This is a genomic window from Chromobacterium haemolyticum (assembly GCF_002081825.1).
GTDB classification, from domain to species: Bacteria; Pseudomonadota; Gammaproteobacteria; order Burkholderiales; family Chromobacteriaceae; genus Chromobacterium; species Chromobacterium fluminis.
Genome location: NZ_MUKU01000028.1, coordinates 1 through 55,775 on the forward strand (window position 1 = coordinate 1; position 55,775 = coordinate 55,775).

53 protein-coding genes and 1 pseudogene (1 of these 54 running past the window's edge) are annotated in these 55,775 nt (G+C 61.7%); 25 read left to right on the forward strand and 29 right to left on the reverse strand.

All coding sequences use genetic code 11. The annotated features are described in order from the left end of the window. Positions 1–232 (forward strand): annotated as a pseudogene (locus tag B0T39_RS25910) (IS4 family transposase); the annotation flags it as partial. Between the two features lie 36 nt (positions 233–268). Here B0T39_RS25910 and B0T39_RS17795 read toward each other — a convergent pair. The 7 genes from B0T39_RS17795 to B0T39_RS17825 all read right to left on the reverse strand — a co-directional run bounded on the left by B0T39_RS17795 (position 269) and on the right by B0T39_RS17825 (position 8,914). Continuing rightward, positions 269–1,450 carry a GumC family protein gene (locus B0T39_RS17795; protein ID WP_081549042.1) on the reverse strand — a complete coding sequence of 394 codons (1,182 nt, stop codon included), beginning with the start codon at positions 1,448–1,450 and terminating at the stop codon, positions 269–271. A gap of 38 nt (positions 1,451–1,488) precedes the next feature. Continuing rightward, positions 1,489–3,408: an SLBB domain-containing protein gene (locus tag B0T39_RS17800; protein WP_254894588.1), complete on the reverse strand. Its 1,920-nt coding sequence runs from the start codon at positions 3,406–3,408 to the stop codon at positions 1,489–1,491. A 28-nt stretch (positions 3,409–3,436) separates the two neighbouring features. Beyond that, on the reverse strand, positions 3,437–6,289 hold the full coding sequence (locus B0T39_RS17805) for a YjbH domain-containing protein (RefSeq protein ID WP_254894589.1): 2,853 nt from the start codon (positions 6,287–6,289) through the stop codon (positions 3,437–3,439). Between the two features lie 187 nt (positions 6,290–6,476). After that, the gene (locus B0T39_RS17810; protein ID WP_081548949.1) at positions 6,477–6,746 is read right to left on the reverse strand and encodes a hypothetical protein; all 270 of its coding nucleotides are present in this window, start codon (positions 6,744–6,746) and stop codon (positions 6,477–6,479) included. A gap of 143 nt (positions 6,747–6,889) precedes the next feature. Further along, positions 6,890–7,822 carry a homoserine kinase gene (gene thrB, locus B0T39_RS17815; protein ID WP_081548951.1) on the reverse strand — a complete coding sequence of 311 codons (933 nt, stop codon included), beginning with the start codon at positions 7,820–7,822 and terminating at the stop codon, positions 6,890–6,892. 10 nt (positions 7,823–7,832) lie between these two features. Next, the gene (locus tag B0T39_RS17820; protein ID WP_081549046.1) at positions 7,833–8,159 is read right to left on the reverse strand and encodes a DUF2782 domain-containing protein; all 327 of its coding nucleotides are present in this window, start codon (positions 8,157–8,159) and stop codon (positions 7,833–7,835) included. Between the two features lie 26 nt (positions 8,160–8,185). Continuing rightward, on the reverse strand, positions 8,186–8,914 hold the full coding sequence (locus tag B0T39_RS17825) for a TIGR00730 family Rossman fold protein (protein WP_019101898.1): 729 nt from the start codon (positions 8,912–8,914) through the stop codon (positions 8,186–8,188). Positions 8,915–8,929: 15 nt separating this feature from the next. On the opposite strand from B0T39_RS17825, the gene polA reads away from it, so the two are divergent. From polA to B0T39_RS25920, 6 genes are all read left to right on the forward strand, one after another. Then, a complete protein-coding gene (polA, locus tag B0T39_RS17830; protein ID WP_081548953.1) occupies positions 8,930–11,698 on the forward strand; it encodes a DNA polymerase I in 2,769 nt (922 codons plus the stop codon). A 181-nt stretch (positions 11,699–11,879) separates the two neighbouring features. After that, positions 11,880–12,416, forward strand: a complete 537-nt coding sequence (locus B0T39_RS17835; RefSeq protein ID WP_081548955.1) for a GspH/FimT family pseudopilin — start codon at positions 11,880–11,882, stop codon at positions 12,414–12,416. Further along, a complete protein-coding gene (locus tag B0T39_RS25700) occupies positions 12,400–12,846 on the forward strand; it encodes a hypothetical protein (protein ID WP_081548957.1) in 447 nt (148 codons plus the stop codon). The genes B0T39_RS17835 and B0T39_RS25700 overlap by 17 nt, the downstream gene beginning before the upstream one ends. A gap of 2 nt (positions 12,847–12,848) precedes the next feature. Next, positions 12,849–13,700: a PilW family protein gene (locus tag B0T39_RS17845; RefSeq protein WP_081548959.1), complete on the forward strand. Its 852-nt coding sequence runs from the start codon at positions 12,849–12,851 to the stop codon at positions 13,698–13,700. Next, positions 13,697–14,380: a hypothetical protein gene (locus B0T39_RS25915; RefSeq protein WP_217806274.1), complete on the forward strand. Its 684-nt coding sequence runs from the start codon at positions 13,697–13,699 to the stop codon at positions 14,378–14,380. The genes B0T39_RS17845 and B0T39_RS25915 overlap by 4 nt, the downstream gene beginning before the upstream one ends. Next, positions 14,377–14,802 carry a type IV pilin protein gene (locus tag B0T39_RS25920; protein WP_217806275.1) on the forward strand — a complete coding sequence of 142 codons (426 nt, stop codon included), beginning with the start codon at positions 14,377–14,379 and terminating at the stop codon, positions 14,800–14,802. The genes B0T39_RS25915 and B0T39_RS25920 overlap by 4 nt, the downstream gene beginning before the upstream one ends. Here B0T39_RS25920 and B0T39_RS17855 read toward each other — a convergent pair. Genes B0T39_RS17855 through metX form a run of 4 tightly spaced genes read right to left on the reverse strand, consistent with a single transcriptional unit; the run spans position 14,799 to position 18,214 of the window. Continuing rightward, positions 14,799–15,152 (reverse strand): MliC family protein, encoded by a 354-nt coding sequence (locus B0T39_RS17855; RefSeq protein WP_166452219.1) that lies wholly within the window; start codon positions 15,150–15,152, stop codon positions 14,799–14,801. The two genes, B0T39_RS25920 and B0T39_RS17855, sit on opposite strands and share 4 nt — an antisense overlap. Next, the gene (locus tag B0T39_RS17860) at positions 15,149–16,417 is read right to left on the reverse strand and encodes an AmpG family muropeptide MFS transporter (protein ID WP_081548965.1); all 1,269 of its coding nucleotides are present in this window, start codon (positions 16,415–16,417) and stop codon (positions 15,149–15,151) included. Before B0T39_RS17860 ends, B0T39_RS17855 begins: the two co-directional genes overlap by 4 nt. A gap of 52 nt (positions 16,418–16,469) precedes the next feature. Next, a complete protein-coding gene (gene metW, locus B0T39_RS17865) occupies positions 16,470–17,075 on the reverse strand; it encodes a methionine biosynthesis protein MetW (protein WP_081548967.1) in 606 nt (201 codons plus the stop codon). Next, complete coding sequence (metX, locus tag B0T39_RS17870; RefSeq protein ID WP_081549048.1) at positions 17,072–18,214, reverse strand: homoserine O-succinyltransferase MetX; 1,143 nt, start codon at positions 18,212–18,214, stop codon at positions 17,072–17,074. Before metX ends, metW begins: the two co-directional genes overlap by 4 nt. A 220-nt stretch (positions 18,215–18,434) precedes the next feature. Here metX and B0T39_RS17875 point away from each other — a divergent pair, with 220 nt between their 5' ends. The 5 genes from B0T39_RS17875 (at position 18,435) to ybaK (ending at position 21,863) form a co-directional block, all read left to right on the forward strand. Continuing rightward, positions 18,435–18,617, forward strand: coding sequence for a protein MIGRI (locus tag B0T39_RS17875; protein ID WP_043635174.1), 183 nt, complete (start codon positions 18,435–18,437; stop codon positions 18,615–18,617). A gap of 88 nt (positions 18,618–18,705) precedes the next feature. Beyond that, positions 18,706–19,641: a TIGR01212 family radical SAM protein gene (locus B0T39_RS17880; RefSeq protein ID WP_081548969.1), complete on the forward strand. Its 936-nt coding sequence runs from the start codon at positions 18,706–18,708 to the stop codon at positions 19,639–19,641. Between the two features lie 46 nt (positions 19,642–19,687). Next, positions 19,688–20,632 carry a protein-methionine-sulfoxide reductase catalytic subunit MsrP gene (msrP, locus tag B0T39_RS17885; RefSeq protein ID WP_254894590.1) on the forward strand — a complete coding sequence of 315 codons (945 nt, stop codon included), beginning with the start codon at positions 19,688–19,690 and terminating at the stop codon, positions 20,630–20,632. Positions 20,633–20,642: 10 nt separating this feature from the next. Continuing rightward, positions 20,643–21,272, forward strand: coding sequence for a sulfite oxidase heme-binding subunit YedZ (locus B0T39_RS17890; RefSeq protein WP_081548973.1), 630 nt, complete (start codon positions 20,643–20,645; stop codon positions 21,270–21,272). A gap of 108 nt (positions 21,273–21,380) precedes the next feature. Beyond that, positions 21,381–21,863 carry a Cys-tRNA(Pro) deacylase gene (gene ybaK, locus B0T39_RS17895; protein ID WP_081549050.1) on the forward strand — a complete coding sequence of 161 codons (483 nt, stop codon included), beginning with the start codon at positions 21,381–21,383 and terminating at the stop codon, positions 21,861–21,863. Here the strand turns inward: ybaK and B0T39_RS17900 are convergent. The 7 genes from B0T39_RS17900 to B0T39_RS17930 form a co-directional block, all read right to left on the reverse strand. Continuing rightward, positions 21,847–22,608 (reverse strand): substrate-binding periplasmic protein, encoded by a 762-nt coding sequence (locus B0T39_RS17900; RefSeq protein WP_081548975.1) that lies wholly within the window; start codon positions 22,606–22,608, stop codon positions 21,847–21,849. The two genes, ybaK and B0T39_RS17900, sit on opposite strands and share 17 nt — an antisense overlap. Positions 22,609–22,681: 73 nt before the next feature. Further along, complete coding sequence (locus tag B0T39_RS17905; RefSeq protein WP_081548977.1) at positions 22,682–24,130, reverse strand: 4Fe-4S binding protein; 1,449 nt, start codon at positions 24,128–24,130, stop codon at positions 22,682–22,684. Then, positions 24,127–24,951 carry an FTR1 family iron permease gene (locus B0T39_RS17910; RefSeq protein ID WP_081548979.1) on the reverse strand — a complete coding sequence of 275 codons (825 nt, stop codon included), beginning with the start codon at positions 24,949–24,951 and terminating at the stop codon, positions 24,127–24,129. Before B0T39_RS17910 ends, B0T39_RS17905 begins: the two co-directional genes overlap by 4 nt. A 68-nt stretch (positions 24,952–25,019) precedes the next feature. Beyond that, complete coding sequence (locus B0T39_RS17915; protein ID WP_081548981.1) at positions 25,020–25,355, reverse strand: cupredoxin domain-containing protein; 336 nt, start codon at positions 25,353–25,355, stop codon at positions 25,020–25,022. 125 nt (positions 25,356–25,480) lie between these two features. Next, entirely contained in the window at positions 25,481–26,023 is a 543-nt protein-coding gene (locus B0T39_RS17920) for an iron transporter (protein ID WP_081548983.1), read from the reverse strand. Positions 26,024–26,350: 327 nt separating this feature from the next. Next, a complete protein-coding gene (gene asnB, locus B0T39_RS17925; RefSeq protein ID WP_081548985.1) occupies positions 26,351–28,210 on the reverse strand; it encodes an asparagine synthase (glutamine-hydrolyzing) in 1,860 nt (619 codons plus the stop codon). Positions 28,211–28,324: 114 nt separating this feature from the next. Next, positions 28,325–29,518 (reverse strand): MFS transporter, encoded by a 1,194-nt coding sequence (locus B0T39_RS17930; RefSeq protein ID WP_081549052.1) that lies wholly within the window; start codon positions 29,516–29,518, stop codon positions 28,325–28,327. Positions 29,519–29,619: 101 nt separating this feature from the next. On the opposite strand from B0T39_RS17930, the gene B0T39_RS17935 reads away from it, so the two are divergent. Continuing rightward, complete coding sequence (locus B0T39_RS17935) at positions 29,620–30,399, forward strand: AraC family transcriptional regulator (RefSeq protein ID WP_081548987.1); 780 nt, start codon at positions 29,620–29,622, stop codon at positions 30,397–30,399. Here the strand turns inward: B0T39_RS17935 and wrbA are convergent. Further along, positions 30,396–30,995 carry an NAD(P)H:quinone oxidoreductase gene (wrbA, locus tag B0T39_RS17940; protein WP_081548989.1) on the reverse strand — a complete coding sequence of 200 codons (600 nt, stop codon included), beginning with the start codon at positions 30,993–30,995 and terminating at the stop codon, positions 30,396–30,398. The genes B0T39_RS17935 and wrbA overlap by 4 nt on opposite strands. A gap of 130 nt (positions 30,996–31,125) precedes the next feature. Between wrbA and B0T39_RS17945 the strand changes: the two genes are divergently transcribed. Next, entirely contained in the window at positions 31,126–32,328 is a 1,203-nt protein-coding gene (locus B0T39_RS17945) for a YihY family inner membrane protein (RefSeq protein ID WP_081548991.1), read from the forward strand. On the opposite strand, the gene B0T39_RS17950 is transcribed toward B0T39_RS17945, so the two are convergent. After that, the gene (locus B0T39_RS17950; RefSeq protein ID WP_439896896.1) at positions 32,280–33,101 is read right to left on the reverse strand and encodes a DUF3025 domain-containing protein; all 822 of its coding nucleotides are present in this window, start codon (positions 33,099–33,101) and stop codon (positions 32,280–32,282) included. The genes B0T39_RS17945 and B0T39_RS17950 overlap by 49 nt on opposite strands. 26 nt (positions 33,102–33,127) lie before the next feature. Next, entirely contained in the window at positions 33,128–35,392 is a 2,265-nt protein-coding gene (locus tag B0T39_RS17955) for a sensor domain-containing diguanylate cyclase (protein WP_141111293.1), read from the reverse strand. Between the two features lie 151 nt (positions 35,393–35,543). Between B0T39_RS17955 and cysG the strand changes: the two genes are divergently transcribed. The 10 genes from cysG (at position 35,544) to msbA (ending at position 47,145) form a co-directional block, all read left to right on the forward strand. After that, entirely contained in the window at positions 35,544–36,935 is a 1,392-nt protein-coding gene (gene cysG / locus B0T39_RS17960; protein WP_081548995.1) for a siroheme synthase CysG, read from the forward strand. Positions 36,936–37,136: 201 nt separating this feature from the next. Next, the gene (locus B0T39_RS17965) at positions 37,137–37,532 is read left to right on the forward strand and encodes a PTS sugar transporter subunit IIA (RefSeq protein WP_240315001.1); all 396 of its coding nucleotides are present in this window, start codon (positions 37,137–37,139) and stop codon (positions 37,530–37,532) included. Continuing rightward, the gene (locus B0T39_RS17970) at positions 37,519–37,788 is read left to right on the forward strand and encodes an HPr family phosphocarrier protein (protein WP_019100446.1); all 270 of its coding nucleotides are present in this window, start codon (positions 37,519–37,521) and stop codon (positions 37,786–37,788) included. The genes B0T39_RS17965 and B0T39_RS17970 overlap by 14 nt, the downstream gene beginning before the upstream one ends. Before the next feature lie 22 nt (positions 37,789–37,810). Then, positions 37,811–39,550 (forward strand): phosphoenolpyruvate--protein phosphotransferase, encoded by a 1,740-nt coding sequence (gene ptsP, locus B0T39_RS17975; protein ID WP_081548997.1) that lies wholly within the window; start codon positions 37,811–37,813, stop codon positions 39,548–39,550. A 19-nt stretch (positions 39,551–39,569) separates the two neighbouring features. Then, positions 39,570–40,652 (forward strand): putative lipopolysaccharide heptosyltransferase III, encoded by a 1,083-nt coding sequence (rfaQ, locus tag B0T39_RS17980; RefSeq protein ID WP_081549056.1) that lies wholly within the window; start codon positions 39,570–39,572, stop codon positions 40,650–40,652. Further along, a complete protein-coding gene (locus tag B0T39_RS17985; RefSeq protein WP_081548999.1) occupies positions 40,649–41,803 on the forward strand; it encodes a glycosyltransferase family 4 protein in 1,155 nt (384 codons plus the stop codon). Before rfaQ ends, B0T39_RS17985 begins: the two co-directional genes overlap by 4 nt. Further along, complete coding sequence (locus B0T39_RS17990; RefSeq protein ID WP_081549001.1) at positions 41,800–42,921, forward strand: glycosyltransferase family 9 protein; 1,122 nt, start codon at positions 41,800–41,802, stop codon at positions 42,919–42,921. Before B0T39_RS17985 ends, B0T39_RS17990 begins: the two co-directional genes overlap by 4 nt. Then, positions 42,914–44,236: an O-antigen ligase family protein gene (locus tag B0T39_RS17995; protein ID WP_176219598.1), complete on the forward strand. Its 1,323-nt coding sequence runs from the start codon at positions 42,914–42,916 to the stop codon at positions 44,234–44,236. The genes B0T39_RS17990 and B0T39_RS17995 overlap by 8 nt, the downstream gene beginning before the upstream one ends. Beyond that, on the forward strand, positions 44,229–45,332 hold the full coding sequence (locus tag B0T39_RS18000) for a glycosyltransferase family 4 protein (protein ID WP_081549005.1): 1,104 nt from the start codon (positions 44,229–44,231) through the stop codon (positions 45,330–45,332). Before B0T39_RS17995 ends, B0T39_RS18000 begins: the two co-directional genes overlap by 8 nt. Positions 45,333–45,384: 52 nt before the next feature. Next, positions 45,385–47,145: a lipid A export permease/ATP-binding protein MsbA gene (msbA, locus tag B0T39_RS18005; protein WP_081549007.1), complete on the forward strand. Its 1,761-nt coding sequence runs from the start codon at positions 45,385–45,387 to the stop codon at positions 47,143–47,145. Positions 47,146–47,346: 201 nt separating this feature from the next. Here the strand turns inward: msbA and B0T39_RS18010 are convergent, their stop codons facing one another. The 8 genes from B0T39_RS18010 to B0T39_RS18045 all read right to left on the reverse strand — a co-directional run bounded on the left by B0T39_RS18010 (position 47,347) and on the right by B0T39_RS18045 (position 54,527). Beyond that, a complete protein-coding gene (locus tag B0T39_RS18010; RefSeq protein ID WP_254894591.1) occupies positions 47,347–47,730 on the reverse strand; it encodes a type IV pilus assembly protein FimV in 384 nt (127 codons plus the stop codon). A gap of 197 nt (positions 47,731–47,927) precedes the next feature. After that, on the reverse strand, positions 47,928–49,007 hold the full coding sequence (aroB, locus tag B0T39_RS18015; protein ID WP_081549009.1) for a 3-dehydroquinate synthase: 1,080 nt from the start codon (positions 49,005–49,007) through the stop codon (positions 47,928–47,930). 2 nt (positions 49,008–49,009) lie between these two features. Beyond that, positions 49,010–49,570, reverse strand: coding sequence for a shikimate kinase AroK (aroK, locus tag B0T39_RS18020; RefSeq protein WP_081549011.1), 561 nt, complete (start codon positions 49,568–49,570; stop codon positions 49,010–49,012). Positions 49,571–49,640: 70 nt separating this feature from the next. Further along, the gene (pilQ, locus tag B0T39_RS18025) at positions 49,641–51,764 is read right to left on the reverse strand and encodes a type IV pilus secretin PilQ (protein WP_081549013.1); all 2,124 of its coding nucleotides are present in this window, start codon (positions 51,762–51,764) and stop codon (positions 49,641–49,643) included. Then, a complete protein-coding gene (locus B0T39_RS18030; RefSeq protein ID WP_081549015.1) occupies positions 51,761–52,279 on the reverse strand; it encodes a pilus assembly protein PilP in 519 nt (172 codons plus the stop codon). Before B0T39_RS18030 ends, pilQ begins: the two co-directional genes overlap by 4 nt. 12 nt (positions 52,280–52,291) lie before the next feature. Beyond that, a complete protein-coding gene (locus B0T39_RS18035) occupies positions 52,292–52,906 on the reverse strand; it encodes a type 4a pilus biogenesis protein PilO (RefSeq protein ID WP_081549017.1) in 615 nt (204 codons plus the stop codon). Continuing rightward, positions 52,903–53,490 (reverse strand): PilN domain-containing protein, encoded by a 588-nt coding sequence (locus B0T39_RS18040; protein ID WP_081549019.1) that lies wholly within the window; start codon positions 53,488–53,490, stop codon positions 52,903–52,905. Before B0T39_RS18040 ends, B0T39_RS18035 begins: the two co-directional genes overlap by 4 nt. Beyond that, entirely contained in the window at positions 53,490–54,527 is a 1,038-nt protein-coding gene (locus tag B0T39_RS18045) for a pilus assembly protein PilM (RefSeq protein WP_240937353.1), read from the reverse strand. Before B0T39_RS18045 ends, B0T39_RS18040 begins: the two co-directional genes overlap by 1 nt. Positions 54,528–54,717: 190 nt before the next feature. Between B0T39_RS18045 and B0T39_RS18050 the strand changes: the two genes are divergently transcribed. After that, positions 54,718–55,775, forward strand: partial view of a penicillin-binding protein 1A gene (locus tag B0T39_RS18050; protein ID WP_081549023.1) — the 5' portion only. 1,306 nt of this gene lie beyond the right edge of the window; only the first 1,058 of its 2,364 coding nucleotides appear in the window; it begins with the start codon at positions 54,718–54,720; its stop codon lies beyond the right edge, outside the window.

Below are 55,775 nucleotides of genomic sequence, written 5' to 3' on the forward strand. Positions count from 1 at the left end.
CAGCGTCAGACCGACGGATCTGAGCTTTACGACGGCGCTGCATTATTTGCGCTACGAGTGGAGCTGGCTAGCAATCAGCAGCCCCGGCACCTTGCCGGCGCGGCTGCTTCGCCTGCGCGAGCGCTTGGGTGAATTGCTACTTTCGAAACAACGGCGAGGGCGTGAATGCCCTCGCGTTGTGAAAAAGCAGCCGTCCCGTTACCCGATCAAACAAGTTCGATCCGCTAAGTGAACGGCATTACCGCCTTGGCGGTGCTTTTTTGAGTACTCAGCTTTCTTTGAAGGCTAAGGCAAACTCGCGTAAACGCCCAGACTGTTTAGCGGCGATCATGCGGTCACGCAGGAAGGCCAGCAGAATGCCTATCGCCAGACCGCCAAAGATACCCAGCAAGGTGATCTGCGCACGCTTGGGCTTGCTCCTCAGCTCAGGAATGTCCGCCTTATCTAGTACCTGAATTTGAGAAGAGTCCTTGGCCTCCTCGATACGAGCCAACTCGTATTGTTTGGAGAGCAGTTCAAAGATGGTTTCCTGATATTTGACATCCCGTAACCGGCGCAGATACTCAAGCCCAGACTGAGGCATTTTGCCAGTTGGCACCATCACGTCACCAGCGGTCTCTTTGCCGGTTTCCAGCTTGGCTAGTTGGGTTTTTAAGCCGGCAAGTTCTTGGCTTGTACGCTGGTACAACGGATTCTGCTCAGTTGCATAACTACGCATGGCTTCCAGCTGCACCTCTTTAGCCGCGATGGTGGCTTTAAGCTGAGTGACTGTACCCATGATTGCCGATACCTGCCCTTCCGGTTGTATCATGCCGGTGCGCTCCTGGGTTTGGCGCAGCGCTGTTTCAGCTTCTGCAAGTTGTGCTTTGGTTTGCTTGAGCTGGTTTTCAAAGAACAGGCGCCGCTTGGCTGCGTCGGTCACAGCTAGGTTTTGATTCAGTTTGATAAGTTGCTCGATATAGGCATTAGCCAGCTTGGCAGCAAACTGAGGCTCTGGATCATCCACGCTGATGGTGATTATGCCGTCTTTACCACTACTAATTGCGCTGGCATTTTTCAACTCTTTGCGGGTGGCATCCAGAGAGTCCGTTTGATAGCGCTGCTTTAGCTTGAATTGCTGAATCAAATTGTCGGCAATGGTTCTGCTTTGCAGCATGCCAATATAAAGATCGTTTGGATTCTTCAGACCGGAGACGTTGCCAGCAACACCGGCTAAGCCACCTAGCTGTCCCAGCAGGGCGCTCATGCCGGCGCTCTGCTGCTGTGGGGGCAAGATTTTTGCGGTCGAGGTAAACGTGGGCGGCAGCAATAGGCTTAATAGTAGTGCAGCCCCCCCTAGGCTGATGGCGCTGCCTATAATCCAGTATTTTTGTTGCGCCAATACCCGAATGATTTCCAGAAGGCTGATCTCTTCGGAGTCGTCGTGTGATCGTGTGGTGTTCTCATTCATGGACATAATCAATTCCAGATGTTAAGGCGGCGAATCGCTTATTTCAGGACTTTAAGGCCGGCAGCACCCAAGCCGAACTGATAAAGAATCGAGGTCCATTCTTTCAAAGACTGGGTCCAGCTACTGCTGACGACCTCGTCAGGAACGACAATGGTATCGCCTGGATTGATGCGCTTGCCGCCCAGGCTGGAGAACCAGCCGGCGTTATTGTTGCTGGCTACAGTGCCGTCCGCCCGTAGCACATAGGTGGCGGATTTATCGCCGGTCTGGGTGATGCCACCTGCGAGATCAAGGTAGTCTTTGACCGCGCGTTGCGGGCGATAGATGAAGGCATTGCTTTGATAGACTGCACCTAAAACATTGACGGTGCCTGGCCGACGCGGAATGGTGATGGTATCGCCATTTTGCAATGGCAGGTCTGGCAGGTCTTTGACCTGGGCATCAGCTCCGTTGAGTTCCAGTACGACTCTACCTTCGGCTTTAACCGTGCGCATTTTCTCGGCTAGCTTGCGTTGACGCTCCACTTCCGCAGTGATGGCGGTGACATTGTCTTTGTCGGTTTGTTTGGAGAGCCTGGCTGCAGCGGTCTGCTCCAGTTCTTTCTCAAAGCGGGAGGCCACCTCATCCAGTTTGAGTTGCTGCTCTTTACGTATGCTTTCACGCTGCAAGGCAGTAGCAAAGATATAGCCATATTCGGTTGCCCCACCCAAACGCATGACTAGCTCGCGCAGTGTTTCTCCCTTTTGCAGTTGAAAAGTGCCGGTCTGTTTGACTTCACCGCTGATCCGGACAAACTCGGTTTCTTGGCGGACGTCTACCGGCAAAGCGCCAGGAGCGAACACTCGGAAAATATCACCTGCGACCAGCTTGAGTTGTTTCAAAGATGGCGCATTGATGTTGCTGGTATCGGGGCTCGCCTGCCATTGCAAGGCGAATTGATTGTCCGTGTTTTTCTCCAGCCGCCATGCCTTGTTTTCCGCTGCGGACTCCAGGCCGCCAGCCCAACGCAACAAGTCCGCGGCGCTTTCTCCTTCGGAGAACTCATAAATCGCGGGGTGTTTGACGTCGCCTAGCAGAGCTGCTCTTTTACCAGCAGGGGAGATACGAACGACGTCTCCATCACGTAGGGTCAGATCGGTTGATTTGTCGCCATCAACCAGAATCTTGTATAAGTCGAGAGTGCCGACTGGTTTGCCATCGCGCATCAGTTGGATGTTACGCATCGAGCCATTGTCATTGGGGCCGCCGGAGGCGAACAGCGCATTCAATAATGTGCTCATTCCGCTCAGGGTATAACTTCCTGGGGCTTGGGCATTACCGACCACATAGACTTGCACTGCTCGCGCTTGCAGTAGGCTGGCGCTGAGCTCGAAGTTGTTGAAAACGCGAGAAACGCTTTTTTTGAGGGTGTCTTGCAAGTCCTTGAACTTGATGCCGGCAACAGCTACTGAGCCGACACGGGGCAGGTAGACTGTGCCGTTGCGTTCGACGGTCAGGGTCAGGTCAATGTCGACCATTCCCCAGCCTTTGACCTGAATTTGATCTCCCACCCCGATGATGTAATCAGGGTTGACCTGCGCCGCATCGGTTGGCGCAAAAGTCGATGGCGGGCTGTTGAACAGATCGCTGCCAAAAATTGGCAAGGTTTTACTTGTTGCTACCCGTACAAACTCAACAAATGGGCTAAGTTGCTGCTCATCTTGTTTGCGTGCCTGAATAGGCCGCATTGGGTTTGCTTGCCCAAAACGCGTCGCTTGATAGGGGAGGGGTTGCTGGTTGGCAATATTGGGCATGCCGAATGAGGGGTCATTGTCATAGCCCTGCATCATCGTTTCCGAAAAGGCACTGGCAGCAGGCCTGCCATTTGGGGCGGAATGGGCAGATGCTGCGCTGAGGGCGAATATGCCCGCGATAAGGCTGATGGAGGCGCCGCTTGAAATGTTTTTGAAGTTTTCCATTGCTTATAAGGCCATATTCAATAGTTATTCAGTTTAATGATTTCGAAATTTGGATACCGGCTTGATTGGGCCCAATCATCATCGTGGTACGGTATCGGGACTCATCCCGTTGAGCCTGCCACAGCCAGGCGCCGGAAGCGTAGCCAAGCAGGCTGCCCGCAGCGACATCCGATAGCCAATGTTCTTTGCCGGCAACCCTGCCCAGCGCGCCGATTGCGGCCAAACCGTAGAGCCAAGGTTGGTCATATTCTTTGGCGAAGGGAGTGACGGCTCCAAATAGCGCCGCCGCATGGTTGGAGGTGAAGCTGCTTTGGAAGCGGGCGGCATCGGCACCTTGCTTTCGCCATGGACTATCACTGCTGTCGGGGCGGGCTCTATTGACCAAGCCTTTGAATGCAATGCTGCCGGCACTTGCCAGCGCCGCGGACTCAAGGGAAATCAGGCCGGTATTACTCAAACGCTCATCGCCGAAGGCGAAAGCGCTGCCAGCCAGGCCGATTGCCATGAGAGGCGCGGCATCACCGATATGTTTCCAGCCGCGCAGCAGGCGATGATCTTGTCGTTTGCTAATTGCCTTATTAATGGGCTTGTCCAGCACCATGGCCGCCAGGGTTAGCCCAGCTGCGGTTGTCAGTGCGCTAGTCTTGTCGTCTAGGCGGGAAAATTGCTGGCCGCTATCCTCGAGACGCAGGCGTATCGCAGGCCAAGGCTGGAAGGTCGGCAATGGCGGGTTGACTACCGGAAGGTTTTTCTCATCGGCGCGCTCCGCAAAATTGCCAAGGCCGTCATACATTTCCATATCACGACGAGGATCGCTGAGAATGTCGTATAGGTCGCCTGGCGACATGACCATTTGGCCAACGTCCCGAGTCCATGGTGACAGGGAAAAATTACCAACAGCTTGAGTGTCCAAGGTCAGCATGCTGTTCAGCGGGATGGATATGAACAGACCCTTATCTTTATAAGGTGAGCTCGACGTGCCGGGGGAGGTGATGTCGTTGCCATTGGTGCTGGTATACCAAGCGCCAATCTCTATGCCTGAGTGGAAGCGGCGCTTTACTTCGAGACGTGCTCCCATGTCTTTGGCCAGAAAACGGCCGGCGCGGACTGTTGCGGTCACATTCATTGGCAACCGGTAGTGCAGGGCGGCGAGAGCGGTTACGGTTTGATAATCGCGCTTGCCGAACCAGCCCTTGACGTCGCGCTGTTGCAGCGCATCGACAGTGAGGTCTACCGCCCAGTGCCGGGTCTCCGGGAAATACAAGACTTGGCCGCCTGCGCCACGGAACATCTCCTCATAAATACCGGCGGAGGCGCGAGCATAGGTATTGGCTCCAAAAGTCAGATATTGATTGAGCAGCAGGCGATCGAGTTTGGGGGTATTGGTTTTTTTATAATCGGCTACATCGGAGCGGACATGAGGCAGTAGACTATTCGATGGTTGTTTGACGCCAGAAACCGTATTGTACAAATTGGTACTCAAGGCGCTATTCAGGTATAGACCGCTACCCAGTCTTTTGGTGTAGGTTGCCGCTGCGGCGATCTCGTAACGGAAGGCTCCGCTGGGGTCGTTAAAATAGACGCCTGTTTTTGGCACAAGGCGGAAGCGGTTGGCTTCATTGTCTTCTGCATTGATCTGGACAATGTCGCCATCTTTACCTGCCATGACCTCCAAGCTAACGCCGTCCCGAATGGTAGAGGCCAATTGCTCGGCCGAGCGCTCCGCCAGTTCCGCATCTCTGCCTGGCTTGACCGAGACGCTTTCCAGAAAAGTTTGCCGATCGACTTTGCCCAGCAAGTAGTTGTTCAGTACCGTCAAATTAAAGAAACTATAGGTGACGATAGGCTGTTCCAGCTTGGTGTATACGACGCGGATATTGCGTGTTTCTATCGGAGCAAAATAAAGGGCGGTACGCACTGCGCGGCCAACGGCGCGCCCTACATTGGAAATACGACTATTGGAGAGCTCCAGGAGCAGCTCATCGCCCTGAGCGCTGAGACGGATATTCTTGAAGTCTTGTCGGCTGAGTGCAGATACCAAGTGGTGGCCATAACTGGTATCGTTTTGCCACAGGCTAAGCGTTGGGCGGATCGGAACCTCCGGGCTGCCGGAGAAATACGCGGGTTCAGAGATTTTGGGAACAAACTCACGTTCATTGAGGGGGATTTCAATGGATGCGTTCAGGCTGGTGTGGGTGTTTTGTTTGGCAAGCTGTAGTCCTAACCAACCCCAACGGTATTCTATGCCAGCCGCTGGGCCTTTTTTTCTTTGATTGGCAAAGGTATCTACAGCACGAAAATCTTTTGGGTAATTGTTGGCGTCGTATTCGGCTACCAACGACCAGTTCGGATAATTTCTAGGGGTCCAGCGGACCCCGCCAAAAGGACCTTCTATACGTCCCGAGGCGAAGCCAATTGATGCCTCTAGATTAGGTTGTAAATGTTTGCTGGCAACAATATAATTGCCGCGCCATAAGGCTGTGCCGAATATGTCTGTGCGTCCATAGGATAGGGCTGGCCACGTCGAAGTTTCAGAGAATATCTGCCACTTGGTGTCAATGGCCTTGTCTTTAAAACTGCCATAGCCACCACCATATTGTTGATCATTAAAACCAGCAATGCCGGATATTGAGGTGTAGCGTCCTGAGATTTCTAAAAATGGCAGGATGGTTGCCGAGGTCAAGAGGGTATCATAAGGCTTGTCTGTGCTGAAACCAAAGCTCAGAGAACCATCGCGGCCAACATCAGCGGATGGCATATTGATATAGCCAAGCTGACCATTTAGGCTTGGTTGAGCTAAAGTGTATGGCGCGTAATAATATGCCCCACTAATTAAAACCCCTTTGATTATCCCGCTGCGCAAAGAAAGTGTAAGTGACACAATATTTTGAATTATTTAAATTTTCTATGATGCTATGGGGGAATGTTTTTTCGGATCGCCGCATAGCCCAAAATTTTAAGAGCATAAAACATCAGGCAGCTATCTCTGCTTGTCGAAGATAAACTGCCTGATTAATACAGCTAAGTCCATATGACCTAAGCGATAATCAGGTCAAATGGGTAGTCTGTTAGTGATGAGTGGTCGCGGAGTGGCTGGTGGAGGAGTCGCTGTTACTCGAGACCGCTACGGCAGCCGCTACAGCTGCGCCGATAGCAGCAATAGTGCCAACGCTCAAGCCAGCAATGCCTGCAGTGGTGCCGGCGGCGCCTGCGGCAGCTGCAGAGGTAGTGCCAGCAGCGCTAGAGCCAGCGGCGGAGGTGGCGGCAGCTTCTTCTGCGGCGAATGCCGGGGCAGAAAGCACGCCAGCCAGAGCGATCAGCATGATTTTCTTCAACATGACAAAGTCCTTATATATTCGAAAAGATGGGCACAAGAATATTTGCGAGATACTACAAGCTGCATCATAAGACAGCGCATTGGCTTTAGCAAAGTGAATGCTGTATGACGTGCGCTATTTCACGGCTTAACTAGGGCTTATACTCAAAAGTGCAGGCGAGTTCTATGGGAGCTGAGAACGGCTAGAAAAACACTAGGATCCTTAGTGTAGGTCATCTCGCCCGCCGTCGGGAAATGCAGATCCTGCAGCCGCGAAACCCAGAAGCGCAGCGCGGCAGCACGCAGCATCAGCGGCCAGGCCTTTTTCTCTTCCGAGGTGAGCCTGCGTTCCGACTGGTAGCCGGAGAGCAGAGCGGCGGCGCGTTCGTCGTCTATGCCGTGGTCCGCGTTGCGGGCCCAGTCGTTGACCGCGATGGCCAGGTCGTAGAGCAGCACGTCGTTGCAGGCATAGTAGAAGTCGATGAAGCCGGCTATGCGGTCGCCGTCCAGCAGTACATTGTCGCGGAACAAGTCGGCGTGGATCACGCCCGAGGGCAGGTGATCGAAGCGGTGGCTGTCCTGAAACTGCACCTCCTCGCGCAGCAAGGCGGCGGAGTCTTCGTCCATGTGAGAGTAGACCTGGCGCGCGGTTTCGCTCCACCAACGCGGGCCGCGGGGATTTGCCATCTTGCCGGGGAAGGTGGCGCCGGCGATATGCATTTGCGCCAGCATCTCGCCGACGGCGCGACATTGCGCCGGGGTCGGCTCCGCGATGTCGGCGCCGTCCAGGCAGCTGACCAGGCAAGCCGGCTTGCCGGCCAGCATCGAGGCGAACTGGTCGGTGTTGTCGGCTACCGGCGCCGGGCAGGCTACGCCGTGGCGCGCCAAGTGGCTCATCAGCGTCAGGTAATAGGGCAGTTCCTGCAGCTTCAGCGCTTCAAACAGCGTCAGCACGTAGCGACCGTGCGTGGTGGTGACGAAGTAATTGGTATTGGTGATGCCGGAGGCGATGCCCTGCAAGTCCAGCAACTGGCCCAAGGTGTAGCGCTTGAGCCATTCCTGCATCTGGTCATGGCTGACCGTGGTGTAAACAGACATAGTTGCCCTCTCAGAACCGGATCAGCACCCAGCGCGGGATGATGATGCGGTTGGCGGGGTCGATCTGTTTCATGGAGCCGGAGCCGTTGTCGTCCATCAGGTAATAGGGCACGCCGTGCGACGGTGTCACCTTGACCATGTACAAATGGCCGTTGAGCCGGTATTCCTCGATCTTGTCTTCGCCCTTCTGGATGATGCGCACCTCCGGTTCCGCGGTAGCGGCGTTTTGTTCGCTGATCGTCGGCGGCGGCGGCACCGGGGTCTTGGCGGGAGGGGGCGTATCGGCCCAGGCGGCTGTCAATGGCAGCAGGGCGAGGGCGGCGAGCAGGCGGCGCATGGCGTGGTCCTTGATTGTCATCAGTTTTAAAGGTGCAGCAGTTGTTCGCGCTCTTCGGGCAGCGCTTCAAAACCGCGGGTTTCGTAATGTTTGAAGATAGTTTCGACGATTTGCCGCGGATCGTCGATCAGTTGGATCAGATTCATGTCGTCGGGGTTGATCATGCCTTCGCTGATCAAGCGGTCCTTGACCCAGTCCAGCAGGCCTTCCCAGAACTCCCGGCAGCACAGAATGATGGGGATCTTGCGGCTCTTGCCGGTCTGGATCAGCGTCAGCGCCTCGAACATTTCGTCCAGCGTGCCGAAGCCGCCCGGCATCACCACGTAGGCGATAGCGTGTTTGACGAACATGACCTTGCGGCTGAAGAAGTGGTTGAACTTGATGCTCAGGTCTTGGTATTCATTGGGTTTCTGTTCATGCGGCAGCACGATATTCAGCGCCACCGACGGGCTTCTGCCGTAGAATGCCCCCTTATTGGCGGCTTCCATGATGCCGGGGCCGCCCCCGGAAACGACGGAGAAGCCGGAGTCCGACAGCAGGCGCGCGACTTCTTCGGTCAATTTGTAATATTTGTGGTCGCGCGGCGTGCGCGCGCTGCCAAAAATGCTCACCGCCGGCATGATGCCTTGCAAGGCTTCCGCCGAATCGACAAACTCCGACATGATCTTCATCACATGCCAGGCTTCGCGGGAACGGAAACGCTGCATCATCGCGTGACGATCGCTGGTTTGCGGTAATTTATCGGACAAGCTCATATTCTGCCTCTTTTTATGAAAACACTGTTATTGATCGACGGCTCTTCTTATTTGTACCGCGCCTTTCACGCGATGCCCGATTTGCGCTCTCCGGATGGCCGCCCGGTGGGGGCTGTCTACGGCATGGTGAACATGCTCAGGCGGCTGGAGAAGGAAGTGCAGTTCGATTATAGCGCCTGCGTTTTCGACGCCAAAGGCAAGACATTTCGCGACGACCTTTACCCCGAATACAAGGCCAATCGCCCGTCGATGCCGGAGGAACTGGCCTCTCAGATTACGGCGGTCCATGAGGTGGTGCAAGCCTCGGGCTGGCCGATGCTGGTGGTGCCGGGGGTGGAGGCCGACGACGTGATCGGCACGCTGGCGCGAGCCGGCGCGGCCGCCGGCATGAAGGTGATCATCTCCACCGGCGACAAGGACATGGCGCAATTGGTGGACGGCCTGGTGTCCATCGTCAATACCATGACCAATGAAACCTTCGACCGCGATGGGGTCAAGGACAAGTTCGGCGTGCCGCCGGAATTGATCGTCGACTACCTGACCCTGATCGGCGACAAGGTGGACAACGTGCCGGGCGTCGACAAGTGCGGTCCCAAGACCGCGGTCAAGTGGCTGGAGCAGTACGGCAATCTGGACGCCGTCATCGCCCAGGCGGCGGAGGTAGGCGGCAAGGTGGGCGAGAACCTGCGCGCGGCCTTGGACTGGCTGCCCAAGGGCCGCGAGCTGATCACCATCAAGTGCGACGTCGATCTGAACGCGGACATGCCCTACGGCCTGGACAGCTTGCAGCATGGGATCAAGGACAAGCCGCGGCTGGCCGAGCTATATCAGGGGCTGGGCTTCCGTACATTCTACCGCGAGGTGACCGAGGGCGAAGACATGCCCGCGGTGGCGCAAACCACGGCCGGGGCCCAGGGGGACGATCTGTTCGCCATCGAAGCCGCGCAAGACAGCCCGGCTCTGCCGGAGGCGGTGGCGGAGCGACGTTATGAAACCATTCTGCTCGCTGAGCAACTGGACGCCTGGCTGACCAAGTTGGCGACAGCGGATGTTGTGTCGCTGGACACCGAGACCACGAGTCTGGACCAGATGCAGGCGCGCATCATCGGCATCAGTTTCTCGGTGCGTTCCGGCGAAGCCGCTTATCTACCGCTGGACCATCACTATGCCGGGGCGCCCGAGCAATTGGATCTGGAGCAAAGTCTGGCCAAGCTGAAACCTTGGCTGGAAGACGCCGACAGCAAAAAGTGCGGGCAGAACCTGAAGTACGATCGCCATGTGTTCGCCAATCACGGCATCCGCTTGGCTGGCGTGATCGACGATTCCCTGCTGGCTTCCTATGTGGTGGAGAGCCATGAGCGCCACAATATGGACGATCTGGCGCGCCGTCATCTGGGCGAATCCACGGTCAGTTACGAGGAGATTTGCGGCAAAGGCGCCAAGCAGATCGGCTTTGGCGAGGTGGACGTGGACACCGCGTCCAACTATGCGGCCGAGGACGCCGATATCACGCTGCGCTTGAATCAATACTTTTCCGGCCTGTTGACCGGGCGCTTGCGCGAAGTCTACCGCCACATCGAGCTGCCGGTGGCCGAGGTATTGTTTGCGATGGAACGCCATGGAGTGTTGATAGACCGCGACCGGCTGGCGGCGCAAAGCCATCAATTGGGCACGGAAATGCTGCGGCTGGAGAGCCAGGCTTATGAATTGGCCGGCCAGCCGTTTAATCTGAACTCGCCCAAGCAGTTGCAGGAAATCTTGTTCGGCAAGCTGGCCATTCCCACCAAGGGAGTGAAGAAGACTCCGTCCGGCGGTTATTCCACCGATGAGTCGGTGTTGGAGGCCTTGGCGCTGGATCATCCGCTGCCCAAGTGCATCCTGGAATACCGCGGCCTGGCCAAGCTCAAGTCCACTTATACCGACAAATTGCCGCTGCTGATCAATGCCGCCACCGGCCGAGTGCATACCAATTACGCGCAAGCGGTGGCGATCACCGGGCGCTTGGCCAGCTCGGACCCGAACCTGCAGAACATTCCAGTGCGCACACCGGAAGGGCGTCGCGTGCGCGAGGCCTTCATCGCGCCGCCGGGGCACATGATCGTCAGCGCCGACTATTCGCAGATTGAGCTGCGCATCATGGCGCATTTGTCCGACGACGCCGGCATGCTGCAGGCCTTCGCCAGCGGCGAGGATATCCACCGCGCCACCGCCGCCGAGGTGTTCGGCGTGGAACTATCCCAAGTCAGCCCCGATCAGCGGCGCGCCGCCAAAGCGATCAACTTCGGCCTGATCTACGGCATGAGCGCCTTCGGCCTGGCCGCGCAGCTGGACATAGAGCGCAGCGCCGCCCAGCAATACATCGACCGTTATTTCATGCGCTATCCGGGCGTGGCGGAGTATATGCAGACCACGCGCGAAACCGCGCGCGAGCAAGGTTATGTTGAAACCGTATTCGGCCGTCGCCTGTATCTGCCGGAAATCAAACTGTCGAATCAGGCGCGCCGCGCCGGCGCTGAGCGCGCGGCGATCAACGCGCCGATGCAGGGTACGGCGGCGGATCTGATCAAACTGGCGATGATAGCGGTGCAGAACTGGCTGCAGGACGACGCCATGGGCAGCAAACTGATCATGCAGGTACATGACGAACTGGTGCTGGAAGTGCCGGAAGCCGAGTTGGAGCTGGTTAAGCGGCGTTTGCCCGAGATCATGGCCGGCGTGGCCAAGCTCAAGGTGCCGCTGTTGGCGGAGGTGGGCGCAGGGGAAAGCTGGGAAAGCGCGCACTGAGCGGGATTTGCGCCGTAATTAAAAAGCCAGCCGGGCAGGCTGGCTTTTTTCATGCCCATGTCGTTTTGTTGGTCCTGGCCTAAATACCTGGCTGGTCGGGCGTTTTCGGGAACAAGATCGGTTTCGTTAGCCTCGCTTTGCTCAATATATTGTCCAGACTCCCAATGAGACGGAGTCTGACATGCGGACTCAGATCGGTTTCACCCTGATTGAGGCCATGACGGTTCTGGCGATCATATTGTTGTGCCTGGCGATCGCCGCACCGGGATTGAGCCGTTTGTTATTGACGCAGCAATTGCGCAGCCACGCCCAAGCTATGGCCAATCTCTTGCACTTTGCCCGCAGCGAGGCGCTGCGTAGCAACCGACCGGTATACGTGTGCGCGGCCAATCTGAAGCGGAATCTGCAATTGCAAGGCTGCGCCAAGCAGCGGCAGGTGTGGGACCGAGGCGCTCTGGTCTACGCGGACAAGGATGGCGGCGTTCAAGCCGGTTACGACAGTCAGGAGCGCTTGCACCTGCTGGTGTTCGCCGTGGGCAAGGTGCGAATGCGCGCGGAACGGGATCAGTTGCAATTCATGCCGGACGGGCGGCTGGCGCGTGGGCAAGGCGCTCGCCTGGTGCTGGAAAGCCCGCGCGCGGGTCTGTGTTTGATTCTGACGGTCAGCGGCTACGGTCGTGCGGAAATCGGCAAGGCGGATCATGGCTGTCCGGCCTGAGTCCGTCTTGCGCGGCGGCGCTTTGCTGGAAACCATGCTGGCCTTGTTCGTCGTCATGGTTTCAATGTTGGCGCTGTCCTCGGTGCAGCTACGTGCTCTGCTGCATGGCCGCGACGCTTTGTTGCGGGCGGAGGCGGTCGCGGCCGCGCTGGAGCTGGGGGAGGCGGCGCTGTTGTGGCCGGAGACGGAAGAGGAGCAGGCCGCTGCGCAACGGCAGGCGGATTGGTCCCGTTTGCGGCAGCGGCTGCAAGGCTTGGGGGGAAACGCCATTGAGGCGTGGCAGTGCCGCGGCGCGTTGAACGCGATGACGGAGCTTTGCGAGCAGCAGGGCGATGTTGTCTATGTGCGGCTGACTTGGAACGACAGGGCGGGCGGAGATGGCGCCGGTCGTTTTGCCCGTCGTTACGCGCTGGCATTGGAAGCGCCTTAGCCGTGGCGGCCGGTGCGCGTGGTCAGGGTTTTTCCCTGGTGGAGATGATGGTGGCGATGAGCTTGGGCCTGCTGGTGTTGGCGCTGGCCTTGCAAGGCGCGTTGACGATGCAGGGCAGTCTGCGAGCGATTGAGAGCGGCTTGCGGCGGCACCAGGATGGGCAGTTTGCGCTGACGCAACTGGCGGAGAGCTGGCGCAGGCATGGACGTTTTGCGTGCGCGCAGGCTGCGGAATCGCCGGGGCGCGGGTTTGAGGCGCCGGAAGGCATGCGTTTTCGCTACGGTGTCGGCGCTGCTGTGGTGTCGGTGAAGGAGGACGCGGCGCAGACCATGCTGCGTTGGCAAAGCGAGGAGGATTGGGAGGAGGCGGCGTTGGCCAGTTGCTCCAGCCTGAGACTATTGACGCAGGGAGAGCCCGGTTTGCAATGGCGGCGGGAGTCCGGCACGCATGTTCTGGCCTGGCAGGGCGGCGCTGCGGCGGGGCCGTTGCGCGGAGCGGATAGCGCCTCCTTGGAGGTATTGGCCATCGCCTCGCAGCGTTACGTCCTGCGTAGGGAGGGCGACGGCGATGCCCTATGGCTGGAGGAAAGCCGGCCCGGCCGGGTGGCGGAGCCGCCGCAATTACTGGCAACGGGCGTGGCGGCGCTGCGGCAGCGCTTTGGCGTTCGCCGTGCTTGCCGTCCGCTGGAGCTGACCTGGCGGGAACGACCGGATCAGCTGAGCGTTGAGGATTGGATGCGTCTGTCGCGGGTGGAGCTGTCGCTTGAGATTCAGTCGGATGGCCGCCGGCAGGGATGGACCACGGTGGTGGCGCTGACGCCGGCCCTGCCGTGCGCACTGGAGCCGAGCGGATGAGGGGCCTTCGGCCGCGCGGCGCCGTGTTGTGGCTGATCCTGCCGCTGCTCAGCCTGTTGACGGTGCTGGCCATGGGAACCGCCCGTTCGGTAGCGGTGGAACAGCGCGCCACTCGCAATCTGGCGGAACAGCGGGAGTTGCGGCTGGCGGCGCTGCAGGCCTTGCGGGCGGCGGAGCGGCGGGTCTTGGACTTGAATCTCCGCTTCGAGGACGGCCTTGCGGGCGAAAGCGGCGTTCCCTGGCAGGGCGACGACCGCGGTTTGGGCTGGTTCATGCCGGACTGTCTGTCCACCATTGCCGGCGTCGGTTATGGTTTGTGCGCGACCGAGCCTGATTTGTGGCGGCGCAGCGTGCAGATCAACGGCGCGCGGTGGCCGCTATTGCATCCTTGCGGACCCAGTCGTCCGCTTGAGCCGACGCCGGACCGTCCGCCGACATCATGCTTGCCGGCGCGGATACGAGCTGGGCAGCGTTGGAGCCCGCCGCGCTATGTGCTGGAGTTGCTCAATCCGGCGTTTCGGTTCGTCGGCGTCGACGGTCGTTTGTTCCGGATCAGCGTGCGGGTCTGGGGGGAAAGCGAACGCAGCGCGCTGACGGTGCAAAGTTGGTTCTGGGCCGGTGCGGGCGCGCAGGCCGGCCGCGGCGGGCGCTTGAACTGGCGGCAATTGGAGGAAGAATGAGGGCGCAAGCTGGGATGACCTTGCTGGAGTTGCTGGCGGCGATGGCGGTGACGGCCATCCTGGCCGCGATGGCCTGGCCGGCCTATCAGCAGCAGATATTGCGTGGACAGTTGGCGGAGGCGCGCGCGGCGCTGTTGGAGAATCTTCATTATATCCAGCGCTGGCATTTGGAAAACCGTTCACAGTCGGCGTCGTGGCCATCCTTGCCGCGACCGGGCACGCGCGAGTTCGAAATCAGGCTCGGCAGCGTCAGTCAGGGGGCGGACAGTGCAGGACAAGCCAGTTTTCGCTTGTTGGCCAAGCCCAGAGCGGGACACCGTTTGGCCGGCCGTTTGCTGTTGAGTCTGGATCAGGACGGCAATCTATTGCAGTGCGGGCCGGATGAGTCTGGCCCGCAGTTATGCGGGGCCTGGGGAGATTAGGCGTTGTCGGCCGTCGCGTGAAGCTGGATCTTGCGGCAACCCTGCGCCAGTACGCGGCCGCCGCGGGTGGTCAGGCGCGCCTGTTCGTCCAGCAGCGACCAGATCAGTTGCTGGCTGACGTAACGCTCGCCCTGGGCGACCTTGGCCGGCGTCAGCCGGTAGCGGTGACTGTTCCAGTTCAGCTGGATGGCGGCGCCGCTTTGCGGCGACGGATACTCTACCACTACCATTTTGCTGCCGTTGCAGCGGTATTTGACGGTTTGCATGGCCGTGTCGGCCGAGGCCGACGCGGCGGCGCAGAATGCGCTCAGCAGCGTTGCGCCGAGCAACGCTGGTTTCCATGCCTTCATGCTCCCTCCTTTTCCCTCCATGGGGCGACTTTCAGCAACAACACCATGCCGGGCAGCGCCAGCGCGGTGCACAACAGGAAAAAACTGGTCCAGCCTATGGCGTCGATGATGTAGCCGGTGGAGGCGTTGGCCAGAGTGCGCGGCACTGCGGCCAGGCTGGTGAACAAAGCGAACTGGGTGGCGGTGTAGGCCGGGTGGGTGCTCTTGGCGATGAAGGCGACGAAGGCCGCGGTGCCAAGACCCACGCCCAGCGCCTCGAAGCCGATGACCACGGCCAGCATGCTCAGTTCATGCGCGCCGATGGAGGCGAAACGGCCATAGCTGGCCAGCCAGGCGAAACCGAGGATGGACAGCACCTGCACCACGCCGAAGGCCCACAGCGCCCGGTTGATGCCCAGCTTGATCATCCACAGGCCGCCGAGCAGGCCGCCTATCACCGCCGGCCACAGCGCGGCGTGCTTGGCCACCAGGCCGATCTGGGACTTGGCGTAACCCATGTCCAAGTAGAACGGCGTGGCCAGCGAGGTGGCCATGCTGTCGCCTAGCTTGTACAGGAAGATAAAGCCCAGAATCCAGGCGGCGCCTTGCCAGCCCTGGCGTGTGATGAACTCATGGAAGGGCTCGACCACGGCTTCTCGCAGCGTTTTGGGCGCTTGGCCGGCAAGTTTGGGCTCGCTGACTTTCAGCGTCATCAGTACGCCGGGAACCATGAACAAGGCGGTGATCAAGAAGACGCGGTCCCAGGGGATGTGATCCGCCAGGATCAAGGCAAGCGAACCAGGCACCAGACCGGCCAGCCGGTAGGCGTTGATGTGTACGGTATTGCCAAGCCCCAGTTCGTTGTCGCTGAGAATCTCGCGGCGATAGGCGTCCAGCACGATGTCCTGGCTGGCGGAGAAGAAGGCCACGCCCACCGCCAGCGCGGCGATGCTCCAGATGTGCTGGGCCGGGTTGAACAGGCCGAAGCCGGCCATGGTGACGATCAGCGCCAGCTGGGTCAGCAGCATCCAGCCGCGACGGCGGCCCAGCAGCGGCGGCACGTAGCGGTCCATCAAGGGGGACCACAGGAATTTCCAGGTATAGGGCAGGCCGATCAGCGCGAACAGACCGATGGCCTTGAGGTCGACGCCTTCGCTGCGCAGCCAGGCGGGAAGCAGGTTGATCAGGGTATACAGCGGAAGACCGGATGCGAAGCCGGTGAAGACGCAGATCAGCATCGTGCGCGAGAAGACGTCGCGCCGCCAGTCGATGGTTGTGTTGCTCATGGGCAGGCCAGTTTCTACGGATCGCGCGGCGGGACCGGCCCGCCGCTTGTTGTTATTGGCGCGCCACCCGGTAGAACGCCAGGCTGCCGCGCAAGTTGGGCATGAAAGTTACCCGTTTGACCCCATTCATCACCACGCGTTCCACCACGCGCAGCCGATTCTTGGCGCACAGCGCTTCAAAGTCGCCGAGCATGCACCAGTGAATGTTGGGCGTATCGTACCACTGGTAGGGGATGGTGTCGGAAACCGGCATGTGGCCCTGCAGGATTTGCCAGCGGTTTTCCCAGAAGCCAAAGTTGGGAAAAGTGACGATGGCTTCGCGGCCTACGCGCAGCATTTCGTTGAGAATCTGCTCGGTTTCGCGCATCGCCTGTATGGTTTGCGACAGCACTACGTGGTCGAAGGCGTCGCCGTCGAATTCGGCCAAGCCGGTTTCCAGGTCGCCTTGCAGCGCATTGACGCCGGAGGCTACGCATTTGACGACATTGCCCACGTCCAGGTCCACGCCGTAACCAACCACCTGTTTGTTGCGGTTCAGCCAGGATAGCAGCGCGCCGTCGCCGCAGCCCAAATCCAGCACCCGGCTGCCGGGCGTGATCCAGTCGGCTATCAGGCTTAGGTCGGCGCGCAGCGGCGCCGTGGTTTGCGGGGCGTTCATGCTTGCACCTCCCGCGCCACGCGGTCGAGGTAGGCGCGCATTAATTGGACATAGGGCTCGTCGGTCATCAAAAAGGCGTCGTGACCGTGTACGGACTCGATTTCGGCGTAGGATACCGGCCGGTTGGCGGCCACCAGCGCCTTGACGGTTTCGCGCGAGCGCTCCGGCGAAAAGCGCCAGTCACTGGTGAAGCTGGCCACTAGGAATTGGGCACTGGCTTTTTTCAGCGCGGCGACCAGATCGCCGCCAAAGCTCTTTGCCGGGTCGAAGTAATCCAGCGCCTTGGTCATTAGCAGATAGGTATTGGCGTCGAAGGTGTCGGAGAATTTGTCGCCCTGATAGCGCAGATAGGATTCGATCTCGAACTCCACGTCGTAGCCGAAGCGATAGTCTCCGGAACGCAGCATGCGGCCGAATTTCTCGCCCATGCCGTCGTCGGATAGATAGGTGATGTGGCCGAGCATGCGCGCCAGCCGCAGGCCGCGTCGCGGCAGCGCGTCATGGGCGTAGAAGTCGCCGCCGTGGAATTCGGGGTCGGTGATGATGGCCTGGCGCGCCACGTCGTTGAAGGCGATGTTCTGCGCCGACAGTTTGGGAGCGGACGCGATCACCAGCGCGTGGGCAATGCGCTCCGGGTAGTCGATGCTCCACTGCAAGGCCTGCATGCCGCCCAGGCTGCCGCCTATCACCGCCGCCCAGCGTTCTATGCCCAAGCGGTCCGCCAGGCGCGACTGGCTGGCGACCCAGTCGGACACGGTGACGACGGGAAAGGCGGAGCCCCAGGGCTGGCCGGTGTCGGAGTTGACGCTGGAGGGGCCGGTGCTGCCGTGACACCCTCCCAGGTTGTTGACGCCGACCACGAAGAAGCGGCGGGTGTCGATGGGCTTGCCGGGACCAATCATATTGTCCCACCAGCCGGCGGCCTTGTCGTCCGTCTGGTAGCGGCCTGCTACATGATGGTGGCCGGACAAGGCGTGACAGATCAGGATGGCGTTGCTTTTGGCGGCGTTGAGTTCGCCATAGGTCTCGAAGCGCAGCTGGTAGCCTTGCAGTATGGCGCCGCTATTGAGCGCCAAGGGGGTATCGAACACGGCGGTTTGAGCCGTAACGATGCCGACGGAGTCGTGGGAGTCGGACATGATGACTTGAGTGCCTCTTTTGCTATTTTCGGCATGCGCGGCTTTGGCCATGCTCATGCTGTCGCTCCACCGGCGGCCGGTCTGTGCCGGCCATTCTCGTCGCGGAGCCTCCTGTAGGCTACAGTCAGGACTTTAGCATGTCTTGAGCCGCCGGCGACAGCGTCTTGCCAGCCGCGGCGGCGCGTCGGATAATCGGGCGACTTTCCTTCTCTGGCCCGCCATGTTCGGTCGTCTTTTCAAGTTCTTCGTGCTGTGCGGCGTACTGCTGATGTTGGCGCGCTGGCTGCTCAACCGCCGCCAGCGGCAGAGCCTGCACGAGCTGTTCAGCACGCTGGCGCTGGCCCTGCTGGTCAGCGCCGGGCTGTTTTCGGTGCTGTATCTATTGGGCTGGCACCGTCTTTAAGCGCCTCCGCGGCATCAATTCTTGATCCCGCTCAGCGCCTCCGGCCCGCCTGCTGGCTAGACTGCCCGGCTTTGGGCTTTGTTTGGCAATGGACCTGACCCGGCATCTGCATACCTTTGGTTATTATCTGAAGCGCTGTTTCGGCGAGCCGGTGCATAAATTATCACTGGCGGGCGATTTCACCTGTCCCAACCGCGACGGCACCTTGGGGCGCGGCGGCTGCACCTTTTGCAATGTGCGGAGCTTCGGCCGCGATCCGGCGGCTTTGTCGATCAGCGAGCAGTTGGCTCGGGAGAAAACCAAGACCGACCGCGCGCGCCGTTATCTGGCTTATTTCCAGGCTTATACCAGCACTTATGCCGAAACCGAGCTGCTGCGCCGGCTGTACGACGAGGCGCTGGCAGGCGCCGATGTGGTGGGCCTGTGCGTCGGCACCAGGCCGGATTGCGTGCCGGACGCCGCGCTGGCTCTGCTGGCGGAATATCAGGACCAAGGCGGCGAGGTATGGCTGGAGCTGGGGCTGCAGACCGCGCACGACCGGACCCAGGCTCTGATCCGACGCGGCCACGGCCTGGCCGAATATCGCGATGCGGTGCGGCGCGCGCATGCCCATGGGCTCAAGGTGTGCACTCATTTGATCGCCGGTCTGCCCGGAGAGGACGCGGCCGCCGTCCACGCCTCGCTGAACGCGGTGTTGGACATCGGCGTGGAAGGGTTGAAGTTGCATCCGCTGATGGTGGTGCGCGGCTCGCGGATGGCGGCGCAATACCGGCGCGGCGAAGTAGCGCCGTGGAGCCTGGACGACTACGCCGAGTTGGCGGCCAGCCTGATCCGCCATACCCCGCCGCAGGTGGTGTACCACCGGGTTTCAGCCACCGCGCAGGCGCCAACCCTGATCGCGCCGGACTGGTGCGGCCCGCGCTGGACGGCTTTGCAGGCCATAGGCCGGCTGCTGGTGCGCGACGGCGGCCAGGGCAGCGCTTTGGGGCGGGCCTGGCGGGCGGATGAAGAGCCGCTTGCGTAAATTATCTGCGTGAACGATTGTCAGATTCAGGAGCCGCTCCCGACTCATGGGGGTAGAGACCGGAGACACCGCCATGCTGATCAAGAAACCCGCCGATATTTCCTCGTCGGACATCACGCCGGAAGGCGTATACCTGAATCGCCGCCACTTCATGTTGGGCAGCGCCGGCTTGCTGCTGTCCGCCGAGACGCTGGCGGCGCTGGCCGCCAAGAAAAGCCCACTGTCGACCTTGGCCGGAAACGACAAGGCCAATAGCCTGAAAGAGATTACCGGCTACAACAATTTCTATGAATTCGGCACCGACAAGGCCGACCCGGCGGCGAACGCCGGCAGCCTGAAAACTCGACCCTGGAACGTGCTGGTGGACGGCGAGGTGGCCAAGCCGCGCAGCTTCGGCATCGAGCAGCTGTTGAAATTTCCGCTGGAGGAGCGTATTTACCGGCTGCGCTGCGTCGAGGGCTGGAGCATGGTGATTCCGTGGGTGGGTTTTCCGCTGGCCAGCCTGCTCAAACAAATGAACCCGACTTCGCGCGCCAAGTACGTGGCCTTCGAAACGCTGCAGCGGCCGGCGGAAATGCCCGGCCAGCGCGGCCGGGTGCTGGACTGGCCCTACCGCGAGGGTCTGCGCATCGACGAAGCGATGCATCCGCTGACCATTCTGGCCGTCGGCCTATACAACGATATGCTGCCCAATCAGAACGGCGCGCCCATCCGCTTGGTAGTGCCGTGGAAATATGGCTTCAAGAGCATCAAATCCATCGTGCGCATCCATTTGCAGGAAACCATGCCGGCCACCAGTTGGAATCTGGCCAATGCGCGCGAGTACGGTTTCTATTCCAATGTGAACCCGGAAGTGGATCACCCGCGCTGGAGCCAGGCCAGCGAGCGCCGTATCGGCGAATTCTTCAAGCGCAAGACGCTGATGTTCAACGGCTACGGCGAGCAGGTGGCGGGCTTGTACCGCGGCCTGGATCTGCGCAAGAACTATTGATGGAGCGGGGATGACGACTTTGCACCTTAAATCCGCTGCCGCCCGTCCTGCCGACCGCGTGTTGGCCGGGTTCAAATGCCTGTTGTTTGTGGCCTGTCTATTGCCGCTGGCGCGCGCCGCCTGGATCGTGTTGTCCGGAGAAGCGGTGAACCCGGTGGAGTTCATCACTCGTTCCACCGGTACCTGGACCCTGATTTGGCTGCTGGCGACGCTGGCGATGACACCGTTGCGGCGCTTTGGCGTCGGCGGTTGGCCGCTCAAGTGCCGGCGCATGCTGGGCCTGTTCGCCTTTTTCTATCTGAGCCTGCATTTCCTGACCTATCTATGGCTGGATCAGTTTTTTGATTGGGCCGGCATCGTCAGGGATATCTACAAACGCCCCTTCATCACCGTCGGCTTTGCCGCGCTGTTGTTGATGACGCCGCTGGCGCTGACCTCGACCCAAGGTTGGATGCGCAGGCTCAAGCGCAATTGGGGCCGGCTGCACCGGCTGGTGTACCCGACGGCGCTGCTGGCGGTGGTGCATTACTGGTGGCTGGTGAAGAAGGACTTGAGTCAGCCCTTGATCTACGCGGCGGTGTTGGCCTTGCTGCTTGGGTTGAGGCTGTGGTGGCGTTGGCGCCGGCCGGGCGGAGTTTGATTTGGGGCAAGGTCGCTGCCGCCGTCGGGGACGCCGCGCGGATTGGAGTTTGCCTGGCGGCGCGCAAACTTCTACAGTGGCGTTTTGTTTTTTCAGGCAGTGAAGATCATGTCCAAGGAAAAGGCCCCGGTCACTCAGGCGATCCGGGTATTGCGCGAGCATCATGTCAGCTTTAGCGAGCATTTGTACAAGTACGAGGAAAAGGGCGGTACTACGGTGTCGGCGCGTGAACTGGGCGTGGACGAGCACTGCGTGATCAAGACCTTGATCATGGAAGACGAGAACAAGCGGCCCTTGATCGTGCTGATGCACGGGGACCGCGAAGTGGGCACCGGCATGCTGGCCAAGCAGATCGGCGTCAAAAAGATCCATCCCTGCGATCCCAAGACTGCGGACAAGCACAGCGGCTACCAAGTGGGCGGCACCAGCCCGTTCGGCAGCCGCCATGCGATGCCGGTGTATATGGAAGCCAGCATCTTGGAGTTGGAGCGCATCTATATCAACGGCGGCAAGCGCGGTTTCTTGATCGGCGTCGATCCCAAGGACGTCGAGCGGGTGCTGAAGCCGATTCTGGTCAGCGCCGCGGTTTGAGTTCGGGGAAGTTGCGCTGATAAATGGCCTGCAGGCTGCCGTCGGCCTGCATGGCTTGCAAGGCCTGATCGATCTCGCGCCGCAGCTTGGCGATGTTGGGGTAGCTGCGCGAATACATCAGCGACAGCGGGGTGGCCTTATTCAGTGGCGTGGGAATGTAGGCGAAGTCGCGCTCGTGTCCGCTGGCCTGGGTGCGGGTCAGGAATAGGCCGCGTTCCAGCGTCAGCGGCGCCAGATCGAGATGGCCGATTTGCAGCAGCTTGATCGCGCTTTCCTCGTCGCTGGTGTTCAGCGTGTTGAGCCGGTATTGCTGGAACAGCGGCTGATACCACTGACCAAGCTGCACGCCGATGCGGTAGGCGCGCAAGTCGGCCAGGTTGCTAAAACCGTTGGGCGGATTGGCGAGCCGGGGCTTGTAGTAGAAGAAAAAACTGCTGCTGCGAATCAGCGGCGGCGAGAAGTCGAAACTGAGCGCGCGCTCCGGCGTCGGCCGGTAGGGAAAGGCAGCCGCGGCGCGGCCGGCCTTGACGGCGGCCTCCGCGCGAGGCCAGCTCATATAGTGAAAACGCGCGGTATAGCCAGCACGCCGGCAAGCTTGGCGCACCATGTCGGCGAAGACGCCGTCGGCGGTGAAGCTGCGTGACACATAGGGCGGCCATTCGCCCGTAGCGAAGTCTATCGCCGGTGTTTCGGCGCGGGCGGGCGCGGCCAGGCAATAGAGAGCAAGCAGTAGCGGACGCCACATGGCGCGACTCCAGAATCAGGGTGGGAGCATGCTTTGTTATCGCACAGCGCCCACCCCGCTGCCAGCCTAACGGCTACCACCACCAGAACATGAAGCCCCAGGCGGCGTCCACCAGAGCCAGCGCCGCCAGCAAGGGAATCAGAGCTAGCACCTGGCGCAGGCCGGAGCTCCAGCGAGCGAGGATGGCGCGCCCCAGCCACAAGGACCACAGATTGGCGCCGGCCAGCAAGGCTAGCCGCGCGTCGTTGGCCCAGAACATCGGCACCCCTTCCGCTTTCAACAGCGTCACTGTCAGCGCGGACAGGCCAAGAAACACGCCGCAGCCGGCCAGCGGGATCAGGCTTTGGGCCAGGTGGTGCAGGCGCTGAATCCGCCAGGGGCCGGCAATGCGCACGCCGGCGGCCAGGCACAGCAACAGGCCGCTGCCCAGCACCAGCGCGGTGGCCAGCACGTAGCTGATCAACGCCGCGCCGTCCAGCCAGGAAAATACGTCGTTATGCTGCGGATAATGGGTCAGCAGCCACCACGGCGCCTCGGTGTCCAGCGGCCACAGGATGTCATGGTCCACCAGCCATTCCGCCGCCGCCTGTTTCATGGCCACGAACCAGGGGCTCATGGTCCAGTGGAAGGCGCCCATCGCCACGCCCAGCAGGCCGTAGAGAATCAACGCGGTTTGCCAGCCGTCGGCCTCCTTGGCGGCGACCTTGACCACTTCTTCAGTGGGCGAGCGCAGGCTTAGTTCGATGGCGTCGCGATGGCCGCTGCAACGGCCGCACATATGGCAACCGCTGCCGCCCTGCATATGGCGCAGCGGTTGCAGCGGCGCGCAATCCACCGCCTGTATCGGGATGGTTTTGCCTTGCTGCGAGGCTTTCCAGGCGGCCTCGTCCACGCGGTAATACATCGGCGCCAGCTTGGACAGCAGGCCGAACACGCCGTTGACCGGGCACAGGTGGCGACACCAGGCGCGTTTGCCGCGGGTATAGATGAAGCCGACGATCACCGCGGCCACGGTGGATCCGCCCAGCACCAGCAACGCGGCCTTGGGGTATTGGTAGACGCTGACCAGTTGGCCGTAGATGGTGGTCAGCGCGAAGGCGACGAAGGGCCAGCCGCCCCAGCGCATCCAGCGCGGGATAGGACGCCCCAGGCCTTTTCTGGCCGCCCACTCGGACAAAGCGCCTTCCGGGCAGAGAACGCCGCACCACAGCCGGCCGAACAGCACCATGGACAACAGCACGAAGGGCCACCAAATGCCCCAGAACACGAATTGGGCGAAGATGGTTAGATTGTTCCAGATTCGGGCGCTGTCTTCCGGCAAGTCGAGGCAGGCAGGCACGATCAGCAGTGCGGCGTAGACCAGCACCACGCCCCATTGCAGCGCGCGCAGCAGGCCGGCGTGATCCCGCAGCCACAAGCCGACGGCGGCCATGAAACCCTGGGCCGTCGGCTGGCGACAGGCACCGCCGGCGCGCGCGGCGACATCGGCGGAATGGGGAAGCGGCGGGCGGGTGGATTTCATGCTGTCAGCATCTGCTTGCGGTTGCGCCACTGGAACAGCGCCCAGATCGTCGCCCAGAACAGCGCGTAGGCGATCAGGCTCATCAGGGCAGGGTGGGCGCGGTAGCCGGTGAGCGAGGCGATGACGCCGCCGGCGGGGCTCATGTCGTCAAGCAGCGCGGAGCTGTCCCACAGCGGATCGATCAGCGCCGGCAGAATGTCCATCGAGATCAGCTTCTCCACGCCGCTCAGGAAGAGCGAGGCGCCCAATAGCAGCAGCATGATTTCGGTGATGCGGAAGAACAAGCGCCAGGACAGATATTTGCCGCCTAGCTGCAATAGATAGAAGGTCAGGAAAGCCAGACCCAGGCCTATCACGGCGGCAAAGCTCATGCTGGCCAGCGTGGAGCCGTCGGCCTCGGCCAACATGCCGTAGAGGAAGACTACGGTTTCGCTGCCTTCGCGGGCGATGGCGATGGCGGCCAGCAGGGTGACGCCCCACCAGTTGGCGTTGCTGGCGTTTTCGCGCAGGCCGGCCTCCAGTTCTTTCTTCAACGTGCGGCCATGCTCGCGCATCCACAGCACCATGTGCACGATCAGCGCGGCGGCGGTGAACACCATCACCATCTGGAAAACGTCTTGAGCGCCGGCCATCAGGTTGCTGGCGGCGAACAAGGCCACTGCCAGGCCGACGGCGGCGAGCAGGCCCAGCGCCACGCCAGCCCATAAATAGCGTTTGCCGGCGGCGCCGGCCGGATTCTGGTTCATCCAGGCGTTAAGAATGCCGACGACCAGCAAGGCCTCGACGCTTTCGCGCCAAACGATGAATAGAACTTGTCCCATGTAGTGTGCTCCTGCTAACGGCGGTAAACGGCTAGGGAGGCGGCGGAGCGCCTCCGGCTGGGCGGCGTTTACTTGGCGACGATGACGCCTTGGCCTGTCTTCATATGAAATTCGTCGAAAAACTTGTATTCGCCGGGAGACAGCGGCTGGAATACCAGGAAGGATTCCGCGCCGGGGCCCAGCACCTTTTCCTTGCGCAGCGGCGTGCTTTCAAATTCGGCGGGCGTCTTGCCGGCGTTGATCACTTCAACCTTGAACTTCTTGCCGGCCGGCACTACCAGACGGGCGGGCGTGAATACGCCGTCCTTCATCACCAGCTTGAACACCGGCATCTCGTCGGCGAGGACGGACATCGACACTAGGCAGGCCGCGATGGCGGCCAGGAGCATGCGTGCGAACTTCATCGGAAAGGGTCTCCGGATTAAAAACAGCGCAGGCGGGGGCATGCGCTGTCTTATTTTAACGCATGAGAATGACTGGCGTTTACATTCTCATTCGCATTAATCCTGTTTTTGCAAGAACAAGGGGATTAATAGCCGCCTTTTTTGCCGATGCCGGCATAAGTAAACTCATAGTTGAGTTCGAAAGGCTTGAACCACGGGCCCACGCCGGTTTCCTTGTCGATGTGGCGGCCGAAGTGGGCGTGTTGATTGGCCGACGGCGGCAGGATGGTGTATTTCAGCTTGTACTTGCCCGGGCCTTGCAGCTTGATGTTGTCGCCGTAGTGCGGGCCGTCGTTGGCCACCATCGGCATCAGGTCGCCCTTGAGCACTTCCTTGCCGCCCACCTTGCTCAGTTCGTACTTAACCACCAGATAGGGCATCCATGCGCCTTCTTCGAAGCCGTTGGGATTATTCTTGGTGGCGTGGATGTCGGCCTCCAGATGGATGTCGGATGCCTCCGCCTTGCGCATCATGCCTTCCGGTTCCATCTTGGTCGGCTGCAGGTAGACCGCGCCGATCTCCATGCCGTTCTTCAGGGCCGGCTTGCCGATCGGGTATTCCTTGGCCATGGCGGCGGCGGAAGCGGTCAGTACAGCGGTGGCGATAGCCAGTTGGACAAAGCGACGCATATTGTTTCCTTTTGGTTTCAATTGAATAGAGCACTGCTTGGCGGCGAAGGACGCCGGCCGGGCGGATAAGCGTTTATTTTTGGTTTGCTTGGCCTGCCTAAAAATACTAATGCTAATCATTATCATTTTCAAACGAAAATGTGTTGTCGAATGTAGCAGATGCGACGCCGAGCGGCGCTGGCCATAGGAATGGCATGCGCCGCGTCGGCCCGCTAGATTGAAAATGCCTTTGAAACCTGCTCCGCAATGCTTATGCGTCGTTTGCACATGTTGCTTTCCCTGCGGGCTGCCTCTTGCCTAGCTCTTGTTCGCCAGTCTTTGGACGGATTATTCGTTTTGGGCCGCCAGCAGGCTTAGCTGCCCCAGGCTTTCATCCAAAATCAGCAACTGCAGCATCTGCTCGGCCAGATGCTCGGCCCCGTTTCGGTAGGCTGCGGCGAAGGCGTCCACCGCGGCGGCGTCGAGCTGGCCGCGGCTGAGCTGAGCCAGACGTTTGCCCAGGCCGTCCATGCGCGGGGCCAGGCTGGTTTTCAACCAGCCGGACAGCGGGGGATTGAAGCCGCGCTTCTTGCGCTGGAAGAAGTCCGCCGGCAGCGCCGGATGAACGGCGCGGCGGAAGATCAGCTTGGCCGGCTGGGTGAAGCGCTGCTTGCCGTCCACCGCCAGCAAAGCCTGGTAGAAGCGATGATCCACCAGCGGGGCTCTGCCCTCCAGGCCGTGGGCCATGGTGCACAGGTCGGACTTTTGCAGAATGTAGTCCGGCAGATAGTTGGCGAAGTCTATGGCCAGCAAATGATGCAGGCCGGCCGGCGCATTGGCAGGCGGCGGGCCGATGTCGTCCGGCGCGCGCCAGTGGCAGAGCCGCGAGAGCGGCCGGTTGTTTTGCAGGAACAGGCGTTGGCCGGGGGTGAAGCCGGAAAAGCGCAGCGAATAGGCGTCTTGCCAGCTCATCGCCAACTCGGTGGCGAGTTTGCCGGCGCCTTTGCCGTCCAGCGAGGGCTTGATCGTCAGCGGCAGTTTGATCAGGCTGCGCCAGCGAGTACGCAGATGTTTGTTGACGCGCTTGTAGCCGGCCAGCAGCTCATCGCCGCCGTCGCCCAAAAGCACCACTTTGACGTGGCGGCTGACTTCGCGCGCAAGGTACCACGTGGGGAAGCTGGACGGATCGGCGAAGGGTTGATCGAGGTCGGCGACGATGCGTTCGAAGTCGGCCGCCAGATTGTCCGGCATCTGCACCGCCAGATTGGCCAAGCCCATCCGTTGCGCGGAATCGGCGGCGTCGGCGGCTTCGTCCAGCTTGGATCCGGGGAAGGCGGCGGTGAAACTGCTGAATTGCGTCAGTTGCTGCGTGGCCAGCCGGCTGGCGATCACGGTGGAGTCTATGCCGCCGGACAAGAGCACGCCCAGCGGGCGGTCGGCGACGGTACGCATCGCCACCGCGCGGTCCAGTTCTTGAAGCCAGTCGCCGTCGTCCTTGGCCGGTTGCCAGTAGCGCAGTTTGCGCAGCGAGCGGGTGTCCAGATCAAACTCCAGCCGGTGGCCGTTTTCCAGGCGCTGTATGTGGCTGAACAGGGTGGCGGGCGCCGGGATGTAGCGATGCGCCAGATAGGCGTCGATGGCGTCGGCGGAAAAGTCGCGCTGCCGCGGCGGCAGGAAGGGCAGCACCGAGCGTACCAGCGAGCCGAAGGCGAAGTTGCCGTCCAGCAGCGAATAGACCAGCGGTTTCTCGCCCATGCGGTCGCGAGCCAGATGCACCTTGCGCTGTTTCAAATCCAGGATGGCGAAGGCGAACATGCCGCGCAGCCGCTGCAACAGAGTTTCAATGCCCCAGGCCTGATAGCCGCGCAAGATGAACTCGGTGTCGGAGTGAGTGGCGAAACGCGCGCCGCCGGCCTCCAACTCGGCCTTGTCGGCGTCCCAGTCATAGACTTCGCCGTTGTAGCAGATCCAGACCTGGCCATCGTCGCTGACCATCGGCTGGTTGGCGATGGGCCGCGGGTCGATGATGGACAGCCGCGCGTGCAGCAGCGCGTTGTGGATGTCGCCGTCCGCCGCCGGCTGCCAGTCGGCGTTCAGCAATAATTGATTGGCCGCGTCGGGGCCGCGCCGGCCCAGCTCAGTCAGCATGGCCTGGGCGGTGGCCGCGGCGGCGGGGCGTTGCGAGAAAAAGCCGGCGATTCCACACATGATTTTCTGTCCGAATGGGCAACGCGCCCGGCAAGCCGCCGAGCGCTCAGACGGCGCCGCAGGCGCGTTGGAAAAATTGAATGGCGGAAGTATCCGGGCTGGGCTGCGCCAGTGTCAAACCTTGTCGCCGCGCAGATCCGGCAGCAGTGCAGCCACTAGGCCCAGCAGCGGCAGGAAGGCGCATAGCTGATAGACGAATTCGATGCCGCGGCTGTCGGCCAACTGGCCCAGCACCGCGGCGCCGATGCCGCCGATGCCGAAGGCGAATCCATAGAACAGGCCGGACACCATGCCCACCCGGCCAGGCAACAGTTCCTGCGCGTAAATAATGATGGCGGGGAAGGCGGACGCCAGCACAAAGCCTATGCCCAGCGACAGCACGCTGGTCCAGAACAGATTGACGTAGGGCAGCAGCAGGGTCAGCGGCGCGATGCCGAGGATGGAGAACCAGATCACTCGCTTGCGACCGATGGCGTCGCCGATCGGGCCGCCGAAGATGGTGCCCAGTGCGACCGCGAGCAGGAACAGGAACAAATGCAGCTGCGCGGCTTGCACGCCCAGGCCGAAATGCTGAATCAGATAGAAGGTGAAGTAGCTGGTGATGCTGGCGGTGTAGAAGTATTTGGAGAACAGCAGCACCAGCAAGGCGAACAGCGTCAGCTTCACGCGCGCTGGCGACAGCGGCGGCGGCGTAGTGGCGGCGGCGGCTTTGGCCTTGCGCTGCTGATGGCTGTACCACTGGCCGATCTTGAACAGCACCGCCATCGCCAGCAGAGCGGCCAGGCCGAACCAGGCGATGCTGCCCTGGCCTAGGGGGATGACGATCAGCGCCGCCAGCAGCGGGCCGCTGGCGCTGCCGGCGTTGCCGCCGACCTGGAAGATGGATTGGGCCAGGCCGGGGCGGCCGCCGGAGGCCATGCGGGCCACTCGCGACGATTCCGGGTGAAATACCGAGGAGCCGGTGCCCACCAGCGCCGCGGCCAGCAGCAGCAGGGGGAAGCTGCCGGCGCTGGACAGCAACAACAGGCCGCACAGCGTGGCGCCCATGCCCAGCACCAATGAGTACGGCATCGGTTTCTTGTCGGTGTAGAGCCCCACCAGCGGCTGCAGCAGCGAGGCGGTGCATTGGTAGGTCAAGGTCATCAGGCCGATTTCAGCAAAGCTGAGCTGGTAATTGCCTTTAAGCAGCGGATAGATCGCCAGCAGCAGCGATTGCAGCATGTCGTTGAGAAAATGGGAGAAGCTGATGGCGCCCAGCACGCGGAAACGGGTGCTGTCTTGATCTGGCGCGGCGGCGGCGGTGGTCATGGGCTTGAGAATCATTCAGCTAGTGGATGAATGTCATACTAGCGAGCAAAATAGCGTCCGTCCTGCCAAAATAAGGCAGTTATCTTTGCAAAAGAGGCATTGTGGCGGACTTCGACCATTTGCATGACTATGACGGCGGCGCGGCCCCGGTGGTTGGCAAGGCGCGTGATTACCCGGCAGGCGGCGTTTCGCCGCGCCACGCTCACCCCACGGCACAGCTGTTGTACGCGGTGGAAGGCGTGATGATGGTCACCACCGATCAGGGCCGATGGATCGTGCCGCCGACGCGCGGCATCTGGCTGCCCATCGCCACCTGGCATCAGGTGAACATGCTGAGCCGGGTGCGGATGCGCACGGTGTATGTGCGCGGCGACGCCTTGGCCGGCCTGCCGGCGGAGTGCTGTGTGCTGGCGGTGTCGCCCTTGCTGCGCGAGCTGATCCAGGCCGCGACCGGCGTCGCGGTGCCTTACCCGCCGGACAGCCGGGCGGAACGGGTGATGCGTTTGATTCTGGACGAGATCCGCAGCCTGCCCAGCCTGGCTTTGTCCTTGCCGCAGCCGGCGTCGGCGGCGCTGGATCAACTCTGTAGGCAGTTGCTCAGCCACCCCGGCGATGCGCGAGGCGTCGTCGAGTGGGCGGCGCAGGCGGCGATGGACCCGCGCACTCTGCAGCGCCGTTTTCAGCGCGAGACCGGGCTGAGCTTCGGGCAGTGGCGACGTCAGGCGCGGCTGATTGCGGCCTTGGAACGTCTGGCGCGCGGCGCCAGCGTGCTGGAGGTGGCGCTGGACCTGGGCTACGCCAGTCCCAGCGCCTTCGCGACAATGTTCAAGCGCGAGCTGGGCGCGTCGCCGAGCGCCTTCTTCGACGCACCGCAGCTTTAAACCGGGGCGGCCAGTTTCAGCGCAATCTCCGCCAGCCGGCGCCCCTGCGCCAGCGCCAGTTGTTTTTCGTCGTCGCTGATGGCTTGTTCGTTGCGCACGCCGGCGACATGGCTGACGCCATAGGGCGTGCCGCCGGTGCTGGTCCGGGTCAGCGCGGTTTCCGTGTAGGGCAGGCCCACCATCAGCATGCCGTGGTGCAGCAAGGGCACCATCATGGTCAGCAGGGTGGATTCCTGGCCGCCGTGCAACGAGGCGCTGCTGGTGAACACGCAGGCGGGTTTGCCGGCCAACGCGCCCTGCATCCATTCCGGGCTGGTGCCGTCCAGAAAGTATTTCACCGCCGCCGCCATATTGCCGAAGCGGGTGGGGCTGCCCAGCGCCAGGCCGATGCATTCAACGAGATCCGTGGCCTCGACATAGGGCGCGCCGGCCTCGGGGACGGCGGCCTCGGTCGCTTCGCAGACCGCGGACACCTTGGGCACAGTGCGCAGCCGGGCCTGGCAGCCGGGCACGCTCTCGATGCCGCGGGCGATCAGCCGGGCCAGTTCGCGGGTGGCGCCGTGCTGGCTGTAGTAGAGCACCAGGAGGTCTTGCATGGGTTTGGGGCCTTCCTTGTATGGGATCAAAAACGATAGGTCGCGCGCCGCCGCGCAAGCGGGTGCATGATAAAGCAACTCTTTACGGCTTGCCTGATCCGCGCTTTGCCATTATTTTGCCGGGATGCAAATGAGTCGAATCGAACCGTATCTGGGCTTCGCGCGCTTTCTTGCCCGGCGCATGGGCAGCCATCGCGTCGCGCAAGTGTCCGGCAGCCTGACCTTCACCACGCTGTTGGCGCTGGTGCCCTTGTTCACCATCGCCTTGACGGTGATTTCCGCGTTTCCAGTGTTCTCGGACCTGAGCACCCGTTTCAAGATCATGCTGCTGTCCACGCTGGTGCCGGAATTCGCCGGCAAGGTGATCACCGTCTATATGCGTCAGTTCGCCGACAACGCGGAGAAGCTGACCGCCGCCGGCATCGTGATGCTGGGCGTCACCGCGCTGATGCTGATGTCCACCATAGACCGCACTTTCAACGCGATTTGGGGCGTGCGTCGCGGGCGGCCGTTATTGCAGCAGAGCATGGTGTACTGGACGGTGCTGACGCTGGGGCCGCTGGTGTTGGGCGGCAGCCTGCTGGCCTGGCGCAGCCTGTTCAAGATCAGCAAGTTTGACCACGCGTTGCCGGTGTTGGCCAATATGGTGGAGGCCGGCGGATCCATCTTGCTGACCGCTCTGGTGCTGTCGCTGTTGTACCGCATCGTGCCCAACCGCTTCGTGCCGATCAAGCACGCCAGCATCGGCGCCTTGCTGACCGCGATCTTGTTGGAGGCCACGCGCGCCTTGTTCGGCTTCTACATCGGTCAGGTGGCTAATTATCAATTGGTGTACGGGGCTTTCGCCAGCATTCCGATTTTCCTGTTGTGGGTGTATTGCCTGTGGATGGTGGTGCTGAGCGGCGCGGTGTTCACGGCATCGCTGTCCTATTGGGAAGGCGACGCCTGGCGGCGGCGCTTTGAGCCTCGGCGGCGTTTTCTCGACGCGGTGGAGGTGTTGCTGCTGTTGGACGAGGCGCAGAACCGCGGGGAACTGCTGAGCCCGGTGAAGTTGCGCAGTCAGGTGAAGGTGGGCTACGACGAACTGGGCTGGGTGCTGGATATGTTGAGCTCCCGCGGTTTTGTTCAGAAAAGCCAGCGCGACGGCTGGGTGCTGGGCAAGAAGTTGTCGGCCATCTGCATGGTGGAGCTGTTCGAACTGTTCGTTTATCGCAGCGACAACTACCGCGACGACGATGTCGGCGCCGGCGTGGAAACCCTGTTGGGGCCGATGACGGCCGAGCTTCAGTCGGTGACGCTGGAGGATTTCGCCCGCCGCGTCGGCCGGAAATAATCGCGGTTGGCGTAGAAGGCCGGATCTTCGTTGTCCGGCCACCAGCCGGGAATGCCTAGCAGCGGCAGCGGCCACAGCGAGCGGGGGGCCGGCAAGAAGCCGTCGTCGTCCAGCCGCCGCGCCAGCGCCTCGTCCAAGTGCGCCAGACGGCGCGCCTCTTCCCAAGTAAAGAATTCCGCCGGCACCGCCAGCGGCAGCGCCTTGCCGCACCAGCCGATATGCGGCCGCAGGCCGACTTCGAACAGCGCGTGACCGATGGCGTGGACGCCGATGCGACGGTCCCAATCTTGGCGATGTTCCAGAAACAGGCGCTGCCATTCCATATTGTCCAGCATCCGGCTGAAAGCCGGGTCGGCGACGGCGACGATGACGCCGCATTCGTCCAATAGCGTGGCCGCGTCGCGCAGGGGGCCGCGCTTGGCCTCTCCGCGGGCGATGGCGCGCAGGTGGCGGCGGTTCAGCGCCTGTTTGCTCAGCGGCCAGGCCAGCCAGGCCAAGGCGTTGAACCAGTCGTGCCAATTGCCGCTGCGGGTGGGAATCTCTCCGGTATGGCCGATGTGCATCTCGTAATAGGCTTCCGGCTCTAGATCGCAGGCAAAGCGCAGCGCGGGCGGCAGCGCGTGTGGGCGTTGTCGCCGGTAGCGCTGCAGCAGCAGGTCGTAGTCCGCCTGCTCCGGCCAGGAAGCAGGAGCGATCAGCTCGGCGGCGTCGCGTACGGGCAGATATAGCGGGTGGGAGAGATAGTCGGTTTGCCAGGCGCTCACGGTGGACATCTTGGAAAGAGATTCAAGCCGGCATTTTAGCGCAATAGCAGTAATTCCTCGCCGCTGATGCAGTTGCGTCCGTTGTGCTTGGCCTGGTACAGCTGCTTGTCCGCCCGGCCCAGTACTTCGTCGATTTCAGTCTCGTCGGCGCGCAGCACGGCGACGCCTATGCTGACCGTGTATTGTAGAGAGCCTGCCTCACCGCCCGGCAGGCGCGCCTCTGCGACGATGCGGCGCAGGCGTTCCGCCGCCAGCAGCGCGTCTTCCATCCGCGTGTCAGGCAGTACCGCGGCGAACTCCTCGCCGCCCAGGCGGCCGCAGATGTCGGTGCTGCGCAGCACATTGCGGCAGCTTTGGGCAAAATGGACGATCACCTCGTCGCCCTTGGCATGGCCGTATCGATCGTTGATGTTCTTGAAGTGGTCCAGATCCATCATCAGCACCGTCAAGGACAATTGATAACGTCGGTTGCGCTCGATCTCGCGGCTGGACAACGCGATGAACTGGCGGCGGTTGCACAGACCGGTCAGTTCGTCCAGGGTGGCGAGCTGATAGAGTTTTTTCTCGTGGGCGTCGCGTTGCAGCGCGATGGCGATCAGATGCGTGCTGCGCTGCGCCAACTGCAGTTCTTCCGGCTCGGGTTGGCGCGGGTCAGGGTGGTAGATGGCGAAAGCGCCGAGCAGTCGGCGGTCGCTGGAGAAAATGGGCGTCGACCAGCAGGCGCTCAGGCCGAAGGGGGCCACCAGTTCGCGGTAGCCGGCCCAAAGCGGGCTATTGGCGATGTCGTCGACGATGACCAGGCTTTTGCGGTGGACGGCGGTGCCGCAGGAGCCGGCCTCCGGACCCACCGGCACTTGCTCCAGCAGTTTGCGATAGCCGGGCGGCAGGCTTTGGCCGGCCGCCAGCCGCAAGGTTTCTCCTGTGGCGTCCAGCAGCATGATGGAGCAGACGCCGCGATTCAACTGCGACTCCATCATCCGGCAGATCTGATTCAGCGTGTCTTGCAGCGGCGTATTGCCGGCGATCATCTCCATTACCGCGTTTTCTTCCGCCAGCAGACGTTCGCTCTGGCGGCTGTGGGTGATTTCGCGCTCCACCGCCAGAATGCTGCGCAGCTCGCCGCCCAGGCCGAATTCGGGGAACAGCCTCACCTCGAAAATGAAGCGCCGGGCGCTAAGGCTCAGTTCCAGTTCGAAGCAGCGAGCCTCGCCGCCGGAGATCAATCGCTCACACTCCTCGGCAAAACGCGCGCGCGCGGCTTCGGGCCAGGCTTTGTCGTGGACGCTGCGGCCGAGGTGTTCCTCGCGGGTCAGCGTCGAATAGCGGCTGACGCTGCGGTTGATGAATTGGCAGCGCAGCTCCAGATCGTAACGGGCGATGACGTCTTCCGAGTTTTCCACCAGGGTGCGGAATTCCTGTTCCCGGCGCAGCATCGCGGACTCGGCCAGCTTGCGCGCGGTGACAATCTGGCACAGCGCGTGGATATGGCTGATGCGGCCCACTTCGTCTTTGTGAAACTGGGTGCGTTGCTCCAGCCATTCCCAATGACCGTGAGCGTGACGCACGCGGAATTCCATGCCGCAGGCGCTTTCTTGTCTTTGCTCCGGGTGGCTTAGCAGGGCGGTGAACAGCGAGCGGTCTTCCGGATGAAGCAGCTCCAGCCAGCGTGAAAAAGCCATGCGCTCGGCGTCCACCGGCAAACCCAACAGGGCGTGCAGCGTTTGAGGTGCGCCGCGCACCGCTTGGCCGGCCAGGTCGAACTCCAGCAGACCCAGCCGCGCGTCCTGCAGCACTAAGCGCCAGTCTCCCAGTTCGCCGCCGGGGCCGTGGGCAGAGGGCTGTGTTTGTAGGCGCAACAAAAGATGGCCGGGGAGCGGGCAGGGCAGGGGAAAGGCCAGCAAATCGGCATGGGCCGCCAGCAGGCCGTCGCGATGGCCGGGGTGGCTCGGGTCCAGCAGCAGCGCGAGGTCGTGCCGGCTGAAGCCGTAACCGGTCAGACCGCCGTCTTGGCGCACGGGCACCGGCGCGTAGTCCGAGACGGCGAGGAGGCGACCGGCGGCGTCGGCCAGCGCCAGCGGCTGTCGGCTGTCCCGGACCTGCCGGCTGAGCGTGGCCAGCTGTCGTCGGCCTCGCCATGGCGGCAGGCCCAGCAGCGCCAGCAAGGGGACGAGAAGTGGCCAGCCGGCGAGCCAGTCCGGCGTCGCGGCTTGCGCGTAGTCGGCCCCGAACAGGCACAGCGAGCCCGCGGCGGCGAACAGTCGACGGTGCGGACTGGCCCGGCGGCGTAAGGCTGGGTTCAAGCGGTTCTCCGGAGGCGCGACGGCGCGCAAAGCTGCAATGATGGCATCAGGCGCAAAACAGGGCGCTTTTCGTAATATTGATAGCATTCGCCAGCGTCGTTTTTATGCAACAAATGCAGTATGCTGCAAACATTGTTGCGGAGCTGGCCAAATGGATTACTTCCCGATCTTCCTTAAATTGCAAGGCGCATCCTGTTTGCTGGTGGGCGGCGGCGAGGTGGCGCTGCGCAAAGCGCGGCTTTTGCTGTCCGCCGGCGCGGAACTGACGGTGGCGGCGCCGGCGTTGACGCCTGAGTTGGCCGAGATGGCGAGGCAGGGCCAACTGACGCATTTGTGCGCCTGTTTCGAGCCGGCCCAGCTGAGCGGCCGGCGTCTGGTGGTGGCCGCCACTAATGAGCGCGAGGTCAACCGCCAAGTTTCCGTGTCCTGTCAGGCCTTGAATATTCCCGTCAATGTGGTGGACGACCCTGAGCTGTCCAGCTATATCACTCCGGCCATTGTCGATCGTTCTCCCTTGGTGATCGCCGTGTCGACCGGAGGCGGGGTGCCGGTGCTGGCGCGCTTGATCCGCGGCCGGCTGGAAAGCCTGATTCCTAGCGGGTTTGGGCGGTTGGCACGTTTTGCCGCCGATTTCCGCGATCGGGTCAAGGCCGGCATTCCCGACGTTGAGCGCCGTCGGGCGTTCTGGGAGTCGGTGCTGGAGGGGCCGTTGGCCGAGGCGGTGATCAACGGCGACGAGGCCGCCGCCGAGCAGGCGATGGAGCGACGGCTGGAGGATGCCGGAGCGCAGACGGCGCAGGGCGCGGTCTATCTGGTGGGGGCGGGACCGGGTAATCCGGATTTGTTGACCTTCCGGGCGCTGCGACTGATGCAGCAGGCCGACGTGGTCTTGCACGACAATCTGGTGGCGCCGGAGCTGCTGGAGCTGGTTCGACGCGACGCCGAGCGCATTTACGTGGGCAAGGCCAGAGCCAACCATGCGTTGCCGCAAGGCGACATCAATCTCTTGATGGTAGAACTGGCGCAACAAGGCAAGCGGGTATTGCGGCTTAAGGGCGGCGATCCGTTCACCTTCGGCCGCGGCGGCGAGGAGATCGAGACGCTGGCGGCGCACGGCGTCGCCTTCGAAGTGGTGCCCGGCATTACCTCCGCCAGCGGGGCGGCGGCGTACGCAGGCATCCCGCTGACCCATCGAGATTACGCGCAGTCGGTGACCTTTGTTACCGGCCATAAGCAGGACGGCAGCATTCAGCTTGACTGGCCCGCGTTGACGCGGCCGGCTCAGACCGTAGTAGTCTACATGGGCGTGTCCACAGCCCAGGAGCTGTGCCACGCTTTCATCGAGCACGGCAAGCCGGCGACGACGCCGGCCGCCGCGGTGGAGTGGGCGACCACCGAGCGGCAGCGAACGGTAGCGGGCACGCTGCGGGATCTGCCGGAACTGATGTCCAAGCATCATATCGCTTCGCCCGCCTTGATCATTGTCGGCGAGGTGGTGGGATTGGCGGACAAACTGGGCTGGTATCGGACCCGGGTCTGTTGACGTTTGTTTTACCGTTGCGCTGGCCGAGAAAAGCGCGCTATACAAGGCGGAAGGCCGCGGTTTAAAGCTGACGCCGGCCGCCTCTGGCGGAATACTGCTGATACAATGGCGGACTGACGTGTTGATCAACCTTTTTGCTTCAGCGTTCCGGCCCCGCGCCGACGACGCTGCCAACATGAAGAATCTGGCATGGTAGGTGTATTGATAATCGCGCATGGCGACTTGGGGCGCAGTCTGGCGGATTGCGCCAGGCATATCCTGGGCCGAGAGCCGGAAAATCTGGCATTGATGGCGGTCGACAAGACCGATGACCCGGAAAGCAAGCAAGCCGAAGCCCAGTTGCTGGTGGACAGGCTGGACGCGGGCGACGGGGTGGTGATCCTGACCGATATGTATGGCGGCACGCCGTCCAATATCGCCAGCCGGCTGATTCGGCCGGGGCGAGTGGAGGCGGTGGCCGGGGCGAGTCTGCCCATGGTGGTCCGAGCCTTGTGCTATAGCAGCCAGCCGTTGGAAATCGTTGTGAGCAAGGCGATCACCGGCGGCCTGGAGGGCGTGCTTTATATTATTCCGGGGGAAGGCAATGCTGCGAATTGAAGTGGAAATCATCAACAAGCTCGGCTTGCATGCCCGCGCCTCCAGCAAGTTCACTCAACTGGCCAGCCGCTACAAAAGCGATATCTTCATTGCGCGCAACAATCGCCGTGTCAACGGCAAGAGCATCATGGGCGTGATGATGCTGGCGGCGGCCAAGGGAGCGACCGTGGAGCTGGAGGTGAGCGGGGAGGATGAGCAAGTGGCGTTGGACGCTCTGGTGGCCCTGATCAACAACCGATTCGACGAAGCCGAATAAGCCGGAGCCTGAGGACGGGACGATGAGCATCATCCTGCACGGGGTGGCCATAGGCGGCGGCATTGCCATTGGCCGTGCCCATTTGATTTCGCGCAGCATGGACGATGTCGCGCACTATCTGCTGGAAGACGAGGAAGTCCCGGCGGAATTGGCGCGCTTCGATGAAGCCATCCGCGACACTCGCAAAGAGCTGGAAATGTTGTGGGGCAGCATTCCAGAGAACGCGCCGGCGGAGCTGGGCGCCTTCCTGTCTTTGCACATCATGCTGTTGGGCGACGTCACCATCTCGCGCGAGCCGCGCGAAATCATTGAAAAACAGCGTTGCAACGCCGAGTGGGCGTTGAAGCTGCAATGCGAGTCCTTGGTCGAGCAGTTCGACGCGATCGAGGAAGACTATCTGCGCGAACGCAAGAACGATGTGCTGCAAGTGGTGGAGCGCATCTTCAAGAACCTGGACGGCGACGTGCCGCAACTGCCGGCGCCGGAAGATCTGGTCGACGACCACATTCTGGTGGCGCACGATCTGTCGCCGGCCGACATGGTTTATTTCAAGGACTCCAATTTCGCCGCCTTCGTCACTGATGTCGGCGGCGCCACCTCGCATACCGCGATTCTGGGACGGAGCCTAGACCTGCCGTCCGTGATCGCCTTGCATCATTCGCGAGAGCTGATCCGCGAAGACGAACTGATCATCGTCGATGGCCTGCAAGGCGTGGTGATCATCAATCCTGACGATTTGGTGCTGGCGGAGTACCGCCGCCGGCTGCGCGCCTGGCGCGACGCCCGGCGCAAGCTGTCGTCTATCCGCAAGTCCAACGCCAAGACACAGGACGGCACCGCGATCGAATTGCTGGCCAATATCGAGCTGCCGCAGGACGTGGAAGACGTGCGCAAGTCCGGCGCGGTGGGCGTGGGCTTGTTCCGCAGCGAATTCCTGTTTCTGGGCCGCGACACTTTGCCGGACGAGGACGAGCAGTACGAGGCCTACCGGCATGTGGCGGAAACCATGAAGGGTTTGCCGGTGACCATCCGCACCATGGATCTGGGCGCGGACAAGAACCCGAAATGGCTGAACCACGCGGTGGCGGACAATCCGGCGCTAGGCCTGACCGGCATCCGTCTATGCCTGGCCGAGCCGCTGATGTTCCGCGAGCAATTGCGAGCGCTGCTGCGCGCCTCGGTGCACGGCAAGATCAAGGTCTTGTTTCCGATGGTGAATTCGCTGCCGGAACTGAAACAGGCGTTGGCGCAATTCGAATACGCCAAGCAGGAGCTGCGCGAGGAGAAGGTCGCCTATTCGGAAGAGATCGAAGTGGGCGCGATGATAGAAATCCCGTCGGCGGCGCTGGTGGTGGGCAGCTTTCTCAAACATATCGACTTCCTATCGGTGGGGACCAACGATTTGATCCAGTACACGCTGGCGATCGACCGCAACGACGATTCGGTCAGCCATTTGTACGACCCTATCCATCCGGCGGTGTTGAAGTTGATCCTGCACACCATCAAGGCCGGCATCAAGGGCGGGGTGCCGGTGTCGGTGTGCGGCGAGATGGCCGGCGACGCCAGACTGACGCGTTTGCTGCTGGGCATGGGTCTGCGCAAGTTCTCCATGCATCCGGCCAACCTGCTGGCGGTCAAGCAACAGGTGCTCAATACTCACCTGGATCAGATCGCGCCGATTACGGCGCGCATGCTTAGAAGCGAAGACCCTGATAAAATCGCCGATCTTTTGCAACAATTGAATGCCGAGCCGGGTGTCTGATCCGGCTTTTTCCTTTCTTATGCTGAACGATCCCATCGACCTGAACGCCGTGCGGCGGGTGCTGGTCATCAAGCTGCGCCACCACGGCGACGTGCTGCTGACTTCTCCGCTGTTTTCCGCGCTGCAACAGCAGGCACCGCATCTGGAGATCGATGCGCTGGTCTACCATGACACCCGGGAAATGCTGAGTCTTCACCCGGCTATTGCGCAACTGCACACCATAGATCGCAATTGGAAAAAATTGGGGCCGCTGGGCCAGTGCCGCGCTGAGCTGGGTTTGCTGAGCCGTTTGCGCGCCCGCGGTTACGATCTTGTGATCACGCTGACCGAGCATAATCGCGGGGCTTGGCTGGCGCGCCTGCTTGCGCCGCGCTGGTCTGTGGGCCCGCAGGGCCCTTACGGCCGCTTCTTCAAAAAGAGTTTCACCCACCGCTATCTGCAGGTGCCGGGCAATCGCCGCCACACTATTGAGATCCATTTGGACGCTCTGAGGCGCATCGGCGTGTATCCGGACGCAAGCCAGCGCGAGCTAGTGTTGGTGCCGGGGCACAACGCCGAGGCCACGCTGGCGGCCAAGCTGGCCGAGCGCGGTTTGCGGCCCGGCGCTTACATCCTGGTGCACCCGACCTCGCGCTGGTCGTTCAAGAGCTGGCCGGCGGAGAAAATGAGCGCCTTGATCGACGCCTTGAGCGCGCGCGGCGAACAACTGGTCTTGTCGGCCGCGCCGGGCGCGGAAGAAATGGCGATGATCGCCGACATCGAAGCGCGGCTGGAACGGCCGGTGGCCAGCCTGGCCGGCGCGCTGAGCTTGAAGGAGTTGGCGGCGGCAATAGACCAGGCGCGCTTGTACATCGGCGTGGACTCGGTGCCCATGCATATCGCCTCGGCGATGAAGACGCCTTGCGTCGCCTTGTTCGGCCCGTCTGGGGATATTGAATGGGGTCCGTGGCAGGTGCCGAACCGGGTGGTGTCGAAGCCTATGGCCTGTCGCCCCTGCGGCAACGCCGGTTGCGGCGGAGGCTGGCAAAGCGAATGTCTGCAACGCATCAGTGTGGACACGGTGCTGGCGGCGGTGGACGCGGTCTTGAAGGAAAGCGCATGAAGCGGCTGGCGATTATCCGGCAGAAGTACAATCCGGCGGGCGGCGCGGAACGCATCGTCAGCGCTATCGTCAAGCAATTGCAGACCGGCGGGGAGTTCCGTCCGCTATTGATCAGCCGCAATTGGGAGAGCCTGCCGGGCGTGGAAACGGTGGGGGTCAAGCCGTTTTATCTGGGCAGCGTTTGGCGCGATTGGAGTTTTGCCAGCGCGGCGCGCGCCGCATGGACGCAGGCCGGCGCCGATCTGGTGCAATCGCACGAGCGTATTCCCGGCTGCCATGTGTTTCGCGCCGGCGACGGCGTGCACGCCGCTTGGCTGGACGCGCGGCTGGAGGGCGCGTCCTGGTGGCGGCGCTTGGCCACCTTCTGTAACCCTTACCACCATTACATGTTGCGCACCGAACGAGCGATGTTCCGGCATCCGGCATTGCGGGCGGTGATCTGTAATTCGGCCTTGGTGCGCGACGACGTGGTGGGCCGTTTCGGCGTGGACCCGAGGCGTTGCGTAGTGATCCACAACGGCGTGGACAGTAACTTTTTCAATCCGGCGGCAGCGCGCGAGCAGCGGGAGTCGTTGCGCGAGCGCTACGGCATTCCGTCGAAGGCGCCGGTGTTGGTCTATGTGGGGTCCGGTTTTGAGCGCAAGGGCGTGGCGCAGGCGCTGCGCGCCGTCGCGCCGCACGCCGCCGTGCATCTGGTGGTGGTGGGCGGAGACAAGAAGCTGGTGCGCTATCAGCGGCTGGCGGCCCGGCTGGGCCTGTCCGAGCGGACGCACTTCACCGGTCCGCAGCGCGATGTGCGCAGCCATTACGGACTGGCGGACGGCTTCATCCTGCCGACGCTTTACGAGCCGTTTGGGTCGGTGGTGATCGAGGCGATGGCCTGCGGTTTGCCGGTGCTGACCAGCACGCGTTGCGGCGGCGCGGAGCTGCTGGAGCCGGGCGTCACCGGCTGGTTGGCCGCGGCGGGAGACGCCGCCGCCTGGCAAGACAATGTGGCGGCCTGGCTGGCCGCGCGCGCGGACTGGCCGCGCAGCGGCGAGCTTGCGCGCGCGCGGGTGGCGGGTTTGAGCGAGGGCACGATGGTGGCGCAGATGCTGGCCTTGTACCGGGAGCTGTCGCTTGGCGACGGCGAAGGCGGGGCCGGAGAATGAGGCCGGGACGTTTTCCCGGGCGTTTGCTGATTTTCACGGCGCTGTTGCTGAGGCTGCCCTGGCAATGGCTGCGCCGCAAGCCGGATCCCGAGCGCACGCGCCGGGTATTGATCCTGCATCAGTTTCTGCTGGGCGACGCCTTGATGGCGACCAGCTTGCTGGCCAAGGCGCGCGAGCGTTTTCCCAAGGCGGAGATCGTGTTGGCCTGTCCGCCGGGACAAGCGCCGCTGTATGCGTCGCGGCCGTACGGCATTCGGCCGCTGCCCTGGCAGCCGCGCGACTTCGCCTCGATTCGGCGCTTGTTCGCCGAGGCGCGTTTCGATATCGCCTACCTGATGGGTGAAAACAGGCTGAGTTTCCTGGCGCGCGCGATGGGTGCTCGCTGGATAGTGGGCTTTGCCGGGGAAACGCCGCTTTATAAAAACTGGCTGTTGGACGAGGCGGTGCCGTACGCCGGGCAGCCGGAAGCCTGGACCGACACCGCCTCCCGTTTGATCGATGGGCCCGAGCCCCGGCTGTTTCGTTTGCAGGATTGGCCGACGGCTGCAGAAGGGTTGCCGTCCTTACCGGCACGTTTCGTCGTGCTGCACGTCGGCGCGAGTTCGGCAACCCGCTTTTGGCCTGCATCCAGCTGGGAGCAGGTCGCCGCCACAGCGCGGGCTTGCCGGTGCGCGGTAGTGTGGTCGTGCGGGCCCGGGGAGCAGCATTTGCTATCGGCCATCGAGGTGGGGCCGGACGATATCGTCATGGCCGGCACGCTGAGCCTGGTGCAATTGCGTGATGTTTTGAGCCGTGCCAGAGCCTGCGTATGCCCGGACACCGGCATCGCGCATCTGGCCAAAGTGGCGGGCGCGCCCTTGCTAATGCTGTTCGGGCCGGGTAGCGAGACCTTGTTCGGCGCGAGCCGTTTTTTCTCCGGCTTTACCTGCGTTGGCGTCGGCCCTGCGTGGTTTCCTTGCCGCAATCAGCGCAGCGTGCATTATCGCGATGTCGATTGGGCCTTGCGTTGTTTTAGAAAATTTGGCGATCAGGCCGGCGAATGCCGCCAGGCGCAATGTATGGCTGCGATACCTGTCGGGCTGGTGGCCGAGACCTTGGAAAAACTTCTGCATGAATGATCATCTGAGTATTGAGCCGCGCTGGCATGGCCGCTTGGCTATCGGCCTGTCCTTGTTGTTTCTGACCTTGGCAAATGTGTCCCACACGATCGCGTTGCGTTATGTGATCTTGTTGTTGATGCTGGTTCTGGTGGCGAAAAACTATGCCGACCTCAAAAGCGGCTGGCGCGAGCAAGGCCGGCCGTTGACGGCCATGGGCGCGTTCTTACTATACGCCTTGCTTCACACCCTATTGCTTTCGATGTGGCCGGAAGCCTCCGTCAGCGAATTCCGCAGCCAGCTATTGATCGGGGGCTTGTGGTTTGTGGCTGGCTTGGCTTTGTTCCGCCCCCCTCGGCGCTGGACGATTTCGGATTTGGTCATCACTGCCGGTTGCGTATTGGCCTTGGTCGAGTTTGCCCATGGCGCTTTCGTCTATCTGACTACGGGCTTGTGGCCGTATATGGAGGCGTTTACCACGGCTACCAAGCTTGAATTCACCTTCTTTATGAATTTCGTGTTGGCGTTTATCGTGGCGGCTTATTGCCTGGGGCGAGGTGCTAGACGAAAGATCACGCATATTCCTAGTTGGGGACTGAGTTGTGCCGCTGCCTTGATTCTGTTTGTCAGCCTAAAGGCCGGGGCACGTAATGGCATGATTGGCCTTGTTTACCTGATGCTGTCGATGTTGCTTGTTTATACAGTATTTGAAGGTGTCAAGATTGGTTGGGGCAAAGCTCTGGCTATTGGGGCACTAGTCCTGGTCGGTGCCACTAGCATTACGATTTACACTGTGCGGCAAGATAGCCGCAATCAGATATTCTTTGAGTCGGCCACTGCGGGTTGGCATTATGCCGATACTAAAGCCTGGTTGCGGATGGAGCCTCAGCCCAAATTGTCAAATGGCATGGATGTGGATGGTTCCGCCTATGAAAGGGTCGCTTGGATTCATAGCGGCCTGGACCTTATCGCGGCCAAGCCCATGGGCTATGGCTATAGCCGCAATGCGTTCACCAATGCGCTAACGGCGACGGGCCATCCCAATCAGGTCGGTCACAGCCACAGCGGTTTCATTGATCTGGGCGTGGGTTTGGGCGTGGGCGGCATCGCGCTATGGCTGGCGTTTTGCGGCGTGCTGATCTGGACCGGTTATCGGGCCTTCCGTCTGAGGCGCGATACGTTGGGGCTGGTGTTGATGCTGGTGACTTGCGGTTTTCTTGGACGCATGTTGCTGGAAAGCGTGAACAAGGATCATATGCTGCATATCTTCCTGTTCACCGCCGCCGCCCTGTTGGCGGAGCTGAGACAGCGTGAGAAAGGCGCCGCGCATGCGTGATTGGGTGCTGTTCACCGAGTCCTCTCCCAATGTCGGCGGACAGGAACTGCAGCTGATGCAGCAGATGCGCCTGCTGGGTGAGCGTGGCTTTCGCCCGGTGCTGGCCTGTAGGCCGCAGACGAGGGTGATGGAGGTGGCGTGCCAGCGCGGGCTGGAAGTCTTGCCGCTGCGTTTTCGAAACAGCCTCCACATGCCATCGATTTTGGGCTTAAGCGCCTGGATGCGCCGTCATCGTCCGCGGCTGGCCATTTGCCACAGCGGTCACGACAGTAATAATCTGGCTATTGCCGCGCGGCTGATGGGTCGCTGCCGGCCCTTTCTGCTGCGCTCGCGCACTTATCAGCCTGGCCAGGCTTCGGCCTGGAGCTATAACCAGCTGATGGACGCGACCATGTTGCCCAGCGCTTATCTGAAGCGCTGTTTGCTGGAGAATCCGGCAATCCGTCCCGAAAAGCTGCACGTGGTCTATCCCGGCATCGATTTCGACGCTTTGGATCAGGCCGCCGCGCTGCCCTTGCCGCCAGAGTTGGAGCTGTGGCTGTCCCGTTCCTCCGGACCTTTGCTGGTGCAAGCGGCGATGTTGCGCGGGGAAAAAGGGCATAGGACGGTGTTGGCGGCCTTGGACTTGCTGAGAGACAAGTGGCCGGACGTGCGTTATCTGATTGCCGGAGAAGGGCCGGAGCAGCAGGCGATCGCCGGGCTGGCGCGGCAGTTGGGTTTGCAGGATAGAGTGTTGTTGGCTGGGGTGGTGAGCCCGGTGGCCGCCTTGCTGGAGCGCGCCGACCTGGTATTGATGCCGTCCAGCTACGAGCCCTTGGGCATGTCGCAGATCGAGGCGCTGGGTCTGGGCGTGCCGGTGATCGCCAGCGACACCGGCGGCATCCCTGAGACCATGAGTCATGGCGAAACCGGCATGTTGGCGCCGCCGGGAGACGCTCCCGCCTGGGCTTCGGCGATTGATCTGGCGCTGAGCCAGCCGGCAATGATGAAAATCTGGGCCCAAGCCGGGCGCGCCGATGTGCGTTCGCGCTTTGCGCCGGAACAAAACCTTCGGGGTATCCTGGAACTCAGCGGCTTGAACGCTCCGGGGATTTGATGCTCTGACTTATGACCGCCCCGTGGGCGCGGGCGTTGGATGATAGAAACGAATGAAGAATTCTTTGCAAAGCAACTGGGCGATTTATCGCCGTTTGCTGGGATATTTGGGCCGTTACTGGAAGGTCTTCCTGATCTCGCTGGTGTCGATGACGGTGGCGGCCTTGACCGAGCCGGCCTTCGCCCGCCTGATGAAGCCCTTGATCGACAACGGCTTTGTCAACCGCGATCCGCATGCGATCGCCTGGGTGCCCTTGGCCATCATCGGCGTGTTCGCGGTGCGCGGCGTCACCAGCTTCATCAATGAATACACTTCCAGCTGGTTGACTGGACACCTGGTGCAGACGCTGCGCGAACAGATGTTCGCCAAGATGCTGCGTCTGCCAGTGCAGTACTACGCCGACAATCAGTCGGGAAGACTGGTGTCGCGGATCTCCTACGACGTCAACCAGGTGACTGAGGCCGGCTTCAGCGTGATTACGGTCACGGTCAAGGACGGTGTCACCGCGATCAGTCTGCTGGCTTGGCTGTTGTATATCGACTGGCAGCTGACTCTGATCTGTCTGCTGGTGTTGCCGGTGGTGTCTTTCTGCATGCGAATAGTGGGCAAGCGGCTGCGCAATCTATCACGCGAGAACCAGCAGAATATGGCCTTGTTGACCCAGGTGTTGGGCGAGGGCATCAATTGTCAACGCGTGATCAAGGTCTATGGCGGCGAGGCGCGCGAGAGCGAGCGTTTTCGCCAAGCGGCGGCGGCGATCCGCCGCAACGCGGTCAAGCAGAGCGCGGCGACATCCGCCAACACCGGCGTCACTCAGCTGATGATCGCTTGCGCTTTGGCCGCCATCCTGTATTTCGCCACGCTGCGCGCCCAGGACGGGGCTTTCACCGCAGGCGATTTCATGTCCTTTTTGACGGCGATGATGTTGCTGTTCGCGCCGGTCAAGCGCATTACCGGCATTGCCCAGGCCATGCAGCGGGGCTTGGCGGCGGCGGAGTCGGTCTTCGATTTTCTCGACTTGCCGGAAGAGCCCGATCACGGCAGAACCGCCTTGCCGCGCACCCGCGGAAAATTGCAGCTATCGGGAGTGAGTTTCGGCTATCCGGCGGCGGAGCGGCAGGTGCTGAGGGATATTAATTTGCAGGCTCAGCCTGGCGAGACCATAGCCTTGGTGGGTTCGTCCGGCAGCGGAAAAACCACCTTGGTCAGCCTGATACCGCGATTTTACGATCCGGACGGCGGCGAGATTCGTTTGGATGATGTTCGCTTGCAGGATATGCCCCTGAGCGATCTGCGCCGGCACATCGCCATGGTCAGTCAGGACGTGGTGCTGTTCAACGACAGCGTGGCGGCCAATATCGCCTACGGTGAAGCGTCGCACAGCCGCGAAGCGGTGGTGGAGGCGGCGCGCGCGGCCAATGCGCTGGAGTTCATTGAGGCGATGCCGGACGGTTTTGACACTCTGATTGGTGAAAACGGTGTGCGTCTGTCCGGTGGGCAGCGCCAGCGCTTGGCGATTGCCCGCGCCTTGTTGAAGAACGCGCCCTTGTTGATTCTGGACGAGGCGACCTCGGCTCTGGACACCCAGTCGGAGAGGTTGGTGCAGAGCGCGCTGGAAAACCTGATGAAGAATCGTACTACCATCGTGATCGCCCATCGTCTGTCGACGATAGAAAACGCCGATCGCATCGTGGTGATGCATCAGGGAGAGATTGCCGAAGAAGGCTCGCACGCGCAGTTGCTCGCGCGAGGAGGGCTCTACGCCAAGCTGCATAGCCTGCAGTTCAAGGACGAGGACGCCGCAGCGGAATGAGCGCGGGCGCGGAGATGAAATCAAGCCGGCCAGGGCGGAGGCCATGGCCGGCTTGATTGCATCGAGGACTCGGAACGTGTTTACGATCTCGCGAGCTAAGCCGAAAACGGCTGAGAAAGCGGAATGATCATACGGTACATGAGCATTTCGAGGACGTTTTCAACGCCGTATCGTCGACGCGCAGCAGATTGTAAGCCGTTCTCAGAGCTTGATTTCGAACAGCGGGTCCTGCGGCGCTAAGCGGCGGCCGTTCTCCTGAATGGTGTGCCAAACCGGCTGGCCTTGCACTTGCGACTGAACGTCGCGCGCCAGCAGGCAGTAGGCCTCGCGATTGCATTCGCTGGAGTAGGCTCGCAACAAAGTGACCTTGGCCGGCAGATCGTCCGGATTGTCGCGCAGCGAATCCTTCAGCACCCGCACCGCGTCGCGGGTACGGCCATAGGCGAGGAAAACTTCCGCCTCGCCCACCGGATCGATGCCGCGCTGACACGGCTTGGTGTAACGTACTTTCTTCCATAAGAATTGCAGGGCGTAATATCCCGCCATCAGTCCAAAACTGGCGGCAAACGCGCTCAACGCTACCATGTGGCTTCTCCCCTTCCGCTTTGCAACGACTTGGCCTCGCCGGCGGTTCCCCGATATTGTGCGCTCTGGCTTCAAGCTTTATGCGGGGCTGACCAGCCGGCCTTCTCCATCTCCGGTAGATTCATTATTCTGATGAAGCGGCGCTAGCGGCAATCCGTAGAAATCCTTATCGGATCTGTACCGATGCCGTTTGAACGCTAACTATTGCTGTTCAGTATTTTCTCGAGTATTGCAGAGGGCAGGCCGGCCTGAATAGTGGCTTGGCCCAGTTGTTGCAATAGCACAAATCGGATGGTGCCGGCTTCCACCTTCTTGTCGTGGCTCATCAGCTCCAGCCAGCGCGCCAGCGGCATCCGCGGGCTCTTGACCGGCAGGCCGGCGGCGGCCACCAGGCCGCGCACGCGTTCAACGTCTGCGGAGGACAGCCAGCCCAATTCGGCGGAGGCGGCGGCGGCCAGCACCATGCCGGCGCCGATGGCTTCGCCGTGCAGCCAGACGCCGTAGCCCAGGCCAGCTTCGATGGCGTGGCCGAAGGTGTGGCCCAGATTGAGCAGGGCGCGCACGCCTTGCTCCTTTTCATCCTGGCCCACGATGTCCGCCTTCATCTCGCAGCTTCGCTTGACCGCGTGCTGCAGCGCGTCGGGGTCGCGCGCGCGCAGGCGCGGCATGTTCTCTTCCAGCCAGCCTAGGAAGGCGGCGTCGCCCAGCAGACCGTACTTGATCACTTCGGCGAGGCCGGCGGACAACTCGCGCTCCGGCAGCGTGTCCAGCAGCGACATGTCGGCGATCACCGCCTTGGGCTGGTAGAACGCGCCTATCATGTTCTTGCCTTGCGGATGGTTGATCGCGGTCTTGCCGCCGACCGAGGAGTCGACCTGCGCCAGCAAGGTGGTGGGGATCTGGATAAAGGGCGCGCCGCGTTGATAGCAGGCGGCGGCAAAGCCGGTCATGTCGCCGACGACGCCGCCGCCCAGCGCGATCAAGGTGGTCTTGCGTTCGGCGTTGCGCGACAGCAGCGCGTCGAAAATCAGGTTCAGCGTGTTCCAGTCCTTATGCTGCTCGCCATCCGGCAAGACAACGCTGAAGGAATCGATCCGGTGCCGGGCCAGCGCTTGTTGCAGCCGGGCCAGATACAGCGGCGCCACGGTCTCGTTGCTGACGATGGCGACCTTGGGCAAGGGCAGATGGGGAAGCAGCAACTCGACCTGTTCCAGCAAGTCCCGGCCAATGTGAATCGGGTAACGGGTGTCGGGCAGGATCAGGTCGAGAGTAATCACAATCAGCTTCCTTGTTCGGGGCGGTGTTTGGGGGGGAGGGCGGAGAGCTGCTCCATCAGATGGGCAACCAGCAGGCTGACATTCTGCTGCGTGGTGTCGACGACGATGTCGGCAACTTCGCGGTACAAGGGGTCGCGTTCCTGAAACAGGCTTTCCAGCTTGCCCCTGGGGTTGGCGATCTGCAGCAATGGGCGGTTTTTGTCGTGCAGGGTGCGGGCCAGCAAATCGTCTATGGTGGCGCGCAGATAGATCACGGTGCCGTGAGCGGCCAGGCAGGCGCGGTTTTGCGGACGGATGATGGCGCCGCCGCCGGTGGCCAGCACGATGTTGTCCAGGCGGGCGAGGTCGGCGATGACCGAGGTTTCCCGGTCGCGGAAGCGCAGTTCGCCTTCGATGTCGAAGATGGTCGCGACGCGTACGCCGGTTCTGGCCTCGATCTCGTGGTCAGAGTCGTAAAAGGTTTTGTCGGTGCGCCGCGCCAAAGCTCGGCCTACCGTGGTCTTGCCCGCGCCCATCAAGCCGACCAGAAAAAAATTGCCTGCCGGTTTCTCCATGGCAGGCATTGTAGCCGAGCTTGGCCGCGCTGTCTTTCGGCGTTGCATCAGCGCCTGGGGCGCTGCCGGGGCCGGGGTTTTACTGATTATTGCTGCTCAGGTCCTCCACCACGCGCGGTGTGATGAAGACCAGCAATTCAGTGCGGTTGTCGTACTTCTGCGAGCTTCGGAACAGGGCGCCCAGGAAGGGAATGTCGCCGAGCAGCGGCACTTTGTTGACGATGTCGCTGATTTGCTGCTGGTAGATGCCGCCTATCACCACCGTGCCGCCGTTCTCCACCAGCACCTGGGTGTTGACCTTCTTGGTGTCCAGTGCCGGAGTGCCTCCCACGGTCAGCGTAGGGCTGACGCTGTCCTTGTTGACCTTGATGTCCAGCATCACGTGGTTGTCCGGCGTGATCTGCGGCTTGACGTTCAGGCTGAGCACCGCCTTTTTGAACGAGGTGGAGGTGGCGCCGCTGGACGAGGCTTCCTGATAGGGAATCTCGGTGCCCTGTTCGATGGTGGCTTCCTGCCGGTCCGCGGTCATGATGCGTGGACTGGAGATCACCCGTCCCTTGTTCTCGGTCTGCAGCGCCTGCAACTCCAGGCCGATGATGGCGGACTTGCCCACGCTATAGAGTGCGGTCAGCGAGCCTGCCGGGTTGGTGATTGGCAGATTGACGCCGGGGGAAATGACATAGGGTGTTTGCGCAGCGCCGCCCACGATGCCCAGGCGGCCATTGGCGTTGGTGATGGCGTTGGTCAAGCCGCCGCCGGAAATGATGCCGGTGCTGCCGACGCGGTCGAAAGATAGCTTGACGCCCAGATTGCGGCTCCAGTTGTCGGTGGCCTCGACGATGCGCGCTTCGATCAGCACCTGTTTCACTGGCACATCGGTCTTGCCTATGATGTCGCGGATCTTGTCAATGGTGCTGCCTGTATCGTTGATGATCAGCGTATTTGTCTTAGGATCGATCAGCGCGCTGCCGCGCTCGGTCAGAATGCTTTCCTTCTTGCCGGTGGTGTTCGTGCCGTCCAGCACCTTTTTGAAATCCTCCGCCGAGCGGTAGCGCAGCACGAAGGTTTCCGAGCGCACCGGCTCCAGCGTGGCCAGTTGCTGCCTGGCCTCCTGCACCTGCTTGTCGCGCGCCAGCAACTCCTCGCGCGGCGCAATCTGAATGATGTTGCCGGCGCGGCGCTGGTCCAGGCCCTTGGTTTGCAGGATGAGGTCCAGCGCCTGGTCCCAGGGTACGTCTTTCAGTCGCAGCGTGATGTTGCCGTTGACCGAGTCGCTGGTGACGATGTTGAGGCCGGTGAATTCGGCGATCACCTGCAAGACGGTGCGCACTTCGATGTTCTGGAAGTTTAGAGACAGCTTGTCGCCTTTGTACTGCGGTTTCTGGTTGGCGTCGGCGCTGGCCGCGGATTCCGGCGCCGGCCGGCGAATTTCGACGACCAACTGGCCGTCGGTCTGGTAGGAGGAGAAATCCCAGTCGCCTTGCGGCTGGATCTGGATGCGGCTGTTGCCGCCCTGATTGCGGGCGTCGATCTTGGACACCGGGGTGCCGAAGTCGGACACATCCAGGCGTCGCTGATTCTGCCTGTCCAGTTGAGTGCCCAGTACGTCCACCAGCAATTGTTTGCCTTCGCGACGGATATCGACCGGGGTATTGGCGGACGGCAGCTTGATCTCCACCCGGCCTTCGCCGTTCTTGCCGCGGCGGAAGTCCAGCGCCAGCGGCTGAGCGCTGGCGATCTGGGCCTGGCTTGGGCGCGCGGCGGTTTGCTGGCTTGCCGCGGGGCGCTCCACCGGCGTGGCGGCTTGAGCGGCGTTGCCCAGGTTCGGGTTCAGCGTGACCCGCAGCGTGTTGCCGGCCACGCTGCTGCTGTACAGCGCGTTGCGGCTTAGGCTCAGCACCAGCCGGGAACGGCCGTTGGCCTCCACCGCCACCGCGGATTTTACCAGCGGGCCGCCGAAGTCTTGCTGCGGCTTGGCCATCTTGACGCTGGCGCCCGCGAAGTCGAAGGCAATGCGCGGAGGGTTGGCGATGGCGAAGCTGTTGGGCTGGACGGCGGGGCCGTCAAAGCTGACTTGCAGCACCTGTTGGTCGCCGTCGCCGTTGGCGAGCTGGATCGCGGTGATCGCCGGGCCGGCGTCGGCGAAACTGAACAGCAGGGACAGGCCCAGCCCGGACAACAGTTTGATGGAGTGCTTGCTCATTTGTTTTGCCCTTGTTCGTCCAGGTACATGCTGGTGTTGCGCTGCACCCATTCTCCGTTCAAATCTTCCACGGTCTCGGTCAACTGGATGTCCGTGTCGCCGACTTTCTTGATCTGGCCGAAATTGGGCCCGACGAAATTACCGGCCTGAACACGGTAAATCGCGCCTTCCGGCGTGCGTACCAGGCCGTAGTTGGCGCCGCCGCGGCGGATGACGCCGACAATCTTCAACTTGTCCAGATCGTAGTTTTCCAGCGCTTCGCGCGGCCGCTTCATGTCTGGCGCGTTCGCCAGGTTCTGGTTCTTGGCCGCGGCGAGTTTCTGCGAATTGAAGGGGTCTAGCAGGTCGAAGGCCTGGTAGGCGAACGGCTGGTAGGGCTGGGCCTGGGGCAGCGGCTCAATCTGGCCGCGCAGGCCCTGGGTGCTGGTTTGCATCCACTGGCGCAGATCATCGGTGTCGCTGCTGCCGCAGGCGGCGAGCAACAAGGGCAGTAAGCAAGCGAGAGTTCTTGTCATGGGGTTTGCGGCTCACTTGTTGGCGGGGGCCGGCTGCGCGGCCCGCTCCTCGGGCTCCAGCGCGCGGAAGGTTTTGGCGGTGGCGTCCATGGTCAGGCGCGCGCCCTTGGCGTCCGGCGTCAGGCTGATGTCGACGATGGTGACGATGCGGGACAGCTGCGCCACATCGCTGACGAAGGCGGCCAAGTCGTTATAGCTGCCGGTCAGGCGAATGGTGATCGGCACTTCCGCCATCTCGGCTGTCTTGATTTCCGGATTGGGCCGGAACAGCTCGAACTGTAGCCCGCGGCCGATGCCGGCTTGGTTGATCTCGGTCAGCAGCGTGTCCATATTGGATTTGGTCGGTAGCTGCTTGAGCAGGGCGCCGAAGGAGGCATCGATCTCCTTCAACTGCTGTTGCAGCGCGTCCAGGTTGACCGCCTGGCGTTTCTTGTCGACGTAAGTCTGCTTGAGCTGCTCTTCCTGTTGCTTGGCGCCGTTGAGGCGGTCCAGTTCATCGCTGAGCACGAAGAAATAACCGAGGCCGACGAAGCAGGCGACCAACAGCGCCAGCGCGATAACCTGGCCCTGCAGCGGCCAATTGGTGATGTCCTTGGGGTCCAGCGTGCGCAATTCGTCCAGCGTCATGGTTTGGCTCCGGGGGCGGTGGGCTGGCCGGTTTTGGGCGGGGCGGCTTCGCGCAGACTGCAGTTCAGGGTGAATTCGTTGGCGCGCTGGCCGTTGACGCTGGCGGCCTTCACTTCGACCAGCACCGGCACGTCAAAAACATTGGATTGCGCCAGGCTGCGCATATAGTTGGAAACCCGAGCGCCGGACAGCGCGTAGCCGGACAGCGTGAATTGGTTGCCGGCCTGCTTGAAGTTTTTCAGATAGACGCCGTCCGGGGTCTGGCGCACCAGTTGGTCGAAAACGTGCACGCCCTCGTTGCGGCCCTGCTCCAGCCGTTCCACCAGTTGCTTGCGGGACAGCAGGTCGTCGCGTTGCTTTTTCAAGGTGCCGATATTCTTGATCTGGCTGTCCAGCTTGGAGATTTCGCCTTGCAGGAAGTCGTTGCGCTGTTGTTGATGGGACAGGCGGCCGCCGATGATCAGATAGCTGAGCACCACCAAGGTCAGCGAGGCAACCAGCGTGAGTCCCAACATCACCTGAAAGCGCAGCCGATGCGCCGCTTTTTTCTGTTCGCGGTGCGGGAGGAGGTTGATGCGTATCATCAGTCGAACCTCCGCATGGCCAAGCCACAGGCCACCAGCAGCGCCGGCGCGTCCATCAGCAGTTCCTTCAGACGGATATGGCTGGATTGCACCATGGTGCTGAACGGGTTGGCGATCATGGTGCTGATCTGGGTGCGGCCGGCCACCGCGTCGTCCAGGCCCGGCAGCATGCTGCAGCCGCCGGCCAGCAGGATGTAGTCGACGCGCAGGTATTGCGACACGCTGACCGTGGTGTAGAAGAACTGGAGCGCGCGCTGTATCTCCTGGGCCAGAGAATCGACGAAGGGATGCATCAGTTCGGATTCATAGCCGTCCGGCAGGCTCATCCCGCGTTTGCCGCTTTCCGCTTCTTCGTAGCTGATGCCGTAGCGGCGCTGGATGTCGCGCGTCAATTGCTGGCCGCCGAACACCTGTTCGCGGTAATAAACTTGTTGGTTGTTGCGGATAACGTTGCAGTGGATGCGGGTGGCGCCGATGTCGAACAGGGCGAAGGTCTGGTTCATGCCTTGTTCCGGCAACTGCTGCTCGACCTGTTCGAAAGCCGTCATCATGGCGAAAGATTCAACGTCCACTACCTGAGCGCGCAGGCCGGCCATTTCCACCACCGCCACGCGCTCTTCCACTTTTTCCTTGCGGGCGGCGCAAAGCAGCACTTCCAGATCGTCGATGCTGGACGGCGCCGGCCCCAGCACCTGATGGTCCAGGTTCACCTCTTCCAGCGGGAAGGGAATGCTCTGGTTGGCTTCGGATTCGATCAATTCCGCCAAGTTGTCGGTCTGGCTGACCGGTACCAGCAGCTTCTTATAAATAGCCATCGCCGTGGGAATCGCGATGGCGACGTGGCGGGTGGGGCTGCCCAGCCGCTTCCAGGCGCGGCGCAGGGTTTCCGCTATGCCTTCGATGTCCACCAGGTTGCCGTCGCTGATCGCGTCTTTGGGCAAGATTTCAATCACATAGCGCTCAACCTGGCAATTTTTACCCGAGCGGGATAGCTCCACCAGTTTGATGGCGGTGCTGCTGATATCCAGTCCCAACATTGGAACATTTTTGGCCTTCCCCAATCCAAGTTGTTCTAGCCAGGGCGGGGCGGATTTGAGTTTGTCGATAAGCATCAGGTGCCTCGATTGGTCCTATGCGACAGTTTTTTGGCCTGTCGCTGCCATTGTTTGTCTTGCGTGCTTTCACAAGACGTTATAATCCGGTTTCCAGTGAAAGCCCATTGTAAATATGCTAAGACGAATCCTCGCAATACTTGCAGGTCTGTTTCTAGGTGGAGCCGTATTGGTTGCTGGCGCAGGCGCCATTGCAATCATCATAACCTACCCGCGCTTGCCGAGTCTTGATGTACTGACGGACTATCGTCCGAAAATTCCCCTTCGCGTATATTCCGCCGACAATCAACTGATAGGCGAATTCGGCGAAGAACGTCGTTCTTTCTCCCGCATCCACGAAGTGCCGCAGCTGATGAAGCAGGCGGTGATGGCGGCAGAGGACGAGCGTTTCTACCAGCACAGCGGCGTCGATTACGTCGGCGTGGTGCGCGCGGCAGTGGGCAATCTGGTGTCCGGACACGCCCGTTCTGGCGCCAGCACCATCACCATGCAGGTGGCCAAGAATTTCTTTCTGTCCAGCGAGAAAACCTTTACCCGCAAGTTCAACGAAGCGCTGCTGGCCTTCAAAATCGAACACACGCTGACCAAGGACCAGATCCTGGAGCTGTACTTCAACCAGATCTATCTGGGGCAGCGCGCCTACGGCTTCTCCGCCGCGGCTCAGGCTTATTACGGCAAGCCGCTGGCGGACTTGTCCGTGGCGGAAATGGCGATGCTGGCCGGCCTGCCCAAGGCGCCGTCCGCCTACAACCCCATCGTCAATCCTGACCGAGCCCGTCTGCGCCAGCAATACGTGCTGCGCCGGATGCGCGAGCTCAACTTCATCACGCAGGAGCAATACGACGCCGCCTTGGCGGAGCCGATGAAGCTGGCCAGCCAGAGCGCGGACAGCAGCAGCCAGCCGGCGCAGTATGTGGCGGAAATGGTGCGCCAGGCGATGTATGAGCGCTATCGCGAATCGGCGTACACCGAAGGCTTCAAGGTCTACACCACGCTGGACAGCCGCCATCAGAAATGGGCGTACGATGCCTTGCGCGCCGGTCTGGTGGATTACGACCGCAAAATGGGCTATCGCGGCCCCGAGAGCACGGTGGAACTGTCCGGCGCCGAAGGCGAGCAGCAGACCGAGGCGCTGGACGACGCCATCAGCGAGCTGCGCGACAGCGGCGACAT

Excerpts from the sequence above, each read along its gene's own strand:
- msbA (WP_081549007.1), top strand. The coding sequence starts at position 45,385 with ATGAAGAATTCTTTGCAAAGCAACTGGGCGATTTATCGCCGTTTGCTG.
- msrP (WP_254894590.1), top strand. The coding sequence starts at position 19,688 with ATGGGGGTAGAGACCGGAGACACCGCCATGCTGATCAAGAAACCCGCC.
- rfaQ (WP_081549056.1), top strand. The coding sequence starts at position 39,570 with ATGCTGAACGATCCCATCGACCTGAACGCCGTGCGGCGGGTGCTGGTC.
- B0T39_RS18010 (WP_254894591.1), bottom strand. The coding sequence starts at position 47,730 with ATGGTAGCGTTGAGCGCGTTTGCCGCCAGTTTTGGACTGATGGCGGGA.
- B0T39_RS17875 (WP_043635174.1), top strand. The coding sequence starts at position 18,435 with ATGTTCGGTCGTCTTTTCAAGTTCTTCGTGCTGTGCGGCGTACTGCTG.
- B0T39_RS17945 (WP_081548991.1), top strand. The coding sequence starts at position 31,126 with ATGAGTCGAATCGAACCGTATCTGGGCTTCGCGCGCTTTCTTGCCCGG.
- B0T39_RS17950 (WP_439896896.1), bottom strand. The coding sequence starts at position 33,101 with ATGTCCACCGTGAGCGCCTGGCAAACCGACTATCTCTCCCACCCGCTA.
- B0T39_RS17800 (WP_254894588.1), bottom strand. The coding sequence starts at position 3,408 with ATGGAAAACTTCAAAAACATTTCAAGCGGCGCCTCCATCAGCCTTATC.
- B0T39_RS17910 (WP_081548979.1), bottom strand. The coding sequence starts at position 24,951 with ATGGGACAAGTTCTATTCATCGTTTGGCGCGAAAGCGTCGAGGCCTTG.
- B0T39_RS18035 (WP_081549017.1), bottom strand. The coding sequence starts at position 52,906 with ATGACGCTGGACGAATTGCGCACGCTGGACCCCAAGGACATCACCAAT.
- asnB (WP_081548985.1), bottom strand. The coding sequence starts at position 28,210 with ATGTGTGGAATCGCCGGCTTTTTCTCGCAACGCCCCGCCGCCGCGGCC.
- B0T39_RS17860 (WP_081548965.1), bottom strand. The coding sequence starts at position 16,417 with ATGAGCAACACAACCATCGACTGGCGGCGCGACGTCTTCTCGCGCACG.
- B0T39_RS17915 (WP_081548981.1), bottom strand. The coding sequence starts at position 25,355 with ATGAAGTTCGCACGCATGCTCCTGGCCGCCATCGCGGCCTGCCTAGTG.
- B0T39_RS17880 (WP_081548969.1), top strand. The coding sequence starts at position 18,706 with ATGGACCTGACCCGGCATCTGCATACCTTTGGTTATTATCTGAAGCGC.
- B0T39_RS17810 (WP_081548949.1), bottom strand. The coding sequence starts at position 6,746 with ATGTTGAAGAAAATCATGCTGATCGCTCTGGCTGGCGTGCTTTCTGCC.
- B0T39_RS18045 (WP_240937353.1), bottom strand. The coding sequence starts at position 54,527 with ATGTTGGGACTGGATATCAGCAGCACCGCCATCAAACTGGTGGAGCTA.
- B0T39_RS17820 (WP_081549046.1), bottom strand. The coding sequence starts at position 8,159 with ATGCGCCGCCTGCTCGCCGCCCTCGCCCTGCTGCCATTGACAGCCGCC.
- B0T39_RS17855 (WP_166452219.1), bottom strand. The coding sequence starts at position 15,152 with ATGAAGGCATGGAAACCAGCGTTGCTCGGCGCAACGCTGCTGAGCGCA.
- B0T39_RS17835 (WP_081548955.1), top strand. The coding sequence starts at position 11,880 with ATGCGGACTCAGATCGGTTTCACCCTGATTGAGGCCATGACGGTTCTG.
- B0T39_RS17795 (WP_081549042.1), bottom strand. The coding sequence starts at position 1,450 with ATGAATGAGAACACCACACGATCACACGACGACTCCGAAGAGATCAGC.
- pilQ (WP_081549013.1), bottom strand. The coding sequence starts at position 51,764 with ATGAGCAAGCACTCCATCAAACTGTTGTCCGGGCTGGGCCTGTCCCTG.
- B0T39_RS25700 (WP_081548957.1), top strand. The coding sequence starts at position 12,400 with ATGGCTGTCCGGCCTGAGTCCGTCTTGCGCGGCGGCGCTTTGCTGGAA.
- B0T39_RS17920 (WP_081548983.1), bottom strand. The coding sequence starts at position 26,023 with ATGCGTCGCTTTGTCCAACTGGCTATCGCCACCGCTGTACTGACCGCT.
- B0T39_RS25915 (WP_217806274.1), top strand. The coding sequence starts at position 13,697 with ATGAGGGGCCTTCGGCCGCGCGGCGCCGTGTTGTGGCTGATCCTGCCG.
- B0T39_RS18030 (WP_081549015.1), bottom strand. The coding sequence starts at position 52,279 with ATGACAAGAACTCTCGCTTGCTTACTGCCCTTGTTGCTCGCCGCCTGC.
- thrB (WP_081548951.1), bottom strand. The coding sequence starts at position 7,822 with ATGTCTGTTTACACCACGGTCAGCCATGACCAGATGCAGGAATGGCTC.
- cysG (WP_081548995.1), top strand. The coding sequence starts at position 35,544 with ATGGATTACTTCCCGATCTTCCTTAAATTGCAAGGCGCATCCTGTTTG.
- B0T39_RS17990 (WP_081549001.1), top strand. The coding sequence starts at position 41,800 with ATGAGGCCGGGACGTTTTCCCGGGCGTTTGCTGATTTTCACGGCGCTG.
- B0T39_RS25920 (WP_217806275.1), top strand. The coding sequence starts at position 14,377 with ATGAGGGCGCAAGCTGGGATGACCTTGCTGGAGTTGCTGGCGGCGATG.
- B0T39_RS17995 (WP_176219598.1), top strand. The coding sequence starts at position 42,914 with ATGAATGATCATCTGAGTATTGAGCCGCGCTGGCATGGCCGCTTGGCT.
- B0T39_RS17825 (WP_019101898.1), bottom strand. The coding sequence starts at position 8,914 with ATGAGCTTGTCCGATAAATTACCGCAAACCAGCGATCGTCACGCGATG.
- aroK (WP_081549011.1), bottom strand. The coding sequence starts at position 49,570 with ATGCCTGCCATGGAGAAACCGGCAGGCAATTTTTTTCTGGTCGGCTTG.
- B0T39_RS17985 (WP_081548999.1), top strand. The coding sequence starts at position 40,649 with ATGAAGCGGCTGGCGATTATCCGGCAGAAGTACAATCCGGCGGGCGGC.
- metW (WP_081548967.1), bottom strand. The coding sequence starts at position 17,075 with ATGAACGCCCCGCAAACCACGGCGCCGCTGCGCGCCGACCTAAGCCTG.
- ptsP (WP_081548997.1), top strand. The coding sequence starts at position 37,811 with ATGAGCATCATCCTGCACGGGGTGGCCATAGGCGGCGGCATTGCCATT.
- B0T39_RS17905 (WP_081548977.1), bottom strand. The coding sequence starts at position 24,130 with ATGAAATCCACCCGCCCGCCGCTTCCCCATTCCGCCGATGTCGCCGCG.
- ybaK (WP_081549050.1), top strand. The coding sequence starts at position 21,381 with ATGTCCAAGGAAAAGGCCCCGGTCACTCAGGCGATCCGGGTATTGCGC.
- B0T39_RS18000 (WP_081549005.1), top strand. The coding sequence starts at position 44,229 with ATGCGTGATTGGGTGCTGTTCACCGAGTCCTCTCCCAATGTCGGCGGA.
- B0T39_RS18040 (WP_081549019.1), bottom strand. The coding sequence starts at position 53,490 with ATGATACGCATCAACCTCCTCCCGCACCGCGAACAGAAAAAAGCGGCG.
- B0T39_RS17970 (WP_019100446.1), top strand. The coding sequence starts at position 37,519 with ATGCTGCGAATTGAAGTGGAAATCATCAACAAGCTCGGCTTGCATGCC.
- B0T39_RS17930 (WP_081549052.1), bottom strand. The coding sequence starts at position 29,518 with ATGACCACCGCCGCCGCCGCGCCAGATCAAGACAGCACCCGTTTCCGC.
- B0T39_RS17890 (WP_081548973.1), top strand. The coding sequence starts at position 20,643 with ATGACGACTTTGCACCTTAAATCCGCTGCCGCCCGTCCTGCCGACCGC.
- B0T39_RS17900 (WP_081548975.1), bottom strand. The coding sequence starts at position 22,608 with ATGTGGCGTCCGCTACTGCTTGCTCTCTATTGCCTGGCCGCGCCCGCC.
- metX (WP_081549048.1), bottom strand. The coding sequence starts at position 18,214 with ATGTCCGACTCCCACGACTCCGTCGGCATCGTTACGGCTCAAACCGCC.
- polA (WP_081548953.1), top strand. The coding sequence starts at position 8,930 with ATGAAAACACTGTTATTGATCGACGGCTCTTCTTATTTGTACCGCGCC.
- wrbA (WP_081548989.1), bottom strand. The coding sequence starts at position 30,995 with ATGCAAGACCTCCTGGTGCTCTACTACAGCCAGCACGGCGCCACCCGC.